The sequence below is a fragment of the Quyinboa sediminis genome, assembly GCF_042219855.1.
Classification (GTDB): domain Bacteria; phylum Bacteroidota; class Bacteroidia; order Bacteroidales; family UBA5342; genus JBHJHP01.
The window spans coordinates 1-57,671 of the sequence record NZ_JBHJHP010000008.1 but is presented as its reverse complement, the minus strand read 5'-3'; the positions used below and the strand labels follow the sequence as shown (position 1 = coordinate 57,671).

Sequence of the window (57,671 nt, the reverse complement as noted above, 5' to 3'; positions counted from 1 at the left end):
TCAGCGTCCAATCGCCTCCACCTCAGGCTACCAGTACATCTGGGAAAACTCCGGAGAAATGGTTAACAAGGGCATTGAAGTTACGCTTGGTATAACACCGGTTAAATCAGCTCAGTTCCGCTGGGATATTATTGGCAACTTCAGCCGAAACGTTAATGAAGTTCTTAAACTGAACGATGCCGTTGATGCTGAAGGCAATCCCGTGGTCAAAGAGATTGAGATAGAATCCGCATTTACCGGATTCGGTTCATATGCAATTGTAGGAAAACCTTACGGTGCGTTGTATTCTGACATGTGGTTGCGTGATGATAACGGACTGATGGTCTGTGATGCTGAAGGGTATCCGATTATCGCTGATAACAGAGGATATGTTGGTAACCCGTTTCCTGACTGGATGGCGAATATCCGGAACACCTTTCAGTATCAGAATCTGAGTCTCAGCTTCCTGCTGGATATTCGTCAGGGTGGCGATCTGTGGGGTGGTACTATCGCCCGTTTAAACCAGATAGGACGTACTGCTATCACTGCCGACCGCGAAGGAACAATCATCGTGGAAGGTGTGAAAGAAGATGGGACTCCTAATGATGTTCCCATCACCAAGGAGGATTATTACCGCTATGTACTTGGGGATTGGGGTCCCGGTGAAAATGCGCGCTACGACGGATCATGGATCCGGTTGCGCGACCTTTCCCTGTCGTATAAATACCGTACAAAAGGGACCGTTTCAAACTACATTAAAGACATCACACTCACAGCAACAGGTCGTAATTTATGGTTAAAAACCGATTATCCCGGTGTTGACCCGGAAACAAGCCTGACCGGTGCCGGATCGAACCTGAACGGTTTCGACTACTTTAATATGCCGGGAACCAAATCATATCTGTTCAGTGTAAAAGTAAACTTTTAAAAAACCGCACATATGAAAATCTTAAAATTCACAATAGGAATAGTTTGTGCTTTGGCACTCACTACAGGATGTACAGAGAGTTACATCGAAGGATACGATGTTTCGCCCAATGACCCGTCTGTGGTACCTGAGGCGAACCTGCTAACGGCTGCCGAGGTTGCCCTGTTCGGAAATGTTACCGGAGAGCTGGCCCGCGAAACATCCGTTTTCATGCAAAGCCAGGCTGGATTAAAAGACCAATCCCTGGAGGAACATGCGCGCTACCGGATCTTTGAAGGTGATAACCAGAACGATTGGGAATCCATCTATACCGACTGGCTTGATCCTGCCTGTGACCTTATGGACAAGGCAGAAGGTGTGAATCCGTATTACAAAGGCATAGGTCTGATCCTGAAGGCCTGGGCCGGTGGTTATACCAGCGATATCTGGGGAGACATCCCGTTTTCTCAGGCCATTAAAGGACTTGAAAACCTGAATCCTGAATACGACACGCAGGAAATGGTTTATCAACAGGTCCAGAATCTCCTGAGCCAGGCGATCACAGAATTGAGTAAACCAGAAAGTGCCAACCTGCTTCTTCCCGGATCGGATGACCTTATTTTCGGAGGAGATGCTGAGAAGTGGATTAAACTGGCATGGACACTAAAGGCACGCTATTTCAACCGGGTCAGTAAACACTACGCCTACAGTGCAGACAGTGTACTCTATTGTCTGCAGTTTGGGATGACAGAGGAAGCTGACAACGCCATGGCTGCTTTTGGTGAAACCGCAAACAATGCCAACCAGTGGTATGCCTTTTATGTGTTACGTCCAGGTTATATGGGCATGGGAGCCTACCTGGTAGACCGGCTCAAAGCAAATAGCGACCCAAGATTACCATTTTACTGTGCTGAAGATGCCAACGGAAGTTATACGCCTTCGGGAATTGATACGCGTACACCTGTACTCGAAGCCAGTGAAATTGGTCCGCTGTTTAATGCTTCCGCCCAACCGGTTCCCCTGGTTACATCGTTTGAAGCCAAATTCCTGGAAGCCGAAGCTCAGTTAAGAAAAGGAAGTAACGACCTGGCAGCCCAGGCTTGTAACGACGGAATAAAAGCGTCTGTTTTATGGGCTACCGGAGCTGAGGCACCGGAAGAATTTATTACGGCCACTTCTTCTCTGACCGCTGCCGACATCAATCTTGAGACGATCATCCTTAATAAATATGATGCCATGTTTACACAGCTGGAAGTATGGACAGACTGGCGCAGAACAGGCTATCCGGTTCTCACACCGAATCCCGATCCGCTCGCCAATCAGAACGGTATACCATTCCGATACCCGACATGTATCAGCGAACGCAATTATAATAGCAACGCCATAGTCGTAAACAACAACTATATCAAACCCTGGTTTGCAGAGTAGGAAACACACAAACAATCAGGTCGGGAGGTTACACACAGTGTAGCCTCCCTTTTTATACAGAAGTATTAGAAGAACTATAAGGCCATATGAAAACAGATTTCATCATTGTGCGAAATTTTCGCTAAATTTCTGACCCGAAACAAAATTGACGACAAATGAAACATGCATTCACGATCCTGATCAACTTATTTTTACTTGCAGGTTTAATTTCCGGTTGTAGTTCAAAGAAAAACAAGGCCGGTCAGAAGATGATGGATGCAGCTGTGGAATTATATTACCAGGAACCATACCGGCCACAATTTCATTTCTCGCCCGATTCCATGTGGATGAATGATCCGAATGGCATGGTGTATTATGACGGAGAATACCATCTGTTTTACCAGTACTATCCGGACAGCACCGTTTGGGGCCCCATGCACTGGGGGCATGCCGTAAGCACCGATCTGGTTCACTGGCAACATTTACCCATTGCCCTCTATCCTGATAGCCTGGGATATATCTTTTCAGGAAGTGCAGTCATCGACTGGAATAATACCACCGGTTTTGGCAATGATAATATTCCACCCATGGTAGCTATTTATACGTATCATGATCCGGTTGGTGCTGAACAGGGCAGAAAAGACTACCAGACGCAGGCCATTGCTTACAGCCTTGATAAAGGCAGAACGTGGACAAAATATGCACATAATCAGGTTTTAAAAAATCCTGGAATTATTGATTTTCGGGATCCAAAAGTGTTCTGGTATGAGCCGGATAAAAAATGGATCATGACCCTGGCGGTGAAAGACCACATTAGTTTTTATTCCTCAAAAGACATGAAATCATGGCAGCACGAAAGTGATTTCCGTTCCGATATCGCATCCTATGGCGGTGTCTGGGAATGTCCGGATCTGTTTCCATTAAAGTCAGACAACAACGAGGAGAAATGGGTACTGATTGTCAACATCAATCCGGGTGCGCCCAATGGCGGTTCCGGCACGCAGTATTTTGTGGGTGAATTTGATGGGCACACATTCACCAATGAGAACAAAGAGCTTTTCTGGATTGATTACGGAAAAGATGATTATGCCGGTGTGACCTGGTCGGATATTCCAAAGTCCGATGGCCGCAGAATATTTATGGGCTGGATGAGTAACTGGCAGTATAGTCAGATAGTCCCCACTGAAAAATGGCGCAGCGCCATGACCTTCCCCAGAACACTGACGCTGAAAAAGGAAAACGGAAATTACAGGATACTGTCCAATCCGGTCAGGGAAATAAAGAACATTCAGGAAAAGCTCGAAATTGTATCCGATCTGAAACCAAATAAAAAAGGAAATTATTCAGGGCATCTGCCTTTCCGTTCCAGTCCGCAGGAACTTATCATCACGGTCGAAAGTAAAACAGAAAACCTTAAAGATTTCTCGCTGACCTTATCCAACGATTTTAAACAACAACTGATTTTGGGTTATAATGCAAAACAACAGCAGTTCTATATCAACCGGGACAAATCAGGCGATGTATCTTTTTCAAATGAATTTACGGGCAACCATATCGCACCATTCAGTATTAACAATTCAAAAATAAAACTGCATATATTACTCGATGTCTCCAGTATAGAAGTATTCATCAACGAGGGAGAGCTTGTGATGACTGAAATAATGTTCCCTTCACAACCATACGATCTGTATAAAGTCTCCGGTTCAGATATAAAAGTTACGCAGTTTGAAGCCATCCGTCTGAAAAGTATCTGGTAAAGGCCTGAACATGAATATTCCTGAACTTTTTCTACTAGTAATTTCAGCTAACCACACTGAAAATGAACATTATAAGCACGGGAGGGATAATTGAAAAGTTGATTATACATAATTGTAACAGGGATTTTGGGTTCGGGTAATCAAATTTACGTAAATTTATAATGGATGTTCCTGACTAGCAGATAGTCCTCTCCCCATACTTTTCAGTTCAAATAAATAACCTCAAATTTACTCACCATGTGCAGGTCTCTGCTTCGTTTTCCTTCCCTGGGAATTTTACTGTTCGGATTTGTTTTAAACGCCAGTGGTCAGATCTGGAATACCCAGATTGCTGACAGTACCGGAATAGCAAAAGGATCGTACATATCCCTTGCGCTTGATAAAAATGATAACGCACATATTCTTTACCAGGATCTGGATCTACTGGACCTGAAATATGTCACCAATAAAAACGGCAGCTGGAATATTACCAACCTTGATACGTTTGGCATCAGTGGAACGGAATCCTCAATGGCAATAGACCAGAATGACAGGCTTCATATTTGTTTCCACAGAGATCCCGGATTACTAAATGTAAATAGCATTATCTACGGACAGTATGCGGATAACCAATGGACCTTTGAAGAAGTAGACACTACACGCGATATCGCATTAATACAAACAGACATAAATACATATAAGGATGAAAAAGTCGGGTTGATATATGCACACCCTTCACAGGATAAACTGATATATGCAGAGAAAAACGGAACAGGATGGAACAAGGAAATAGTTGACAATAATTTTTCTTGTTTATTATCACGTCTTCTCTACAAAAAAGACGGGACACCTGTGATTTGTTCCGGGAAGTTAGATTCTATCATAGTGTATGAACGAAATTCTTCAATCTGGAAGGTTTACAGATTATATGTACCTCAAACTCCTTTATTACCACCCGTCAGAACATTTGATGCAGCCATAGACAGTGAAGACAATCTACACTTTACCCGTAATTTGATCGATACAAAATACATTACAGCCAGTAAATTAAGTTACTTTTTCTTTAACTGGGATGAAATGATTGTCCATGATCTGGGAATGAGCGGATTTGGTACGCCATTATCCATTTTTATTTCTTCTGACGATGATATCAGTATATTTACGGTGGATACTGAACCGGTAATGTACACACAGAATAACGGTCAATGGCAAAGGAACGTAATTTGCGATGATGTATCACCCTCCGGAAATGCGTCCCTTAAAATGGACAGTCATAACAACCCATACATCGCATTTTTCGGTCTCCCTGATAATGCACCGCACAACAAGCAGTCCTATGTAATGTGCTTTCGCTATTTTTCTTCTTCTCCGGTTATAGAAACGACACCTGAATCCATCAGTTTCGGAGATGTCTGGGTCAACAGTTATTCGGATGAATACATTACAGTTGCCAACAAAAGTAATATTCCATTGACCGTAAAAAATATTCAACCGGAAAACACAACGGTTTTCAGCAGCATCAGTGCTTCTCTCCCAAAACTGATACTGCCATGGCAATCGACAACCTTTCAACTCCGGTTCAATCCTGACCTTATTTCAGATTTTAACGACGCTATACTCATCTATTCAGATGATATCTATAACCCTGTCGATACAGTTAATGTAACAGGATCCGGGGTGGATAATGATGCTCAGGGCACCTTAAAACTTAAGGTTAACGATGTGTATTTCAGTGAAGAATATCTGGCTCTGAACTATACACAGCCAGCCGAAGATGTATCCGTTAGTTTGTATCAGAACAACATTAAAGTTGCAGGACCGGTCACAACCGATCATAACGGTTTATCTCAACTTCCGGATCTGGCACAGGGTCATTATATCATTAAGGCATCCAAACAAATCTTTGAGCCCAATGGCAATGCCCATGAAGTTACAGTGAACCAAAACATAGAAATTGGTCCGGCGGTTAATTCAGCAAGCTTGTCATTTCCTGATTCACTGCTCACTTTTAAATACAAATTAATGCATGACCTCAAACATATATCTCCGCAAAGCTATGGTCATCTTAACAACTATAATTATGTGGGTGACTTTACCTACAAAAACAGTCTTGGCGGGATTTATGATATGATGGATAACTGGAATCAGTACATGACGGACCAGAAAGCACAGAGTCTGGCACGACTTATTCTTGTAGAACAATTTACATACGATTTATTTAAAGACGGAACCATTACAGGCAGTGACATGATGAATTGCTTTGGTGATCTGATTGCATACATCTACTATTCCGACGATTGGGGCATGGATCTCATAAAGTTCCTGAAGGCCATTGCAAAACTCCCGGCTGGCGGGGCGCAGGAACTTTATGACCTGCTACTACAGATACTGATGCGGGAACTGATAAAACTGGCGGTAATTGATAATGTAGATATGACCGTTAAATTTGTTGCCGGCGAGGTTGGATATCCGGCAGCTAAACCAATTCTTGATGGATGGAAGCTTTTAAAGAAGAACTACGCCGGTTTCGGCATTCATGGTTTTTCGGAAGTAAAATGGGATAAAATTGCAGGAATGATTTTTGAGGCACTCGAAGATCCATTTATACAGCAGGCATATATTAATGCTCAAACCGGCATGTGTATTGAGAAAGCCGGACAGTTAAGCCTTAAACTGGATCAAACCGGTACGCTGGAAGATGCCATAATAAAGAAAATTGAATTCATACGTGATGAAAAAAGTGCAACGGAAACTGTCCATACTTACAGTGACGGTCTGCGAACGGCCGCTGCCTTGATGATGCAAACTGCAGCTATCCTGGACTGGATAAGCACCCTTGATCCCACCGGAATAGGAAACTACCTGGAACAGGCCGCATTTTACATTAAAGCAAGCGCGTATGTTGAGGTAGGAACTGCACTTACCATTTCTACAGTAACCTACTTTTTAATGCCGCTGGAAATGAGAGATGCTGTCGACAAAATATATTATCCATATGGGACGAAGAGCATTAATTTAAACAACACGTCATTACTGACAGCTGAGAGATCAACATCAGTGAAAACGTATACGAATCCGTTATCTCTGCGGCTGAAAGAAAGTTCCACCAGCTTTAACACTGAACTTGAATCTATACGAACAAAAATAACGGACAATCAGGAGTGGGAAGCTGTCAAGTCACTGTTTGATTTAAGAGAAGCCGAACTGGCTTATGAAAAAGAACTTAAAAATGCAATGTATCCGGTATTATCCGGAGCTCATCCGGCACATCAAACCATACCGGGTTTTGAAACAGAATATGATACACTGGTGGCAAACTATACCAATTCTGCCATGAACCGACTGAATACATATCTCACTATTATTACACTGGCTGCGGACAGCAGCAGTGCCACCAAGGAAAAAGTGCTGGCATACATCGATACGTGTATGAGCGGCGTACAGAAATTAGCAGATCAGACCAACCATGTACTTAATTTAATATCAGATCATATTCAGCTGGAGGCCTGTATTGCGGCAAACAATTTATCACAAAGTGCATTTACAGTTAATGACGATGAAGAAAGTGTGGTTTCCTTTAAAGTTAAAAATTATGGTGACTCTGCAACGTCCGGTGTAAGTGCACGATTTTCTCCGGGACCAGGACTAAACGTACTTGGATCCGATTCGGTATATATAGGCGATTTACAGCCGGGTCAGGAGAGTGATGAACTTACCTTCACCCTCTTTTTCACTACGGATACCCTGAAACAATCCGTTTGGAATATTGATTTTACCACAACACATGGACACTCTTTTCCGGCTGATGGTATATTGATCTATGGCAATAACACCGGCACACAGAATAAACCACCAACACTGCCTGCATTCGTTAGCTGCTATCCAAATCCCGCAGACAATAATGTGGTATTTAAATTTGACTTAAACAGTAGAAAGCTTATTAAAATAGAGGTATTTAACCAACTCGGTCAGTTGATATCCATGCCACTCCACAAAACGATAAACGCCGGAGAGTACACTTTTGACTTAGGCACAGCCTTGTTCTCCAACGGTACTTACCTGTGCAGGATAAGTGTTGATGATGCAGTGATTGAAACAAAACAGATTGTAGTTATCCACTAAGAAATAATGATAATCAACAGTTATTGACGCTGCTAAGTTTTTCAGACCGACCAAATATGGTGGATCTTCCCGCCATTAACGTACAAAAAATGAAACAGCTAATGGGCAATTCCCAGAATAAAACTTAGAATGATCCGGATCTAAAGCCTTATGTAGCTTCCGTTTACTGTTTTTAACTTCTGTGAGAAAGTTCCACAAACAAAAAGTATTATTTTTGTTCCCTTTGAATTGAAAAACAACCAAACACACAAAGATAATGAAACATAAGTTATTCACGACAGGCATCCTGACAGCCCTTATTGTGGGTGGATGCCAAAACGGAGGTGATAAAAACATGGGTGAAAAACCACACTTTACTGAGGAGGATATGGATTTGTCCTACACTCCGGGTCAGAATTTTTACATGTACACCAACGGCGGCTGGATGGCCAACAATCCTTTACCGGATGACAAAAGCCGCTACGGTGCATTCGACATGCTGGCCGAAGAAAACAGGGAACGGGTTAAAGGTATCATTGAAGGTGCTGCTAAAGAGCAGGCCAAAGAAGGTACCATCGCACAACAGATTGGCGACTTTTTTGCATCGGGGATGGATACTGCAGCCATTGAAGCAGCAGGATTAAAACCGGTTCAGCCTTACCTTGATATGATTCAGAACATCAGCAGCAAAGATGATCTGGTTAATGCGATCGGAAAATTGCAGGAACTTCAGATCTATCCGCTGTTTTATTTTTACGGCAGTCCGGATTCTAAAAACAGTGACATGATGATCGCCGAAATAAGTCAGCACGGACTGGGAATGCCGGATCGTGACTATTATACCGATAAAGGAGAACACGCTGATAAAATCCGCGCAGCATATAAAAACTATATCCGTGAAATCTGGATGCTGAATGGCAGCAGCGAAAAGGGTGCTGAACAAAAGGCAGATGAGATTTTCGCACTGGAAAACAAACTGGCAGAGATCAGTAATACCAGGCTGCAGAACCGTGATCCGCAGGCAACCTATAACAAAGTGGATTATGCCGGATTAAAAGCCGAATATCCCGCCATGGAATGGGATAATCTTTTCACAGCAATGGGTGTGGCTGAACCCAAAGAAATCAATGTGTCGCAGCCTCACTACCTGACAGAGATGAGTAAAATGCTGGGATCTGAACCACTGAACACATGGAAGGACTACCTGACCCTTCATTTCCTCAGAAACATTTCCAGGTATCTGCCGAAAGCCTATGTTGATGCCAGCTTTGAATTCTACGGTAAAACATTGTCCGGTATGCCGGAACAGGAACCACGCTGGAAACGTGTTTCGGGTGCCACAAGTGGCGCACTGGGTGAAGCTATCGGTCAGCTTTTTGTAGCACAGTACTTCCCGCCGGAAGCCAAAAAACGCATGGAAAAACTGGTTGAAAACCTGCGCATAGCCTTTGGGGAACGTATCGATCAGCTGGACTGGATGAGTGACAGCACAAAGGCTGCAGCAAAGGATAAGCTGGCTGCGATCCACGTAAAAATCGGTTATCCCAATAAATGGCGAGATTACTCCGGCCTTAAGGTCACTAAAGACAGTTATGTGGAGAATGCCATCCGTTCCAATGAGCTGGATTTTAAATATACGGCTGATAAAATTGGCAAGCCGGTTGACAAAGACGAATGGCACATGACACCGCAAACAGTGAATGCGTACTATAATCCGTCGGCGAATGAGATTGTATTTCCTGCAGCTATTCTGCAGCCACCGTTCTTCTACCTGAATGGTGACGATGCTGTAAATTACGGAGCCATCGGTGTGGTGATCGGGCATGAAATGACGCATGGTTTCGATGATCAGGGACGTCAGTTTGACAAAGCAGGCAACCTGAATGACTGGTGGCAGCCAGCCGATGCTGAAAAATTTGCAAAGCGGACAAAAGTTCTGGCAGAGCGTTACGACTCATTTATTGTTCAGGATACCATTCATGCCAATGGTGAGCTGACTATGGGTGAAAACATTGCCGATCTGGGTGGTTTGAATATTGCATTCCAGGCTTTTGAAAATACACTGAAAGGCAAAGCAGAACCGGAAGCAATTGATGGTTTCACAGCCGAACAACGGTTTTTTCTTTCCTATGCCAGAATATGGGCACAAAACATCAGGGAAGCTGAAAAACTCAGAAGGGTAAAAACAGATGTACACTCACTGGGTGAACACAGGGTTAACGGTCCGTTGCCAAACCTTCAGGCTTTTGTTAATGCATTTAATATTCAGGAGGCAGATTCCATGTATATTCCTTTGAATATGCGGGCAAAAATCTGGTAAAACTTCATGATCCTAAAATATAAAGCCGGCTTATGCCGGCTTTATTGTTTGACAGGTGATCTACTGCCCCTTCAGGGCATCGGGTTTACATTATGCTTTAATCAAAGGGCATTGCCCTTTGTTAATGCTATAAGTCCTTTGGACTTAAATAAATGGATTAGTGAAACATCCCTAACTAACAAAATCCAGTTTTAAATATAACCCCAACGGCGTTATCGCATTAACTCAGGGTGAATACATGAGATAATTATGCGTCTAAAGATCCTTTGCCCTGAATGGGCAAAAGCCCTGGCACATTTTCAGAAAACGTTTGCGGAAACGATTCCAATGGTTTTTAACGCATTTTCATCCTTATTCCTGTGATTTCCCCGTAAAGAACCATAGTTTTGTCTTATTCAGGGTTCCTCATGTTCGGTATAATTTCATAAATTTGATAGTTTCCGAACACCCCAAAAAAACAACAGTTTAACTAAAGATATCATCCGTTAAACATCTATGAACGGCAAAGGATTAACCATAACACTCATAATCTTTGTGACCTTGCTAACTGCATGGCCGGTAAGCAGTCAGGTTGATCCTGTTCAGAAATATGGTGAGCTGTTTAAAGCGGTTCAGACCCAACAGATTTTTCACGACCAGAAACGCTTTGCCGATTGCCCCGCTAAAACGGATCCTGATTCTATACTGATCCTCTACCACAATCAAAAAGATCAACCCGGATTCAATCTGAGGCATTTTGTGGGCACGTATTTCGATACCATTCAGGCCGATACAGCAGCCATGATCCGGCACATCACCATGCTGTGGAATACGTTGACGAGACAGCCGGAAGTACAAAACCCGAATTCATCGCGTATTGCGTTACCGGAACCGTATGTGGTCCCCGGAGGCCGGTTCACCGAGATGTATTACTGGGACAGTTATTTTACCATGCTGGGCCTGCAGGTCAGTGGAAGAAGCGACCTGATGGAGCACATGATCAGTGATTTCGCATGGCTCATTGATACATACGGACATATTCCCAACGGAAACCGGACCTACTACCTGAGCCGGTCGCAGCCGCCTTTTTTTTCACTGATGGTGGAACTGCTGGCTGAAACCAAACACGATTCAACCATACTTATCCGGTTTCTGCCCGAGATAGAAAAAGAATATGCGTACTGGATGTCGGGCAATAAAATCGTGAAATATAAGCGCGGCAAGATTCTTAACCGCTATTATGACGAATTAAACACACCACGCCCGGAATCATATCTGCATGATGTGAAAACATTCGAAGCATCAGGTCGCGATTCATCCATCTTCAGAGACATCCGTTCGGCTGCGGAATCAGGATGGGACTTCTCCACACGCTGGTTCAGCGACGGGGAACATCTGGAACAGATCATCACCACACAATACCTTCCGGTAGATCTTAACTGCCTGATCTATCACATGGAAATGACCTTATCAAAGGCATACAGGCTAAAAAACACTGACGGGAAATCTGAAGCATATGCAGCACTGGCAGAACAACGGAAGGCATTAATTCAGAAGGTATTCTGGAATAAGCAAAAGGCGTATTTTTTTGATTATAACGTTAAAGAAAACCTATTGTCAGAACAGGAAACCCTGGCTGGATTATTCCCTTTGTTCTTTAATATTGCCACACCGGAGCAGGCGCAGGGCGCTGCAGACTATATCCGGAATGCATTTCTGCTAAACGGAGGACTTGTCACTACACTAACAGAACATCCGGGACAACAATGGGATTATCCCAACGGCTGGGCACCATTGCAATGGATTGGCTATGTAGCCATGAAAAATTACGGATACAATACGCTGGCACAAGCAATCGCAGAAAGATGGCTCAGCCTGAATATGAAGGTGTACTTTGAAACCGGAAAAATGACGGAAAAGTATAACGTCGTAAATACGGAACTTCCCGGAGGTGGTGGAGAATACAACAACCAGGACGGCTTCGGCTGGACAAACGGGGTATTTCTGAAGATGAGAGAAGAGATAAAGAGTAATAAGTAGTTAGTGGTAAGTAGTTAGTGGTAAGTAAGAAGTAGATAGAGTTGTTTAATAACCGGCGCTAACCCTTAAATTCCCTGAAGGGATCGCCAGCCAATGCGGGAAGGATTTTCCCCTTTAGGGGTTAGGGGTGTAGCGAAACAGATGACAACTGATTTTTGACTGAGAAATAATAAAATAAAACTGAAATTAACAATCAAATACGTATATTGAAAATGAACAAAAATCTTAAACTCCTCAGTCTGTTACTTATCATCCTGTTGACGGGAGCCTGTAACGGAGCCAAACAAAGTCAGGATCAAAGCACATGGGAGAAACCCCGCGTTCCTGAATGGCATAAAAACGCCACCATTTACGAGGTCAATATGAGGCAATACACGCCAGAAGGAACCTTTAATGCCTTTATGGCTCACCTGCCTCGATTGAAAGAAATGGGTGTGGACATCCTCTGGCTTATGCCGATCCATCCTGTAAGCAAAAAGAACCGGAAAGGAGAATTGGGCAGTCCGTATGCCGTTGGCGATTACTACAAAGTCAATCCGCGTTTTGGCACCATGGACGATTTCAAAACCATGCTCGACTCCATTCACGCGCTGGGCATGCACTGCATCATCGACTGGGTACCGAACCATACCGGATGGGATAACCCCTGGATTACAGAACATCCCGACTGGTACACCAAGGACTCATTAGGAAATATCACCGATCCTATTGATTACAATACCGGGAAATCGTGGGGCTGGACCGACGTAGCTGACCTGAACTACGATAATCCGGATATGCGGATTGGCATGATCGATGCCATGAAATTCTGGATCACAGACATTGGCATTGACGGCTTCAGGGTAGATGTGGCACATGGTGTTCCGGTGGATTTCTGGGAACAGTGTACCGATTCATTATATGCTATTGAACCGGTCTTTATGCTGGCCGAAGCTGAGGTGCCTGAGTTACTGAATGATGGATCATTTGTGATGGATTATGCCTGGGAAATGCATCACCTGTTGAATGACATCGCCAGATATCAGGGTGCCAACCGCAGCGATGCAGCCAAATTGGTGCAGGGTAACCTTGTGGAAGGATCAGCACAGAAAGCTGAAAAGAAGACAGCTATTGATATCGATTCATTGCTGGCCAAAAAAGCGCGCCAATATCACAAAGGCTACCATATGCAGTTCACCTCTAACCACGATGAAAATGCATGGGCCGGAACCGAATTTGAACGCATGGGCAACGGGCACCTGGCATTCGCCGTACTGACTGCCACCTTTAACGGAATGCCGCTGGTTTACACCGGACAGGAGTCAGCCATGGACAAACAGCTGGCCTTTTTCTCCAAAGACACCGTGCCCTGGGATCATTATAAATATGCAGGATTTTACAAAAAGCTGTTTGATCTGAAACACCGAAATCAGGCTCTGTGGAATGGTAAAACCGGCGGCAAACTGGTCAAAATTCCAACCGGCAACGATGAAAATATTTACGCCTTTATCAGGGAGAAAAACGGTGATAAAGTAGTAGTCATTATCAATCTGTCATCGAAACCTCAAAAGGGAACACTTCAGGGTAACGGTTTTGAAGGAACGTACACCGATATCTTTAACAACATCAGTCTCTCGCTGTCCGAAGACATGAAACTTGACCTTAAACCATGGGATTACCTGGTTTACAGCAATAATTAAAAAATAATCAGATGCAAAAAAACAGCCTCATAAAACTGCTGGTTTCAGGTCTGATCCTGATCACAGCAAGTAGTTCAGCTCAATACAGAACCGGGCTTATCGACGATGATATTGCCGTATTTTATCCTGAGGATTTCGATCCGGAAGAGAACCTGCCATCGTTTGCTTTGGTTGAAGAACCGGAGATGCAGGGCGAACTCCCGTCCGACTGGGACATGACTGTAGCTTTCAGTGAAGCCTTTGGCAAGTCTATGGCTGAAGTAAAAATTCCTGTCAATACCGACCTGTATGCTACCGGCGAACAGACCGGGAACCTGGTGCGTAACGGCACAACGCGCCGCATGTGGAACACCGATAACTTTACCTATGCCCGTGATAACGGCATCAGGCTCTACCAGTCACACCCATGGGTTTTGGGTATCAACGAAGACGGATCTGCCTTTGGGGTGCTCGCAGATAATACCTGGCAGATGGAGCTGTCGCTGGGGAAAGAGATTCTTTTTTCTTCCGCAGGTCCTGCCTATCGCGTATTTGTCATAAAAGGCAGGTCGCCACAGGACGTGATGCATAAACTGGCAGGCCTGATTGGCACCATTGAGATGCCTCCACTGTGGAGCCTTGGCTATCAGCAATGCCGCTGGTCCTATTTCCCTGATACACGGGTAAAGGAAATTGCCGATACCTTTCGGCTCAAACAGATTCCGTGCGACGTGATCTGGATGGACATTCATTACATGGATGCCTATAAAATATTCACCTTCTCACCGGAACGGTTTCCGAATCCGCAGGAGACCAACAGTTATCTTCATAATAAAGGTTTTAAATCCGTATGGATGATCGATCCTGGCGTAGCAAAGCAGGAAGGATACAGTGTATACGATTCCGGCACGGAAAAAGATGTCTGGGTCAAAACCAAAGACAACAAAGATTATGTAGGCGATGTATGGCCCGGGCCATGCGTCTTCCCTGATTTTACGCAGGGTAAGGTACAGCAGTGGTGGTCAGCACTGTATAAAGACTATATGGCGACCGGTATCGATGGTGTATGGAATGACATGAATGAACCGGCAGTCTTTAACGGACCTGACTGGACCATGCCGGTGGATAACGTTCACAAAGGCGATGAAAATCTGCCTGAAGATGTGCATCTGCGCTACCATAACGTGTATGGCATGATGATGGTAAAAGCATCACGGGAAGGCATTGAGGCAGCTAATCCTGAGAAAAGGCCGTTTATCCTGACACGATCCAATTTTATTGGGGGACAACGCTACGCTGCTACCTGGACCGGCGACAATGCAGCCCGCTGGGATCATCTGAAAATGTCCATTCCCATGAGCATCAACCTGGGTTTATCCGGACAGCCTTTTAACGGACCCGATATTGGTGGTTTTGCAGAAAATGCCACACCTGAATTATGGGGACACTGGATCGCCGTCGGTGCATTTTATCCCTTCTCAAGAGCACATACCGAGGTCAGCACACGAAGCCAGGAACCCTGGGCTTTTGGCCCTGAGGTTGAAGATGCTGCCCGCACGGCCATAGAACGGCGTTACCGCTTATTGCCTTATCTGTATACGCTGTTTCACCAGGCATCAGAAAACGGCATGCCGGTCATGCGTCCTGTATTTTTTGCCGATCCGGCCGACAAAAACCTGCGCAATGAGCAGCAGGCATTTATGCTTGGATCCGATCTTTTGATTGTGCCCAAATGGGCTGATCATCCGAAGCTTCCGGGTGGCATCTGGAAAACCATTTCTCTGGTTGGCGAAGATTCTGAAACAGACATTTATCAGCCCGATGTGAAACTACGCGGCGGTGCTATTCTGCCACTGGGACAGGTGGTGCAATCTACAGCTTACTTTTCCAACGACTCCGTTACTTTGTATGTGTGCCCTGATGATAATATGACGGCTACCGGTCGTCTTTACAGCGACACCGGTGACGGATACGGCTACCGGAAAGGGGAATTTGCCTGCGATGTATTTGAGGCCAGCGCAAGTGTTCCCGGAATGTTAACGGTAAACATAACCCGCCAGAAAGGTGATATGAAATTTAAAAAACGGTTATTCCGGGTAGGTGTGATCACAGATCATGGCATGGTGTACTCTGACTGGAGTAGGAAGAATTCCATTGATGTAAAAATAAACTAAGTCATTTTTATAAATACATATTAAAATCTTAACTGGTGCGGATGAATATCCGCACCTATTTACCCTTGCTTTTATTGAAGCAGAGGGTTATCCTGAAAATAACAGGCCGGAACTCTGGTCCGGGGTGAGTCAAATAAAACTTCATGACCCTCCCTGGTATTTTTCAAACCTGCAAGTTTTGTATTTATTGCCCTCCCTAATCCCGATTTTTAATCGGCCCCGGGGAGGGTGCTACGACAAGTGGTTTTCATTAGGGCGCGGGAAATATTTTGCCTGAATGGCAAAAAGCAATTCAGCCCATGGCGAAGCCTTGGGTTGAAAAGTCATGTAAATCCGAAGCCGCGCACAGCAGTTGAAAAATTGATGAACGTTTTTGTCGGCTTTTTGTAGAATGTTGAAAATAGTATTTCATGACCCTCCCTAAACCCAATCTGCAATCGGCCCCAGGGAAGGTGCCTTGACAAGTGGTTTTGTTGGGACGCGATTGTATCAAATTTACTGGTCCAAACTGTCCCTCTTTGTCACGAAATGCAGTGGAGTGATAGAGAGGGTTATCCTGAAAATAACAGGCCGGAACTCTGGTCCGGGGTGAGTCAAATAAAATTTCATGACCCTCCCTGGTATTTTTCAAACCTGCAAGTTTTGTATTTATTGCCTTCCCTAATCCCGATTTTTAATCGGCCCCGGGGAGGGTGCTTTGACAAGTGGTTTTCATTGGGACGCGGGAAATATTTTGCCTGAATGGCAAAAAGCAATTCAGCCCATGGCGAAGCCTTGGGTTTAAAAGTCATGTGAATCCGAAGCCGCGCACAGCAGTTGAAAAATTGATGAACGTTTTTGTCGGCTTTTTGTAGAATGTTGAAAATAGTATCTCATGACCCTCTCTAAACCCAATCTGCAATCGGCCCCGGGGAAGGTGCCTTGACAAGTGGTTTTCATTGGGACGCGGGAAATATGTTGCCTGAATGGCAAAAAGCAATTCAACCCATGGCGAAGCCTTGGGTTTAAAAGTCATGTAAATCCGAAGCCGCGCACAGCAGTTGAAAAATTGATGAACGTTTTTGTCGGCTTTTTGTAGAATGTTGAAAATAGTATTTCATGACCCTCCCTAAACCCAATCTGCAATCGGCCCCAGGGAAGGTGAACTGAAACCTGTTTTATTGAAAGATCTTTGGAGCATGTTAACGGCAGCTGGTGATAAGAAACAACAGAAGCTGAAAGATAAAAATGACTTCTACCTTTCAGCTCTATGAAATTTAATCGTGGGATTCTACATGCCAGGCCTGCTCAACAGAATAGAGATTAGCCTTAATATCTGTTGTCCAACTTTTAACTTTTTCTGACAAACCTGATTTCATAATTTTCTCAGCATGTTCACTTCTCATAAAATCAGTAAACTTTTCACGACTTGTCCATAATGTAATGCCCGTGATCGATCCATGTTTTTGTTCAGGCTTCAATGTTAAGCTCATTAATGCCCCATCCTGTTCTTTTATCATTTCCGAAGTTTCTTTTAAGATGTTTAATACTTCTTCGAAATGCTCATCTTTCGGAAAATAATTCTCTGTAACTAAATACGGTTTTGTATTCATATTATTCAAATCTTAAGTTTATATACATTTATTACTATGTTTTCGATACAAATATATGATTTTTATTTCATTTACATAATTTTTTAGCAAATACATTGTATGTTTTTGAAGTATTTTGTATTTTTGGACTATGAATTATTCTTTACACATTATTGCAGAGCTAATTGAACATCTAATACGTTTTGAAAAGGAAACGGGTAAAGAACCGAAGGATGTCAAAGAATTTACAATCTGGTTAACTCAATTTGTTTTTGAACAACACCATTCCCTGGAATCAGGTCATGATAAAGATGATATTGACATGGAGATGACTTTTCTTTTAATAATGCAAAGCAAGCATTATAAAACGTACTGCAAAGAAGCTTTAATAAGCACAGATATCAACTCTCCCGATGAATACAGCTTTTTATATCACCTGAGCCTGGTTGACAGTTTCAGGAAAATGGAATTGATTCACATTCACTTATTAGAAGCTCCTTCAGGAATAGAGGTCATCAAAAGGCTTTTAAAAAAGAACTTTATCGAGGAATTTGACGACGAAGAGGACAAAAGAGCCAAACGTGTAAGAATAACCGAAAAAGGCAGAAAAGAAACAGATAAGTTAACACCAAAAATGAAAGACGTTTATTCTAAAATGACAGCAAAAATGTCATTAAAAGAAAAAATTCATATCATTTCATTTTTACGTAGACTAAACGATTACCATCTGGCGTCAACAGAAAAGAAAAAATAGATATGGAACATAAGATTTGTTTAATTACAGGATGTAATTCAGGTATTGGAAAGGTTACAGCAATTGAACTTGCCAGGAAAGGATATGAAATTATCATGCTGGTTCGAGACAGTGAAAAATCAAGAATTGCATTTAAGGAAATAAAAAATGAATCGGGTGGAAAAATTATACTGAAATATACGGATTTAGCATCATTCGATTCAATCAAAAAAGTTTCTGAGGACATAAAATCAACGTATAACAAAATCGATATTCTAATAAATAACGCAGGAATTTTTAAACGAAAATTTGAAAAATCGGCTGATTCATTTGAAATGACCTTAGCAGTAAATTACTTTGCGACATTTGCCCTGACTGTATTTATGATTCCATTGTTAAAAAAGAGCAGCCAGGCACGGATAATAAACCTGACATCAGAATTATATAAAAGAGGGCAGGTTAACCTGTCCAATGACTTTGCAATGGAAAAATTTGTTGGAAACAAAGCTTATGCAAACTCAAAACTGCTTGTTGTCTATTTCACGAAAGAACTTGCAAAGCGATTAGCATCTGAAAACATAACGGTTAATTGTGTTCATCCGGGAGTTGTTGGAACTGATGTTTTTAGAGAGTACCCGAATTGGATTGCCAGATTATTGAGTTTAATGATTTCCAAACCGAAAGAAGGAGCAAAACCATCTGTTTATCTTGCAAGCTCCGGTGATTTAGAGAAAATAACCGGAAAATACTTCTATAAGGATAAGCTGAAACCAACGGATGAAATCGCGAATGATGCAGATCTATCCGAAAAAATATGGAAAAAAACAGAAGAATTGACAGGGATAAAATACGCTGAATAACACACAGCAACAGGTATAAAAATAAAGGTGGGAATAACAAAAACTCAAAGATGCCTGCCCGCTTCAACCTCTCTGCAACCTGACAGAAAAGTGCCACAGTGTCGGCAACTGTTTCTGAGCTAACCGTTACGTTCAGATAAAGATTGGTTTTGGTCTCTTCAGATGGAGCCCCGTTTCACTATGGGAAACTCGGGATTTAACGAAACATGCTGGTTGTAAAGATACGTAAGCAATCCTTATTGGCCCGGGCTTAGATACGAAATAACGTTTACGCCATTGTTGATTGTGAAGCGACAAACACATGAATTAATACGATAAGGAATTCAGAAAAAATCGTAAAAAAACATCTGATATTGCCGGTGTAAGGTTCAACCCAAACATTAAACCCTTAGTTTTCATTTTTTAATCTAACGGCAACAATAATTATGGTGATTTTTTTTTCTTTAAATTTACACTCAATAATTTCAAATAGTAAATTTGAAGAATTACTTTATTCAATAATTAAAAATCAACGATTATGAAAAAAACTTTACTTCTTAGTACTGTATTGATTGTTTGTGCAGTTTTTACAACAAATGCGCAAAAAATCTGGAATTTCACAAAATGGAGCCAGGCAACCATAGATAATTGTGCGGCTGATCCGACAACCTGGGAAAATGTAAGTGAAACACGTTTTCAAAATGCCATTGTTATTGATGCTGAAACGCCTTTAACTGCAAATGGTGTTGAGATTGAGGAACTGAAAGGTCTAACTTTTGGGAACCTGAATGCCACCAAGTTTAGAATTGATCATCCGGTTGAAGATACAATCCCGGGGCGTTTTATCCTAAACGGAAGCGGACTATCGATAAATGTCCCCGATTGTAAAGCCGGAGATGTGATCAGGTTACTTGCTGTTTCAGCTAATTCCTCCCAGGAACGTGGATTTACTGCTACGAATGCAACAAGAATTGGTGGTTTGGAAATCGCAATTGAATTAAATGAAAGTGTTTTTACTGTTGATGCTGACGGAACCGTTGTCTTTACAACAACCGGCGGTATGCAGGTTCGGTATCTAACGATCAACGCGGAAATCCCTACTGCTGTTAAAACAATTAGTCCTTCAAATTCAGAAGTTGTCCAAAGTGCTTTTTATAATTTGAACGGGCAGTATATCGCAGATGATTTTGAATCGCTTCCAGGAGGAATTTATATTAAGAAAACCTTATTTGCTGACGGAACATTTAAAGCAATAAAAATTGCGAAGAATCAAACCCATTAATGGGTTTGATTCCTGCATTTTAGCGGGTAAAGAATAATTTAAGGTGCTATTGAAGTTCAGCACTGCGATACAGAGCATATAATAAATTACCCATTCCTAAATCGAATGAAAAGATGTTCGTTTGAACAAAAACAGCTCCTGTTAAGTAATCTGTGCTGCTTGTAAACTATTTACCCATCCTGTTAACTTCCTGAATCTCCCGGGAAGGTTTTCAGGGCTTCCAGCCAGAATTATGATGTTTCCAGCGGTTGGAATAGGTCTCCTGCCCAACAGGAAGGGGATTTAACCGGGCAACATCAATCAGGCTTTAACAATCGTCACGCATCACCTGTAAGCTGCGACTTTAAATGAAGAAAAGCAGGACCAAAATAAACGTACATATACAATTAAAGCTACAGGATTTTTATTATTTTTAATGCTGTAACTGAAAAGCCCCTTTTGCACCAAGCAAACACTCTGACTAAAACCCAACTTTAAAACTGATGAGTCTTGCAGTAATAATTTTACCAAAACGAATAAAATATGAAAACCATTATCCCTATTCTCCTTTCAGTTTTGCTTTTAGGCGCCTGTGCACAACACAAAAGCAACGAAACAAAAAAAGCCATTATTACAGGGCAGGTATCAAACTTTGAAACGGTTTCAGAACATGACGTGATTCAGCTTGTCTACGAAGATATTCTTGCCGGCCAGATCATCCTTCCGGATTATCCGGATAAAAACGGCCGCTTCAGATTTGAGCTGGAGCTGGACTACCCCACCGAATTCTATTTAAAGTACAGCGGTCTTCTGACCTTTTATATTTCACCCGGCGATAGCCTACATTTTGACATTGATGGCGCTTGCTGGAATAAAAAAACAAACACAACGGCAGAAGAATACGCCTTTTATTCCGTTTCCGGCACGGCTGAAAAAATGAATCAGGACATAACGGCTTATGTGGTTTATTATAGCGATTCCTTACAAGACCGGAAGGAGCAGGATAGCATGATCCGGAATGCTTCTCCCGAAGAGTACAAACGATACGAGGAAAAGGTTGCGGAAGAACGGATGAACAGGGCTGAAGCCTTTAACACAACGCATAATACCTGCAAACAATTTCAGGAATGGCTACCTATGAAAATAAAATTTGACAAATACGAGAACCTGATGCGTTACCGGTGGTTGCAGGCCATGCATAAGCAAAAAGACCCCAACGATTTTATAACGTCTGTGCCGGCTGAATATTTCGATTTTCTGAACGAGTGGGACAAGGATAACACAGCATACCTGGTAAGTACAAGTTTTCTGAATTTTCTTTCGGAATACGACATGTATCTTTTCCAGCTGATTCCCTCAGATTCTCTACAGCTGGTCCAGCAGTTATATGCTACAGATTTTGAAAAAAGCATGAGCATTCCCCTACGTTATTTGAAAGACGTAGAAAAAGGATTTGTTAAAGATGTCCTGCTGTCAAAGTTTTACTATCGCCTGCTCGACACTAAGAACTATGAAAATATGGGAAGCCTTTATCACCCGGAGTTTATCGACAATGCAGATTTAAAATTCCGGGTAGAAAAGAAATACAATCAGGAGAAAGCCTTATTTGAGCATCCGGAATACGCTACCGGATCAAAAATTAATACATTAAGCGACGAGAATGATTATTTAGCCAGGCTGGTGGAGAAATATCCCGACAACGTGATCTACATCGATTTTTGGGCACCCTGGTGTGGTCCGTGTATGGGTGAAATGCCAAACTCAAAAAAAATAAAGAAACAGTTTGAAGGCAAAGATGTGGTTTTTGTTTATCTCGCCAACCAGTGTACGGAATCGGCATGGAAAACAACCATCGCAGATCAAAAGATAGAGGGAGAACATTACCTGTTAAACGACAAACAGTTTGCACAGCTGGGACAGATTTTTGGCATACAAGGCATACCGCATTATGCACTTATTGATAAAAAAGGAAAGATTATAAGCTACAATGCTCCGCGTCCAGGCAGTGGCAATGAACTGGTAAAACTCATTGAGGCAAATCTTAACTAAACAGAACCGGAAAGGATTGTGTAAGGTTCTCATCTGAAACCCGATGCTTCGAAAAGCAAAATTGCAGAGTTATTAAAAGAATAAAATATACTTAAAAAAGGTGTCATAATGTATTGAAAGGATGATCCTTTGGATTTAAGGGTTCAAACCATCGCTCTTCAGAGCGAACGATTAGCGTATATCTTTCTGTGATACAATCACCCGGAAACGGCATGCCGTGATTCATGCATGCACAATGCTGCAAAATTCCCTGATTTATCGGCAGAAAAAATAAACCGGTATAAAAATCAATCATACACATCGCATCAGCAGCATACTTTCGGACATAAGATGTCAGTCGTTCTTTAGGTGTATTTTGAGTCTGTCATTACAAAACGAATGTTTTTTGTGTATCAAAACAGATAAAAGAAGCGATTTACCGTAACACTTTGGGGTCATTACCTGTTTTACATGTAAAGTGGAAATCGAAAAAACACACGATATGGCAAACAAAAAAGCAGCCGGTAAAGGAACGGATGATGTCACGCCCAAAGTTACGGGGATAGGAGGAATATTCTTTTACTCCGACGATCCGGATAAAACCAGGGAATGGTATTCCAAAAACTTAGGACTTCGTATCAATGAATATGGATCATCGGGTTTTGAATCCAGAAACATTGAACGGCCTGAAGAAATAAATTCTCTCCAGTGGATGCCGTTCAAAACCGGAGACGACTATTTTCACCCGTCCAAAAAGGAATACATGATAAACTATAAGGTTCAGAATATAGAAGGGCTTGTGAATAAACTGAAAGCAAACGGTGTGACCATTCTGGACAAAATTGTAAGCTACGATTACGGCAAATTCGTACATATTATGGATGCTGCCGGAAATAAAATTGAATTGTGGGAGCCGAAATGAAGTCAGACCGGAACAGAAATAAACGTATTTTTGAACCGGATAACACTGCCTTACGTACATCATTGTGGCGTGCCTTGCTTGTTCTGGCAGATGATTAGCCGCATATCCTTGTGGATGAAGAGGGCCTTCAGCTTATAAAACCTGACAAAGACTGGCAGGAACGTCAGGATTTGAAATTGACCGGCAGGATACCTTTACCTGAAAAAACAAAAACAAATCGAAATCTATATATACGAGGACCTGTTCTACATTCTCCCCATTAGTTTTAATGCAAAAAAAGAAAGCTTCCGGGTTCAGGAGAAGCTTTCTTGTTTCAATGTTTTATGAGAATACTATTCTGATCTAGTATTTAAGCCAAAGGTATAACATCCTGAAGCTACAAAAATAAAATATCTGTAACCGGCGGTAAAAAATCAGTAAACGGGGAAATTTAACAGGTAAACGCGATTTATGCTTCAGGCTTGTTTAAGACCATATCCATAACAGCTTTTCGAACCGATTCCACACCAAAATCCTCGGGTTTCAGCTCATCTACTTTTATAAAGGTATATGAAGCCACATCATCACCGGCCTTTAAGGACTGTATATCTTTTATTTTACCCTTAAAAACCAAATCAACGGTATTGACAAACATACCGGCATAGGGATATTTATTAGCGAGTGAGAAACAATAGTTCAGATCGTAAACATCAACATTTAATTCTTCCTTTACTTCACGTATCAAAGCAGCTTCAGCAGTCTCACCGGGCATGATAAAACCTCCGGGCAGATCCAGCTTCCCTTTGTAGGGTTCAAATGCCCGTTTGGTGACCAGTAATTCATCGCTATCATTTTGTACAACTAAAATCACCGCCCCTGAAGCATTAAAAAAGTAAATGAAACCACATTTTTTGCACTTTATGGCAGTATTTTCTTCGTGAGACTCTATGGTATCGGATCCACAACGCGGACAAAACGAAAAAAGCTCATTTGGTTCAAGAACGGTACTTTCCTTCATGTTTTTGCTTTTATTTGCAATCATTTACGAAAATTTTGTTTTAAAATGATATTTCACTATTTTTATTAATTCCAAATGTCAAAAATACTTTCAAATTAGCCTTTTTGATACTAATTTTGCAGTCAAAATAACTACTCTATCACAAACATTTTCTGTAATGGATATTATATCAAAAATTGTTGACAAGGCCAAGGCTAGTCCTCAACGGATAGTTTTACCTGAAGGAACCGAAGAACGTACATTAAAAGCTGCCGACATCCTCCTTGCGGAGGCAATAGCAGACATTATACTCATCGGAAATCCTGGTGAGATAAAAGCACTTGCAAAACAATTCAGCCTTAACAACATTGACAAAGCTACAATTGTTGATCCGGAGAACCATGAAAAAATGCAGGAATATGCTGATTTGCTCTTCGAAATCCGCAAGAACAAAGGGGTAACACCAGAACAGGCACTTGAACTGACTAAAAATCCGCTTTATCTCTCCTGTCTTATGATTAAGAACGGCGATGCCGATGGCGAAGTTGCAGGTGCCATGAATGCCACTGGCGATGTGCTCCGTCCTGCTTTCCAGCTGGTAAAAACCATGCCCGGTGTAAGTGTGGTATCCGGAGCTTTTCTGATGTTTTTGCCGGATAAAAAATGGGGTGATGACGGACTGCTGATCTTTGCCGATGGTGCTGTGCATCCGGATCCTACAGCAAAAGAGCTGGCTGAAATAGCGGTAACCACAGGAAAAACCATGCGCAGCATTGTGGGGCTGGAACCCAGGATTGCCATGTTAAGCTTTTCAACCAAAGGTTCAGCTAAACACGATATGGTAACCAAGGTGGTAGAAGCAACGGCTATGGCCAAAGAGATGGCACCGGACATGATGATTGATGGAGAGCTTCAGGCTGATGCTGCCATCATACCGGCTATTGCCAGCAGCAAAGCACCCGGTTCACCCATAGAAGGAAGAGCCAACGTACTGATTTTCCCATCACTGAATGTAGGGAATATCGCCTATAAACTGGTTCAGAGACTGGCCAATGCCGAAGCTGTGGGACCGGTATTACAGGGCATGGCTGCACCTATCAACGACCTCTCACGTGGTTGTTCGGTTGATGATATTGTGAAACTGGTGGCCATTACTGCCAACCAGGCCATGGGAATGAAACAGGTAGGTTAATCTCTGATTTAGAATTACTAATTAGGAATTTGGAGTTTCGAATGTACTGTTTCACAGAAGGATGAAATAATTTAAATTATGTCAGATATAATCATCGAACCCATTGAGAAATATGGGTTAAGCAAAAAATCATCAAAGAAAACGCTGTTTTCCAAGATCGGAATCATTGGTTGCGGACAGGAAGGGCAGAACATTGCCCGGATTGCAGCCATCAGTGGTTTGGAGGTTATTTTCATTGAGGTTAACCAGTCCAAGGTTCAGCTGGCTATTGACAACATAAGCAAAGAACTGGACAACAGAGTTGAAAACTGGGGTTTGACTTCAACGGAAAAAAAAGTTATTCTGCAGCGCATTTCCGGTGCTGTAACGTACGACAAACTTACAGGTTGCGACTTCGTGATCGAAGCCGTAAGGGCAAATGACAAAACCGGCGAACGCTCTATCGAAGTCCGTAAGGAAATCTTTAAACGGGTAGAAAAGGTTGTTTCTCCTGATTGCATCATCGCTACCAATGCAACCACTGTCATTATTACAGAACTGGCTTCGGAACTGGAGCACAAGGAACGCTGTCTGAGTATTCACTTCATGGTATCATCACCCGAGGCCCGAATTGTTGAGGTTGTTAAAGGGGTATATACCTCAGAGGCCGTTTACGACAAGGTGAGTCACTTTGTCAAACTGGTGAACAGAAGCATTGTTCCTGTTCAGGAATCTGTTGGTCTGGTCAGCATCCGCTTATTCATCACCTTGTTAAACGAAGCATGTGACACACTGATGGAAGGTGTCGCTTCGAAAGAAGACATAAATAAACTCACCAATGTAGGATTTGGCATTCGTCACGGTATTTTTCACCTCGCCGATATTATGGGGCTTGAAAAAATTGTACGCTGGGGAAATAACCTGTTCGAAGAATTTGGTGAAACCAAATACAAACCATCTCCTCTTATCAAACGTCTGGTGAGAGCCAAACACGGTGGAGTAATCGATGGGCAGGGATTCTTTAAATACGATGAAAACGGTAAACGCATTCCGGAATAACAACCTGAAAAGAAAGCAAAAATGAAGATATTAGTTTTAAACTGCGGTAGTTCATCCATAAAATATAAACTGATCAACATGGCCAATAAAGAGGTTATGGCAACAGGAGTAGTTGAAAAGATCGGACTTAAAGGATCGTTTTTAAAGCATAAGCGATCAGATGGCACTAAGGCGCAGCTCGAAGGAGAAATTCTTGAACATCAGGTTGGTATAGAGTACATTCTTGGTGTATTACTAAGTGAAAAATACGGTTCTATTAAGGATCTGGAAGAAATTGATGCCGTTGGACACCGTGTGGTTCATGGTGGTGAAGCCTTTAATTCCAGTGTATTTATTACCGATGAGGTAATTGCAAAAATGGAGGAATGTATCGACCTTGCTCCCTTACACAACCCACCAAACCTGAAAGGTATTTACGCGATGCAGGAGCTGCTGCCCAATGTACCCCAGGTAGGTGTTTTTGACACCGCTTTTCACCAGACCATGCCGGATTATTCCTATATGTACGCCATACCGTATTCTTTATATGAAAAATACAGTATCCGCCGTTACGGTTTTCACGGTACAAGTCACCGCTATGTCTCTAAAAGGGCCTGCGATATTTTAGGCGTTGATTATACAACCCAGAAAATCATCACCTGCCATATGGGTAACGGAGCCTCCATTACCGCGATTAAAAATGGCAAATCTATGGATACTTCCATGGGATTTACACCGCTCGAAGGTCTTATTATGGGAACCCGTTCAGGTGACCTCGATATTGGCGCAGTAAATTATATTATGGATCGCGAAAACATAGGGACACGGTCTGCCAACACGCTGTTTAACAAACATAGCGGTTTACTGGGTATCTCCGGTGTGTCATCAGACTCACGTGAAATTGAAGATGCAGCCTACAAAAACAACAACAAGCGTGCTCTGCTTGCCATAGAAATGTTTAACTACAGGGTAAAAAAATACATTGGATCTTACATTGCTGCCATGGGCGGAATTGACATCCTTGTTTTTACCGGTGGTATCGGCGAAAATTCGGATCAGCACCGCGAAGATATCCTGAAGGACATGGAATACCTTGGCCTTACCATTGACAAAGCTAAAAACGACGGGATGCGGGGAAAAGAGATGGTGATCAGCAAACCGGAGTCGAAAGTTAAGGTGATGGTTGTCCCTACCGATGAGGAGTTGATGATTGCACAGGATACACTGAATATCGTTTCTTCAATGAAGAAATAAGCAATAAATAAAAACACGACCCCAAAAAGGATCCCTGAATTTCAGGGATCCTTTTTTTATGTATCCCGATCCTGAATTTGCGGATAAACATGCGGCAATGCAACTAATCACGGCATCATTTACCAAACAGATATCTCACCGACAGGGCAAAGTTCGAGAGAAAAACAACATCATAGTAACTGTCGTGGTATAATGCATCTCTCGTATCCAAAGAAACCTGGACCGGAAAATCAAACGTATAGCTCAGCCCAGCCTGTATGCCAGCTCCGTTAAAATAGTGTTTTTTCGATGACTCATAAGGCCGTGCATACTCCGAATTAAAATAGAGCCCCGATCCAATTCCCGGCCCGACATACCAGCATAATCCGGGTTTATTTGTAAACGGAAATACAAAATGGTAAGCGATAAAAACATCTGTTGCAGCACCTTTGGTGCATATAAGTAATCCGGCATCAACTTCGAGCTGACTTTTTTCAAAAGCGTGCCTGAAATTTCCTTCCATGGTGATATTGTCAAAACTAAGACCAGCCCTAAAACCTAAACCATTGTTTTGAGCCGGTGCGGAAAAAATTGCAAGCAGGCAAATAATCACGGGATAAACGAAGACTTTCATATGTGTTATACTAAGGGTTTTAAAATGTCCAGAGTCCGTAATTGGCTATTTCTATATATCCGGCACAAAATACCTTACCGTACAATTAGCTTTCTGCTGATCCAAACATCACCGGTCTTTATCCGGCACAGGTATATGCCGCTTTCCAACTCAGATATATCCAAAACCCGTTGTTTACGGCCTGTATCATCTTCCTGCTCCAGTAGTTTAATTCCATTCAGACCAAATACCTGAACAGATCCGAAATCTGATGCGGACACAAGCGTAACATAATCTTTCGCCGGATTGGGATACATCATAATATCGCGTCCTGTATTCAGAATGACTCCGGTTGACGAAAATTCGGAATAAAAGAAATTAGCCCGTGTATACGCCACTAGAGTACCATCCTCCTCAATGTAGTTGGTTTCGGTTTGCGGAGCAGTTGCAAATTTACCCGAATACTCAAACTCTGTTTCAAACGGCAGTGCGATGTTCAAAAAAGAGAGACCCGCGGCACTTTCATATTCTGATTTGAACAGTACTGACCAGCCTCCTGTGCTATTTTCATATTCGGAATAGCTGTACGAACTCATATTAAAGTCATCATCGTACACATATTCATTTTTATCATAAGGCACGAACTCTTCAGATTCATCACTCCAGTGCGAACTGATCATTGAGGTCATATTCCCGTTTTCGTTGAATGCATACAGGTATTGAAAACTTTTGTACCATATGCTATCTTCATCATTCCATCCAAACGAATTGTACTGAATTCTCTGATTATTAGAATTATAGATATTTTCGCATTTCCAGTTAAATACCCAATCGTCATACCAGTCATAATCTGTTTCACTAACCCAGTTCCCTTTCCCGTCGTATTCATATACCCATTTGGAATCCTTAATCCAGGTCCTGTCAGCGCTCTGAAAATCATAACTTATCTCTTCTGTAAGATTTCCTTTATCATCCCATTTGGATTCTGTTTTTGCATTTTCATCCCAACTGCCGCTCCAATCATAATCAATCTCATAAACAGGATATATACTTCCTGCATCATAAAAATATTCGGTCTTGCAATAGGGTTTCAGCACATCGCCATCCTCCTCGTATTCCACGATTGAAATCAACCGGTTGCCATCATCATAGCTACGTTCGGTTTTGGCTGTTTCAAACCACTTCTCATCCATTTCATTCCAATCCCTGACAGTCTCTGTAAGGTTTAATCCCGCACTGTTGTACGTCATCACATATTCCAACCGTGGCTTCCATTCTTCGCCATTCCAGATGTGATGTTTTTCCGTCAAAACATTACCATAAGAATCGTATTCGTACATTTCACGCTCTGTATTCGCTTCAAAAAAGGGATCTTCCGTTTCATAAACTGTTTCGGTATATACAGAATCAAGTTTATGCATTTTTGGGCTAAGCCAACTGTTTTGCAGGGCATATCGATCCGGAAAAGATCGTTGATCCACACGTACCGATTCTGAACTTTTAGCAGATTTATTCAGAGCTCCCATCGCAGAGGGACTGTCATTCTGAGCGTTTAGCAGGGCGGCAAGCAAACAAAATCCAAGGAGTAAAATCAGAGTCTTCATTTGTTTTTAGTTTTTATTGGAATGGTATTTTCTGCTGTTGAATAACCTTCATAAGGTTACTGTAAAATACATTATAGGTTGAGGGCAGAGAATGTATCGGATAATCTGCCGGAAACACCGCTTCAAGTTGGTTAACTTTATACAGGAGCTGGTAAAAATTCTCAGGAATAAGAAAATCGAATTTACGCTTATGCATACATGTATCTCTTAACTGTTCCCGCGAGACACGGCTCAAACCCAGCAACCGAACTGCCGAATGCTTAAATAATTCCTCTGTGACCGGTTCAGAAAGCACCGGGCGAATGAACTGTAAGCCCTCACCTGATTTTTGCTTCAACATATTGTGCAGTATAATTTCCGCGAGAATATCCGCCGGAATAATCCTAAAGGTGAAATCGATATATCTCCCGCTGGCAAGAAAAATATCCAGGATATGCCAAATGGAATAATTGGCCGGACTGATTCCGCTTTGTTCTGATCCCAGTACCAGCGGAATGTCGTAAATACACCCTCTCAGTCCCTGCTGGAATGCATTGGAAAGAATATTGTTGGCTACCCACTTAAATCCGGCGTAGCCAGATTGCCAGGCATTTTGATTCAGGTTCTTATAATCCTGTTCGTCAGTAAAAAAACCAGCATTGTACGAAGATGGATAGTGCAGACACTTCGGATACTCAACATCACCGCAAAATGCAATCATCTTTTGCAGTTCCGGAAGCCAAATCTCTTTAAAATGCTTATAGGGATAATAATACAGAGGGGTCATGGCCAGATGCAAAACATATCCGCAGGACTGTTTTACCGCCGTATACGCACTGCCGGTCATACCCATCTGATTTTCACAAACATCACCGGTATGAACACTATACCGTAGATCGTTGAAATTCCCCAATCCGGCTTTTAAAAAGGCATCCTTCATCCGTTCAATAGCCGATGGCTTATTCTTAGCCCTTACCAGTAAATGAACAGGGCCTTCCCAGTGCTTTGCAAGAAGTTTAATCACATGTATTCCAACAAAGGAATTGGCTCCGGTAATCAGTATTCCCGGTGCATAAGCTGATGGATCAGCAATCTTAATATTCCATGATGCCGTAATTAAAGGCTCCTGTCTGATGTCTTGAAATGTAGGGTTCATATGAGATTAATTAAATATGATCTTCTAACAGGGTCATCAACTGGTTTCCGGCCTCAGGAAGCAAAGGAATCATATCGCCGTTTACCAGTTTAACAAAATCAGCATTATGGCCACAAATCTGTGTGATGCAGTTGATGTTAATCAGATGGTCAGGATGAACGCGGATAAATCCCTGATCCTCCAGATCGCTCGAGAGCTGATCTATTTTAGCATCAATATGTTCGGTATTGCCATTTTTGAGATAAACGGAAACGTTATCAGTACCATGTTCAAAGCGAACGATGTGTTCAGCTTTATAAAAATGAATCTGATCTTTGGCTGCAATTTTCATCAGTTGTGATTTTGCAGTATAAAATTACGGCCAAAGCATTGCCGGTTCAGGATTACTTTATTATTTGCAAGGCGTGAATTATTATTTGCGAATAAGAAGAGCTACATCATTTCGAATAAGCGGAACAAATCATCCTTTTTCCGGGTGGCAACAGGAACCTCCGAATCATCATCCATAACAAGATAACCACCATCGTTTTTGTCGTAGCGAAGGATATGCTCCATGTTTACCAGGTGTGACTGATGAGCCCTGAAAAACCCGGCCTGGCTTAAAAGCTCATCATATTCCTTCAAAGGTTTAGAAACCAGCAGCTTTTGCGGGCCGGCAAGGTGAAAAACAGTATAATTTACATCGGCCTCACACCGTATTATCTGAGGCACATTAACAATGTGAATACTTTCTGCCGTTTTCAGCACTATTTTTTTCAGTTTACCAAGATTCTGAAGCAGTGCAGACAATTTTAATGAATGTTCCTCCGTGTGCAGGGTCTCGCCTGCTTTTCGCACAGCATCAAGCACTTCGGATGCCATTACAGGTTTCAGAATATAATCCAGGGCACTGTATTTAAATGCTTTAACGGCATATTCTTCGTGCGCTGTAATAAAGATCACCTTAAAGTCCGTCTTTTCAAAGCGCTTCAAAAGGTCAAACCCGCTCCCATCGGAAAGATTGATATCCAGCAATACAAGATCCGGTTGTCGGGACTTTATGAGCTGATATGCAGAATCCATATCGCCGGCTTCGCCTGCAATGGTAAGGCTATCTGAACTGAGTGCCAGAATATTTCGTATGGTTTCCCTTGCTTTGGGCTCATCATCAATAATTACAATCTTCATCATATGGGCTTAAGCGTCTTAAATTTACGTTTTATTTTCGTTTCAAAGGCAGAATAATTTCCAAAGCCGTGCCCCCGGTCTTTCCATCATCCGCTTTCACATCTACCACATTAAACATATACTTATCTCTGTATTTCCTGTTGAGCACAGTCAAACGATCTCTGGTAATCTGCATTGCCAGAGAGGTGTGTTCACTTTTGACCTTAAGCTTTCCCGCTGCTTCACGGCCAATACCATTATCATTTATACGGATCTTTATACTGTTTTCGCTGTAAAGCTCATACGAGACTTCCAGTTGTCCCGGCTCAGCTCTATGCCGTAAACCATGCTCAATGGCATTTTCAATAAAGGGCTGTGCAAACATGGGCGGCAAGGAAAAACCTTCTGTCTGCAAGGCATCATCCACCCGGAGCATATATTTAAACATATGTTCAAACCGCAGGGACTGAAGATCGATATAGGTCTGCATGGTTTTGATTTCTCTGGATATTGGAACAAACTCATTCCTCGAGTTTTCCAGTGTCAGACGGATCAAATCAGCGAATTTAGCCAGATAATCACCGGCCAGCACCGGCTCTTTTTTGTAGATATAACTTTGTATGGCAATGAGCGCATTAAAGATAAAATGAGGATTCATTTGTGAACGCAGCAGTTTCTGTTCCAGTTCCATTGCTCTGTGCTTATCTATGAGTTTATTTTGCACATTGATAAGGTATCCGATAATTACCATAAGAACCAGCACTGCCACAAGTGCAATCACCATTCTGTTCCGACGGCTAAGCTTGAGTTCCTGAACCTGTGTACGTTCCGTTAAAAGACTGAGCTGCTGATCTTTTTTCTCCAGGTTATGCTGAATTTCCAGTTCCTTTATGGCTTTGTACTTTTCGCTGCTGAACAGGCTGTCTTTAAGTTGCATCTCCTCCGAGACATAGACCAGCGCCTCCTTGTATTTTCCGGTCTTTTGAAGAAATCCGTATAAAGCCTTTGCAGTTTCTATTTTCAGTTCAGGTGACCCAAGCAGCTTAGCCTGCTCATACGCCCGGCGAAAATACCGGTCCGCAACACCGGAATCGCCGTTAAGCAGTGCAAGCTCTCCAAGCCTTCGCTCCGATTCAACCCTGCTTTTCCGGTCATCTTTCCTTTCTGCAATTTCCAGCGCTTTAGTAAAATATTGCTTTGCTTCATTAAGGTTCTGCTCATACAGATACGTATCGCCAAGCAAGAGATAACAATTATCCAGTTCATGTTTGTATCCGGTTTCATCATACAGGTTCAGTGCTTTAAATAAATAATTTCTTGCCTCAGGATAGTTCGCCTTCAATGTATAAACGTAACCTATATTCAGGTTTATGACAATCTGACGGATCCTGTCTTTGGAAGATGTACCGAGATCCAGCGACTTACGGTAATAGTCGAGAGCCAGGTTATAATCTTTCTGCTTCTGGTATATTTCACCAATGTTCTGGTAGCAGGCTGCAAGACGGCGGTCATGCCGTTTTCTTTCCAGTGTGGATAGTGCATCAAAATAATAGCGTTGGGCGATGGTAAAATAGCCCTTTCCCTTGTACACATTGGCCATATTTATCTGGCAGCTGGCAATCCACGAAGAGTCAGCTGTTTGCCCGGCCATTTCCAGTGCGCTGTTATAATAACTTAATGCCTTATCAAAATCCCCCTGATTTTTATACACGATGCCTATCTCGCTGTAACATTCCGACAGCAAATCTATATCCCGGATTGCCTGTGCAACATGAAGCGCACTGAAGAAATTGTTCAGCGCTTTATCGTAGCTGTTCTGGTAGAAATGTTCAATACCCAGTTCAATATATGCTCTGAATTCAAACTGCCGCAGTCGAATGTAAACATCCGGTAGATTTTTTTTCATCCGGACCGAATCGTCCAGACTCCTGTTAATCAGCGTTAAAGCTTTCGAGTAATAATAAACGAGAGAATCTGACGGACCATCAATAAACTGATTCCCTTTTTTAAATAAAGCAGTTATTCGAAGGGTATCTGAAACAGTACGGGCAGGATGATCGGCACAAATGCCATCTTTGCCAGGCCATAAAAAGACCAGACAAAACAAGAATACGGTAATTAGCGGTTGTTTTGTGTGGAAAAACATACCGGAGAGTTTTTACAAATATATGGTAAATGTTTTTGACCAACCATCCCGACATAAAAAAAGCCATCCGTCAGCTGACGGATGGCTTTTATATTATAATTAAGTTCTTCCTAGTAGAATTTCACTCTGCTGTCTTCAATATCAGCCTTATCCTTAAGTGCATTGAAAGTCTGATAGTTGGCACGATATGAATAACCCTGAGCCAGCTGTTGTTTTTCCTGATCCAGTGTTGGAACACTTTCATTTTCTTCCTCACTGACCACCCGGAAAACATACACTGCATTTTCTCCTTTCACCGGTTCAGAGATTTCGTCGACCGGAGCTGCAACAACAGCACCAATTAAAGCAGGTACATATCCACTTGCGCCCTGAATATAGTAAGAACCAAATGTGATATTGCTTGCTGCCTTTATCTCAACACCTTCTTTCTGGGCCAGAGAAGAAAGGGTCTGGCTTTCAGCTTTGGCTGCATTAATCTCTTTTATCAGGTAATCGGCCTGTTTGTCTTTCAACAGTTTAGCACGAATTGGACCTTTAACCTCTTCAACAGGCTGTATCCCTTTGTCTCTGATCTCAGTAACCACAGCAATCACAAAACGATCGCCAAGTTCCTGTACATCCGATAATTTGCCAAGTTCTGCATCATTGAATGCCCAGCGAACCAGTTCACGGCTGTTATCCATGTTGTTTACCTGTTTATCGCTTGATTTTACGGCATTCGCTGTACGGTGCAATTTGGCAATTGCAGGATCATCCTTAATGGCTTTCTCAAATTTCTCGTATGTATTGTTTTCGCCCAGGAATTTACTTGCTTCACTGTAAACATTCCGATATGTTTCTGTTGATGGCTCAACATTACGCTGCAGTTTAGCCAGCAGTACCTTATCCACATTCCTGCTTTTGTCTTCAACAAGAATGATATGTGTTCCATATGTGGATGTCGCTTCAACAATTGAACCCACTTTAGCATTGACACAAGCTTCATTGAATTCAGGAACCATCATGCCATCCTGGAACCAACCAAGTTCACCACCTTTTTTAGCACTTCCCGGATCCTGAGAAAACTGTTCTGCCAGTTCAGCAAACTTGCTTTTGTTGTTTTTCAGTACATTATAAAGGCTGTCTGCCAGTTCCTGTGTACGTTCAGCAGTAGCTTCTCTAATGAGAATATGACTGGCCTGCATAGAATCAGGACGCATCTCTTCGTTAACCAGCTTAACCACAACCCATGCATCGGCAGTATTATCTTTGTAAGGTCCGTAAACCGCGCCAACCTTACTCTCATCCACAAAATCCTTTAACCGTGCATCAACCTGATCTTTGTCCTGATAACGATCTACAAAACGGCTGTCAGAATTAAGGTTCACGTAGCGTGCAATTTCTTCCTTATCGTTAATTGATTTTACTTCGCTGGCAGCTTTTTCGGCCCATTCCTTTACATCAGCATCATCCTGCTCAGATGCATTAATATTGAACTGAACATATTCAATTTTACGGGATGCATCCTGTTTGTACTCTTCTTTGTGAGCGCTGTAATATGTCTCAATCTCTGAATCAGAAACCTTAAGTGTAGAATCTTTTACAGAACTGAATGGTTTTGAAAAGAATTCAATATTCTTAGCTTTCCTGCTGTTGTCAATTACCAGTTCAGCTTCTTTAGAGTTGGCATACAGACCTTTTGATATAAGCGTATTATACTTTTCAAATAAGCGCTGATTCACAATCTCATTTTCCCAGTACAACCAGTAGGCCTTTGCAGCAGGATCATTTTCCTTCTGCTTAAGGAAATTCAGCACAGCAGATTTATTAACCTGACCGGTCTGACGGTTACCGAATAACTGTCTTACGATAGGTGACAGGTGATCACCCTGAACCAGGTCAAACAGCTCATCTTCTGAAACGGCGAGTCCCAGTTCATCATACTCATCACCCATGATATACTCTCTCTGAATATTATTCCAGACCTGATCATGGATCATATCGGTGGTCTGTTCATCCAGAGACTGGGTTTGTTGACTTTGCTTATAAATTTCAGTTAACTCCTGAATTTTATGCTGTAATTCATCAATCATTACAGTGTGACCGTTTATGTCGGCAACTTCACGCTGCGATTGACCAAAGAAAGTTGATCTTGACTTAAAGAGATCGCCTAATATAAATGCGGCCATGGCAACGCCAATAACCACAATCAACAACACCGCTCTATTTCTGATCTTTTCTAAAGTAGCCATTTAATGTTCTTATTTTTATTATACAAATGGGTTTTTTAAAACAAGGGTACGAAGATACAAATTTTAGTGAATTAACATATTATCAACGTTTTTTTTATTGCTCTTTCTGCTGTAAGGCATTTTTTATTCCGTTTCTCCTCTCTGCTGTTGGTTTAAAGCCTTTTGAGTACGGTAAAACCAACATCATTTTGTCTTGCTATAACCAGTTAAAATGGATAAAAATCACCCAGGTTAAAAACAGAATAGGCAATAACACCGGAATGGAATATTTAATCATGTATCCAAAAAAGGATGGCATATTAATCTTAGACTGTTCAGCGATGGATTTCACCATGAAGTTAGGACCATTTCCAATATAACTCATGGCACCGAAAAACACGGCTGCCACAGAAATAGACCGCAGACTCAGGATAGAATTTGCAAACTCTCCTCCGGCAAAAGCCTGTACATCCCTGAACAATCCGAGGTCGGCACCTTTTGATGCCATAGCTGCAGCCAGGAAGTTGAGATAGGTTGGTGCATTATCCAGAAAAGCCGATAATGTTCCGGTACCAAAATAAAGAGTGTCGGGATTAATGAGTTGCTGCCCGGCATCGGATGATGCGAAATTCCCGACCAGTTCAAGCGCCGGCATCATCGTACCAAATATACCTATAAATATGTAGGTCACTTCAAGAATCGGCTCAAAGTCAAATCCATTACCCTTATGGGCCTCCTTGCTGGCAAATTTATACGAAAAGAACCCGACGGACAACATGATCAGCTCACGGATAAAAGATAGTTTCTGCCCATGGTAATTTATACCGGGAACCCAGTCAAAAATATTCGGATCAATAAAAACTGACAAAACCACAATCAGTAACCAGATAAAATTCTTAGTCCCGATAAGCCTTATTTTTCCGGTTCTGTCGGCATGCACTTTTCCTTCTTTATTTCGTCTGTCGAACAGATAGAAGATAACGGCCAGTATTACAGTCGCAAATACCCATGGCATAAAGTTATGTTTCAGGGTCCAGAAAAACGGCACACCTTTTAAAAAGCCAAGAAACAGAGGCGGATCACCAATCGGAGTCAGGTTACCTCCTACATTACTGACCATAAAAATAAAGAAGACAATATGGTATGCTTTAATACGCCCTTCGTTCAGCCGTATATATGGCCTTATCAACAACATGGATGCACCGGTTGTACCTATAATATTGGCAATGATGGATCCGATAATTAAGAGGGTAACATTTGCCTTTGGTGTGGCATCGCGATCCACGCTGATCATTATTCCTCCGGAGGCGATATATAATGACGAGAGTAAGGCAATAAACTGAAAATACTCAAAAAATGCATGTATGGGTGCATGGGTGTTCCCAAGCCCGAAAATATAATACAAAACGACCAAAGCGGCCAGAATGATCGCGATCCTTGGATAATTACGGTGCCAGAAATGTTCATAAAACAGTGGTCCGGTGGCAATCATCAGCAACAGCAGTATAAAAGGCAATACCGAATATGGTGCTGCCGGTTCACTGGCATGATGATCTTCTGCGTAATGACCTACTGCCTCATTGTGCTCTGTAACGTGTGAGCTTGTATCAGCACGGAGCGTTTCAATCTGTGGTTCATCAGCATCGTGATGTTCCTGGGCGGCAGTGTACGATAGTTGTGGAACTATCATAAATACCGACATCACAATAAGCAGTAATAGTCGTTTCATCATTGTATCTTTAATCCAGTTTTAAAACAGCAAGGAATGCTTTTTGAGGAACCTCCACATTCCCGATCTGTTTCATTTTTTTCTTCCCTTTTTTCTGTTTTTCAAGCAGTTTACGTTTCCTGGTGATATCGCCTCCGTAACATTTAGCCGTCACATCTTTCCTTACCGCCTTTACTGTTTCACGGGCTATAATCTTTGATCCGATAGCAGCCTGAATGGCGATATCAAACTGCTGTCGCGGAATCAGTTCCTTCAGCTTCTCACACATCCGTCGTCCCATATTGTAGGCATTATCCACGTGTAACAGAGCGGACAAGGCATCTACCGATTCTCCGTTCAGAAGAATATCAAGTTTTATCAGTTTTGAAGGTTTATAGCCAATCTGGTAATAATCGAATGAGGCATATCCTTTGGAAACACTTTTCAGTTTGTCGTAGAAATCAAATACAATCTCTCCCAACGGCATATCAAACTGTATCTCCACACGGTGTGCTGTATGAAAATCCTGTTTCTTCAATTCAGCTCTTTTGTTGAGACAAAGGGTCATGATTTGTCCGAAATAGTCCGGATGAGTCAGAATTGTTGCCCGGATAAATGGTTCTTCAATGCGTTCGATATGGGTTGGATCCGGCAGTTCACTAGGGGTATAAACATCTTTTGCTTCACCCTGTTTGGTGTACACCTTATACAATACGTTCGGCACCGTGGTAATGACGTTCATATCGTATTCCCGGTCCAGACGCTCCTGTATGATCTCCATGTGAAGCAGACCAAGAAATCCGCACCGGAAACCGAAACCAAGTGCTGCTGATGATTCCGGTTCAAACGTAAGGGATGCATCATTCAGCTGCAATTTTTCAACAGCAGCCCGCAGATCCTCATAATCGTCTGAATCAATGGGATACACTCCCGCAAACACCATAGGCTTCACCTCTTCGAAACCGGAAATGGCTTTATCACATTTCTTTTTTACGTGCGTGATGGTGTCGCCCACCTTTACTTCGCGCGAGGTTTTGATACCGGAAATAATGTAACCCACATCTCCTGTCCGGAGTACATCGCGTGGTTGCATGCTCAGCCGCAGCACACCAATCTCATCGGCATTGTATTCCTTACCGGTATTGACAAACTTCACCAGGTCACCCTTACGGATTTCACCATTTACAATTTTAAAATACGCAATGATGCCCCTGAATGAGTTAAATACAGAGTCAAAAATCAAGGCCTGCAAAGGTGCTTCAGGATCTCCCACCGGTGGTTTTATGCGATGTACAATAGCTTCAAGTATCTCATCTACACCAAGTCCGGTTTTGCCACTGGCACGGATGATGTCGCCGGAATCCACACCCAGCAACTCAACAATCTCTTCTTCCACCTCCTCAGGCATGGCATTGGGGAGGTCCATTTTATTCATTACCGGAATAATTTCCAGGTCATGCTCCAGGGCGAGATATAAATTGGATATGGTCTGAGCCTGAATGCCCTGGGTGGAATCGATGATCAGCAACGCACCTTCGCATGCAGCGATAGATCGTGACACTTCATAGGAAAAATCCACATGTCCGGGTGTATCGATCAGGTTCAGCTTATATTTTTTCCCCTCCAGCTCGTAGTCCATTTGTATGGCATGACTCTTAATGGTGATGCCCCGCTCCCTCTCCAAATCCATACTATCCAGAACCTGCTCCTGCAAAGCCTTACCAGTCACAGTATGGGTTCTTTCAAGCAACCTGTCGGCCAGTGTACTTTTTCCGTGGTCGATGTGTGCAATGATGCAAAAATTACGTATATGATCCATTAAAAATATTTTCCTGTTTCGGACTGCAAATATATATAATTCGCAACTATTGAATGCAATAGCATCAAGGTTTTCGGGTTGTAGTAACCTGAAAATTATGCTTCAGCAAAATACAAAAAAAACGGTATGAAAAAATCAGAAATCGAAATTTTCCGGATCAGGGCCGACACGATGATTCCGGTCAAGTGCGTCAATGGCACGCATCTCCTCTTCGGTAAGTTCAAAATCAAAAATTTCAGCATTTTCTACAATACGCTCCGGATGAACCGATTTGGGAATACAGACTGTTCCCCGTTGCAGATCCCAGCGCAGGGTAACCTGAACCGGAGATTTTCCATACTTCTTCCCGATTTCATTTAACAGCATCACATCCAGGACGCCACCCTGCATCAGCGGACTCCAGGCTTCATGCTGAATGCCTTTGGATTTACAGTAATCCACCAGTGACTGATGTACGAGATACGGGTGAAATTCCACCTGATCAATTACCGGAATAACCTCTGCCGAATGCAGCAATTCACTCAGATGAACCTCATGAAAATTACTGACTCCAATGGCGCGGACACGACCATCATGATAAAGCTTTTCAAGCGCCTTCCATGTATCAGTAAACTTACCCGGCACAGGCCAGTGTACGAGGTAAAGATCCAGGTAATCCATTTGAAGTTTTTTCAGACTGGTATCAAAAGCCTTCAGCGTTTTATCATAGCCCTGATCTGAATTCCAGACTTTTGAGGTCACAAAAATATCTTCCCTTTTGACATCGGACTGCGCAACAGCATTTCCAACACCGCGTTCATTATGGTAATATGCTGCGGTATCAATATGTTTGTAACCGGCCTCGAGGGCAGCTTTTACAGCTGTCTCAACCTCTCCACCTTCCTTTGAAAGGTAAACACCCAAGCCAATATATGGCATTTCCACTCCGTTGTTTAAAGTTACTGTTCCTGCTAAATCTGTAATATTCATGCTTCAAGACTTAAGATTAAAGATTTATGATATAAGACTACACTAATTTATAATGAGTCAGGTCCCAGTTTGTTCAAAGGTTAACAAAGCTACAAAAAGTATCATAAAATTGATCTGACTTTACGCCAGGTTACGGACAATTTTAAAAAACATAACTATAACCTACATTTAAAAACAAAGGGAAGATACTTTGCTGATACAATTTTGTTTCTCCCTTGTCTTCTTTAAAAAACAGATAGTAAGCATTTTGTCTGTTATACACATTATATATTCCCCATTTCCAAATACTTGTCCCTTTAAATTTCTTTTTTGTATAAATCCAGCCGATATCCAAACGGTGGTAGTCCGGCATTCTGTACCCATTTTTTTGAGCATATATATGTATGTCATCATATACTTCCCGTTGGGATCTGGTATATTTATATTCGTAATGATACAGTTGATATTTGCCGGATGGCAGGGTTATGGCATAACCGGTATGATAGACCCATGTTCCGGAAAGTGACCAATTGCTGTTCACTTTCCAGTTGGCTACGAGTGCTATATCATGCCTTTGATCGTATTTAAAAGGATATACTCTGCCATTATTCAGGTTACTAAATTGTCGTGTGTTTGATGATAAAGTATAACCAATCCAACCTGTAAATCGCCCCTCTTTCTTCTGAACCAGGAATTCTATTCCCTTAACCCAGCCATGACCATTCGTTTCAATTTTTTCATCCCAGCTTTGTGATGTGGAAAATATCTGAACGCCTTCTTTATAACTGATCAGATGTTCTAACTTTTTATAATACGCTTCTATGCTAAATTCAATGTTGTTTTTTGACGTATGCGCCAGTCCTAATGAAACCTGTTGTGATGTTTCCGGCTCTATGTTTTGAGTTGATGGAATCCATAAATCAGTTGGCAGACCTGTATAAGAATTTGTTAGCAAGTGTATGTTCTGCTGCATGGCACAGGCCGACGCTTTTATTGATAATGAGGGTTTGAGAAGGTAATTTAAAACAATCCGGGGTTCAATGGATGGATAAGCCTTTTTCTCCACAAAATAATCTGACAAGTGCATACCTATATTTCCTGATAGATTTCCCTTTTCAAATATATATTCGCCATATAAAGCTATCTGGCCCGCATTTAAGGCCGGATCATCCTGTAAAGCCGGATTCTGGTCTTCCTGATTATCTAATCCTCCGGTTTCGGTATACGTTAACCTGGTTGGAACATAAAACTGGTAATTCACTTTTGAACCTAAACGGAGATTATCAGAACCTAAAGCAATTTCAAAATCTGATTTTAAAATAAGGTCCTGAATGCCGGAATGTATCCTTAAACTGTTTTCGAGTACTGAGTTGTCTGCCAGTTCAGTTCTTGATGATTTAATGGATTGATTATAAATATAGGTTGTGTATGCTGCGGTAAGATTATGGAATATGTTTTGATTTACAACATGCTGCCAGCGTGTGCTTAAAAGGGTATTGCCCCATTTCTGTTTCATGCCTGCCTTGTATCTGTACATGCCGAGATCGTCTTCACTTGGTTTATCATTATAAAAAAACTTATCCCGACCCTGGTAAAAATTTACAATCAAACGGTCCTTATCTGTCAGGTAAAAATTGCTTTTTGCATTAATATCATAAAACGTATATCCCACGTAATAGCCTTCATTTTGCATAAAACCATACAGATAAGCAAAGAGGTCTATGTTGCTTCGTCTGACTGAAAAGGCAAAGGATGACTTTCCTTTTTTCAATGGGCCTTCAATATAAAATTTACTCAATAAAAGGCTCAATTCCAATTCTCCGGTTTTGTTATACCTGTTGCCATCTTTGTTACGAATATCAACAACAGCCGAAGTTCTTCCTCCGTAACGTGCCGGGAAACCTCCTTTATAAAAATCAATTTTCTTTACCATTGATGGATCGAAAACAGAATATAATCCTCCTAAATGGCTCACATTATACAAAGGAACATCATCTAGAAGGAACAGATTCTGATCCGGAGTTCCACCTCTGACATAAATACCGTTATGACCTTCCATTCCACCCTGTATGCCAGGCATTAACTGGTAAGCCTTTAATATATCAGCTTCTCCTGTCATACTTGGAATTGTTTTTATCTGATCCAAAGGGACCAATACTTTACCTGTTTCAGGCCGATCTTCAAGCTTCTTGATATTGCTGCCATTTACTGTTACTTCATTTAGTTCTGAGCCAGGGATCAAAGTGACATCTATTATCGTGTCTTTGTTCGGAGCAATAGTTATATAGGAGTCCTTATATCCTACGTATGAAAATCTAAGCGAAATATTTTTGTCGGTTTCAATGGATACGGAATAGAATCCATAAGAATTCGAAGCACTTCCCAATCCTTTCGTCGGATTATATACGGTGGCACCAATAAGGTATTCACCTGTTAACGAATCTGTAATAAAACCACTTACTGCTGTTTTTTGTCCGTGAATACTTCCCAAACAGATAAATAAGGTTATAATACCTGATATGATTCTTTTATAGGGCATATTATTATTCAACTTCAACAACATGTTCTGTATATCCCGCAAAAATGCCATAACCGTTTTTAACATTGGTGTACATGGTTTGCGGTTCACTCATAAAAACCGTTTCCCAAAAGTCTCCCCGAAATTGTTGATTATAAACATGTCGTGTATAATATTTTTGATAGAGATAGTAATTTTTACTTACGGAACGTAATCTGGCTTTTAGCTGATATGAGCCATGTCCATTAATACGTATTGTATAGGTTTGTCCATTGAACAGTTCATCTGAAAAAAAATAAGTTGACGGATAATAACTCATATCACCTTCATTCTGTAAAACCGGATCAATAACCGGAAGATCGGTTCCTCCATCAGCATAATACCAATAACTTGATTCTCCGTTTTGGATTATCAATTCGTAATAGTTTTCATAGTCCTGAGGATCAGTAAATGTAACATTGATACGGGAATACTTATCCCCGTATTCGTCTACTCCGACTGATGGGAAATATTTGGATTCCTGAATAAATACAACTGGAGGGATTGAATCCTCAACCCAAACCGAGGGAAGATCTTCTGATTCAACCTCTATTCGATAGTTTGTTTTTACAACCCAATCGATATTCGTTGCAAATATCCCAGATCCGGTTGCCGTATCCATTAATAAATTACCGGCTGCAAATAACCGGACATGGTATGTGCGCAAAGAATCATTGTAAGTGCCTAAAACGGATGTGGTTGTAGATAAATACAAGGAGATAGGTTCATTGGGCTTTAGAATGGAATTTACTACAATACGTGTTTCATCCTGAAGCTCATAATTCAGTTCTTTGGTGCAGGAAAATAAAAATATAGTCAAAAGAAATGACCAGCATATTATAAGGTTCTTTTCAGAGTTCATTGGTTTTGGTCTTGATAACTAAATAACTCCAATTCGGTCTGAATATTACATGAAGACAAAAAAAGCCGCTCCAAACGGAACGGCTTTTACATATATCTTTTAAATGTTTCAGATTTCTGCGCTGGCAGTTTCCATTTCGCGATCCACTTTTTTAACCAGTCCCTGCAATACTTTACCCGGACCAACCTCTGTAAAGGAAGTGGCACCGTCGGCAATCATATTCTGAACAGTTTGAGTCCATTTTACAGCACCTGTCAACTGTGCAATCAGGTTTTCTTTTATCGCTGACGGATCAGTCTGTGGTTTGGCATCTACATTCTGATATATCGGACAAACCGGAGCATTGATAGTGGTTGTTTTAATGGCCTCGGCCAGTTCTTCACGGGCAGGCTCCATTAGTGGTGAATGGAAAGCACCTCCAACCGGTAAGACCAATGCGCGTTTGGCACCTTTTTCTTTCAGCGTTTCGCAGGCCGCATTAACGGCTTCTACAGAACCGGAAATTACCAGCTGACCCGGACAGTTGTAGTTGGCAGCGACCACAATACCTTCAGTTGCTTCACACACAGCTTCCACGATTTCATCATCCATTCCCACAATGGCAGCCATAGTGGAAGGTTCTGCTTCGCAGGCTTTCTGCATGGCCATGGCACGTTTCGAAACCAGGGTCAATCCGTCTTCAAATGTCAGGGCTCCGGCAGCCACCAAAGCTGAAAATTCACCCAAAGAGTGACCGGCAACCATTTCAGGGAGAAACTTCTCCCCCATAACTTTCGCCAGAATCGTGGAGTGTAAGAAGATAGCCGGCTGGGTAACCTTTGTTTGTTTCAGGTCATCCATGGTCCCTTCAAACATCAAATCGGTGATTCGGAAGCCCAGAATATCATTGGCTTTTTCGAATAACTCTTTTGCAATTTCGTAATTGTCGTACAGGTCTTTCCCCATTCCTACAAACTGGGCACCCTGTCCCGGAAATACAAATGCTTTCATTCGTTTTTACTTTTAAAATTTGCGGCAAAGATATAAAAACTTTATGGTAGAAATAAATACAAGACATATACCTTTTTATCGTCATTTACTATCTTTATACCTTCAACCAACTTATCAGTATTGCATGTTTAAGCCACTGCTATTTTTATCTGTGATTATTATAACCGGATGCGCCGTCAAACAAGAAAAACCGCTTCCATATATCGATCTCTCAAAGTTTGAAGATGGCATTCATCACTGGAATCTTTATAGCGAAATCAGAACACATGAACGCTATGACTCCACTGATGTGATTGGTATTGCTGATAATTTATTGCGTTATCAGAATAAAGACGGAGGCTGGCCCAAAAACATCGACTGGCTGGCAAAACTGGACAGAGACTCGGTGATCAATGCTTTATCGGAACATTATCGTGAAAGTACCTATGACAACCGGAATACCTTCCCGCAAATTGAGTATCTGGCAAGTGTTTATCATTATACCGGCATCGATAAATACAGAGCCGGAGCAGAAAAAGGATTGGATTTTATCCTGAACACACAATATCCCAAAGGAGGCTGGCGGGGCTGGGATGCCGATGCGATAACCTTCAACGATGATGTCATGACCGGCATCATGAACCTTTTGCTTGATGTAAAAGAGGACCGCGATATTTATTCATGGATTGGCAATGACCTGCGTGATTCTTTGCTCGAAGCATATGATAAAGGACTTAAGGTGATCCTGAATTGCCAGATTGAACTGAATGGCACAAAAACGGCGTGGTGCCAGCAGCATGATCCCGTAACGTATAAACCGGTTCAGGGCAGAAGCTACGAACTGCCATCCATCACGGCCCGTGAAAGCAGTGATATTGTTTTGTTTCTGATGCGGATTAGCAATCCGGATCAGGCCACCAAAAATGCGATTGAATCTGCGGTAAAGTGGTTTAAAAAGGCAAAAATTACAGGATACCGCTATGCTACTATAAGAATTCCGGAGCGGCCCTATCATGAGACAACGGTGGATTTTGACCGAGAATTTGTACCGGATAAGAATGCAAAACCGGTATGGGCAAGATATTACGACCTTAAAAACGGAAACCCATTTCTCTGCCTTCGCGACGGCACAGTGGTTGACAGTCTCAGTGAAATATCCTTTGACCGCCGCATCGGTTACGACTGGTATGGTTTCTGGCCGGAAGAGGTACTAGCAGCTTATAAAAAGCGGGCCGGACACTGACAATAATCCCAAAAAATATAAACAATATGTTGCCATGAAGGTTTGATCAATTATAAACCTAATAATGTATGGCAAACAGATTATTTGTTTTTTTGATCCTTATTTTATCTTTCTCAGACGCGTATGCACAGAATGATACACTGGCACTGAAAAACGGGAGTGTACTATCCGGAAGCTTTAAATCTGCAACAAACAAATCCATAAGTTTTTCCCCCGATCTAATTAAAGAGACGGTAAGCATTAAATATGAAAATATATCTGAACTTCACACCCATAAGACCTACAAATTCTTCGATTCAGACGGTAATCTCTGGTTCGGTTCAGTACATATTATATCCGGCAATCCTGAGAATATAGAACTCCACACCAGCGATACTGTACTGACCTTCCCGGTTCAGTCACTTTATAAAATAGTGAATTACAGCAACAGGTTCAGAGATAATTTCTCGTTCAGTGCCGACCTGGGGTATAACCAGGCAAAACAACAAAATACAGCATTGCTTAACATAGGATCCAGGCTTGGCTACAAGGCTAAACGCTGGGATTTTTCAGCTGAATATAATACATACAGTTCGCGGGTTGATACGATTTACACCGGCAAATCGCAGGCTGATTTGAATGTTAAGTATATATTGCCGAAAAACTGGATTTTAAATGCAAACTCGGCCTTCCTTAGCAGCGGGGAACAAAAGATTGATTTCAGGTTTACCAATACACTTGGAGTAGGTAATTACATTTACCAAAAAGGCAATAACCATGTACTTCTTACTCTGGGTGGTTCCGGAAATTTTGAAAGATATACTACAGCAGACACACTGTTTAAGAGTATTGAGTTGAACACCTCTGTAGAAATCCAGCTCAGTCTCTTTAAAGATCTCTCTCTTTATTGCGACATCAGGTTTATTCCCAGCTTAAATGAAACCAGAAGGATCCGGTACTATGCAGGAACCGAACTCAGGTATACCATCAACAAGCACCTGAAGTTATATCTTAACTACGATTTTAATTATGATACAAATCCTCCGGTGGTGGCCAATAAATCAGATTATAACCTTAGTTTGGGAGTCGGATGGACATTATAACGCTTTAAGAACATATAATGGCTTCAACTCAGTCCATTTATGTTGAAAAAAGTACATATATTTATTTTTGTTCCGGAATGCCTCAAACGATGCAGGACCTGCAAAGCCCGGAACATCGCATAATCTGAATTTATGATTCTAGGCAAACAATGGCTTAAGCCTTTCACGCTCACTCAATAACAGAATCACATTTAAGAGGGCGACAAAAACAGCAGGCCACATCTCTTTCAAATCTCTGTTAAGAATACTGAACATCATAAAGGAAACCGACAAGGGAAAAAGAGCAATTAGTATTGCCAGGGACCATTTATTGATTATCAGCAATACACCGACCAGAATCTCAAATATATACAGATAGGGAAGATATATTGCTACAGCATCGAGGAATGCCTGTGTATTTGCCGGCATTTCACCGTAACTTGTGGGAATAAAATGAAAGAACTTATTCAGGGCATAAGCGATCATAAACACACCCAGAACCACTCTCAGAACAGCCATAAATTTTTCATTTGTTTTCATAACATTTTACTTTAATTCTGTACTGTAAAAATTTTTCAATGCCTCAATATCATTTCCGGTAAGTAAGTGCACAGACCGGGTAATTGTTTCAATGTCCCGGTCCCACCATTTTATTTGAAGCAATATATTGATATGTTCCTCAGAAAATCTTTTCCTGATTGGCTTTGCAGGGTTTCCACCAACAATTGTGTATGGTTCCACATCCCTTGTAACCGTGGAATTTGTGGCAATAACGGCACCATCACCAATAGATACCCCCGGCATTATGGTGGCATTATGACCAATCCATACATCGTTCCCAATAATCATATCCCCCTTATTAGGATATGTTTTCCCTTCCATGGCAGATGACCAGTCTCCGCCAAAAATTGCGAATGGATACGCAGAAACTGCACTTGTAAGGTGATTCCCACCATTCATAATAAAAGTGGCTCCAGAAGCGATCATACAAAATTTTCCAATAATTAGTTTATCCCCTGTAAAATCGAAATGATACTTTACATTTTTCTCAAAATTTCCAACATCTTCAAAATCGTCATAATAGGTATAGTCACCGACTATAATGTTCGGATTACTGATGAGATTTTTAAGGAAAGTAAGTTTATGATGATGGGATAAAGGAAAGACTGAATTCTTATCAGGAACATTCATAACAGAAGCTATTTTGAACACTATCGTAACATATAAAACTTTGAATAAGCCGGAAATGTTCTCAGTATTTATTCTTATTTGTTCAAAAGCACTATTAAATTTTATTAATTGTGAGTATTATGCTCATGTATTCGGTGTGGAATATCCTGTGTTTGGCCAATGTAAAATGAATCTGACTCTTCGGAATATAATATGTAAACGTAATACAGCATTATTTCAACATTTATAAACAAAAAAAGGATGCTCTTTCGAACATCCTTCTTTCTGCTCCTCAGGTAGTCCCGATAGCAATCGGGATTGAACCTACGAGTATTTTAATTGCAATAATTTTGAAATTTCCGGATACCTTGCAAGATTCTCTATGTATTTGCGGCTTTTCATCCTTTTGATATGCTTTTCAATCATTATTGCCTGTGTTCTGGATTCACATTCAATTGAATAATACAACTTCCAGTCACCTGCCTTTCTCGTTTCAGAACCTTTATAGATGTGGGTATTATGCTCATGTATTCGGTGTGGAATATCCTGTGTTTGGCCAATGTAGAATGAATCTGACTCTTCGGAATATAATATGTAAACGTAATACAACATAATTTCAACATTTATAAACAAAAAAAGGATGCTCTTTCGAACATCCTTTCTTTCTGCTCCTCAGGTAGTCCCGATAGCAATCGGGATTGAACCTACGAGTATTTTATTTGCAATGATTTTGAAATTTCCGGATAACGTGCAAGATTCTCTATGTATTTGCGGCTTTTCATCCTTTTGATATGCTTTTCAATCATTATTGCCTGTGTTCTGGATTTACATTCAATTGAATAATATAACTTCCAGTCACCTGCCTTTCTCGTTTCTGAACCTTTAAAGATGTGAGTATTATGCTCATGTATTCTGTTTGGAATATCATATGTTTGTCCAATGTAGAATGAATCTGAATCTTCGGAATATAATATGTAAACGTAATACAGCATTATTTCAGCATTTATAAACAAAAAAGGATGCTCTTTCGAACATCCTTTCTTTCTGCTCCTCAGGTAGGACTTGAACCTACGACCTACGGATTAACAGTCCGCCGCTCTAACCAACTGAGCTACTGAGGAATTTTGTATTATCCTTGTGCTTTTCTTCAAAAGCGATGCAAAACTAAAAGGATTTGTTTAATTATGCAATATATTTGCAAAAATATTTTCAAAAATAATTTTCAATGAAAAAAGTACTTGGATTCGGTAATGCGCTTGTGGATATCATGCTTCCAAACAGTAAAGAACAATTGTTAAATGAGCTCGGTCTTGGCAAGGGCAGCATGACGTTAATTGATGATGAAACGCTGGTCAAAATTGATCATCTGACATCAACACTATATCAGACAAAAGCTACAGGAGGCTCTGCGGCAAACACGATAAACGGCTTATCGAAACTGGGTATTGAAACCGGTTTTATCGGAAAAGTAGGGAAAGATGAAATCGGCACCTTTTTTGAGACCGACCTGGTCAATAACAAGGTGAAGAGCCACCTGTTAAAATCCAACACACCGGCAGGACGTGCATTTGCATTTGTAACATCAGACTCTGAACGTACATTTGCCACTTATCTTGGTGCTTCCATAGAAATGAGGCCGGAGGACCTGGATAAATCATGGTTCACAGACTACGATTATCTTTATGTAGAAGGTTACCTTGTTCAGGATCACAAACTGATAGAAACCGGAATGAAACTGGCGAAAGAAGCGGGACTTAAAATCGTACTCGACCTTGCCAGTTATAATGTTGTGGAAGCCAACAAGGATTTCCTGGCCAGCCTGATTACCAATTATGTGGATATCGTTTTTGCAAACGAAGAAGAAGCCCTGTCATTTACCAGTCTTGCTCCTGAGGCAGCACTGAATGAGTTGGCTGAGAAAACTGAAATTGCAGTAGTAAAAACAGGTGCTAAAGGTTCTTTAATTGCTCAGAATAAAACAACAACTAAAGTTGATCCTATAAAAGTCAACCCGATAGATACAACAGGAGCCGGCGACCTGTATGCTGCGGGATTTTTGTTCGGCCTGATTCATGGTTATAAGCCGGCTGATTGCGGAAAAGTAGCATCAGTTCTTTCAGGAAATGTAATCGAGGTTCTCGGTGCAAAAATGGATGAAAAACGATGGGAGGCAATTAAAGAAACCCTTTCACTTTCATAATTATTAAGGTTCTAACCTGTAAACGTGAAAATTTAATGCACTGAAAGGTATTGTGTTAAATTTCATTAAGCACAGAGCCCTGATAAATCACTTAGTATTATTTTAGTTGTCTGATAACAACATAAAATTCGAGCAGAATGAAATTTATGAAGAAAAGAAACATTGCAATTGCTGCTGTTCTGGTAGTAATTGTTGCATTTTTCGGATTTAACAGCGACAAACGGAATTTTGAGATTGCCAAAAATCTCGACATATATTATTCCCTCTTCAGGGAACTTGATCTGTTTTATGTTGACTCCATAGAACCGGAAAAGCTGATTAAAACAAGTATTGATGATATGCTGGAACAGCTGGATCCTTATACTGTATACATCCCTGAACAGGAAATGGATGACTTTAAATTCATGACAACCGGAGAATACGGCGGAATAGGATCACTGATTTCACAGCGTGACGGTTACGTAATGATCTCGGATCCTTATGAAGGAATGCCCGCTGAGAAAACAGGGCTTAAAGCCGGCGATCTTATCCTGGAGATTGACGGACATAAACTGAAAGATAAAAAAGTTTCTGATGTAAGTGATATGCTAAAAGGGACACCTGGAACCTCGTTCCACATCAAAGTGAAACGGTCGGGTGAATCCAAACCGCTGGAATTCGATATTACCCGTGAAAAGATCACTATTAACCCGGTTCCCTATTACGATATTTTAAAGGATGATATCGGGTATATCCGGCTTACCAGTTTTACCGACAAAGCTTCGGATGAGACAGAAAAAGCTCTGCTGGATCTCAAATCCAGGGGAGCTAAAGCCATCATTCTGGATCTGCGCTCCAATCCCGGCGGCATCCTGGATGAAGCCGTCAATATTGTCAATCTTTTTGTACCGAGAGGCGAGGAAATTGTATCTACACGTGGTAAGGTGGATGACTGGGATAAAGTTTACAGGACCACCAACGACCCTGTTGATCCGGATATTCCACTTGCGGTTCTGGTGAACAGCAACTCCGCTTCTGCTTCAGAGATTGTCGCCGGAGCCATACAGGATCTGGACCGTGGCGTTATTGTTGGCTCCCGCACGTTTGGAAAAGGTTTGGTTCAAACCACAAGACCGCTTAGTTACAAAGGACAATTAAAAGTAACAACCGCCAAATATTACATCCCAAGCGGCCGGTGTATTCAGGCACTGGATTATTCCCATCGCAACGCTGACGGCAGCGTGGGACGTGTTCCTGATTCATTAATCTCAACATTCAAAACAAAGAATGGCAGAACAGTTAAGGATGGAGGAGGTATTTTACCGGATGTCAAATCAGAATTCGGTCGCCCGGGTAACGTAACCATTGAGCTGATAAGAGATTACATTATATTTGATTATGCCACAAAGTATGCCAATGCACACAAAAGCATACCTGCACCTGAAAACTTTACATTCACGGATGACGACTACAAAAATTTTATCGCTTATGTAAAAGATAAGGATTTTGATTATGAGACCAAAAGTCATGAACAGCTCGAAAAGCTTAAAAGCACAGTAGTAGCAGAGGGATATGATAAAATTTCGAAAGAAGAGATAGACCAGCTCGATTCTTTACTGAAACCGGATCTTGACAAAGACTTAAATGTATTTAAAAAAGAGATCAAGGACCTGATAGCACAGGAAATTGTAAAACGGTATTATTACCAGAAGGGTGAAGCCAAAATAGCCTTAAAGGATGATGTCATCCTGGACAAGGCAGTTGAAACCATCCAGAATGATAAGGATTACAGAAAAATACTGGCTATCGCTGAATAATATTTCATCACTATAAAATGGAGAACCCCGGCATTTGTCGGGGTTTTCTGTTCTTAACTGTTTTACAGAAGAACCGGGAAAACCTATAAAATCTTCCTTTCACCATCGACATAATTTCATCAAAATTCCTTTTTGTGTACATTTGTTACCATCGCAAACATGAATCAGAACTATATCGTTGATGTATTAATACCGGTTCCTGTAAATGAACCATTCAGCTATCTAATCTCAGTACCTCCTGAACTACTGATAGGCTGCAGGGTTGTTGTACCCTTTGGTCAGCGAAAACACATTACGGGTATCATCATCGGTACCAAGCAACAAAACGAAACGGATTATGCACTGAAAGAGGTAACTGAGGTTCTGGATGATGAACCGGTGATAACCTCAAATGATCTCAGGTTCTGGCACTGGATTGCGGATTATTACATGTGCACCATTGGCGAGGTTATGCTGGCAGCATTACCGGGAGGATTACTGGTTGAAAGCAACAGCATATTGACCCTGAATCAGGATTATGAATCGGATACACGATTTGAGGGCAATGAAGCTAAAGTATATGAATGGCTGACCGCCAATAAAAAGGGAGAACTCAAACAGATTGAAAAGTCGCTGGGTATAAAAAACACGTTCCGTTCCTTACGGAAATTACTGGACTCCTCAGCAGTTGTTTTGGAGGAAAACGTGCGGGAACGTTACAAAACAAAAACCGAAACCTTTGTTACTGTAGCCGATATGTTCAGGGATGATGAGGTACTTGATGCATTTTTCAGTTCGTTATCAAGGGCACCGGTTCAGGAACAGGTTATGATCAGTTATTTCAGTCTCAGTGAAGAAGAGAATGATCCGTTTGTTCCCAGGCAACACCTTACAAAAGGTGGAAAATATACGGCATACCGTGCCCTGGTTAAAAAGGGTGCTTTAGTAGAACATGAAATTGAAATAAGCCGACTGGAGGAGAAGATACCGGTGACCCAACCACATCCGCTTACTTCATGGCAGTCAGAAGCACTCAGGGCGGTTCAGTCACAGTTTGAACACAAGTCTGTTGTTCTTTTAAAAGGAGCTTCAGCCAGTGGTAAAACAGAAATCTATATTCATCTTATAAAAGAGCAGATAGCAAAAGGGAAGCAGGTTTTAATGCTTGTTCCTGAGATCAGCCTTACCACCCAACTCAGCAAGCGACTGAAACGGGTTTTCGGTGCAGAAATGGCTGTGTTTCATTCCAGGTTTAATTTTGACAAACGCACAGAACTTTGGAAACGCATTTCAAAGGATTCTCCTGTATCTCTGGTTCTGGGTGCGCGAAGTGCTTTGTTTCTTCCATTCGGGAATCTGGGTTTAATCATTATAGACGAAGAACACGAACGCAGCCTGAAACAGCAGGAGCCGGCGCCACGCTATCTGGCTCGTGATGCAGCTGTAATGCTGGCAGACATGCGGAATACAAAAGTATTACTGGGAAGTGCGACACCTTCTGCAGAAAGCCTGCATAATGTTTACACCGCGAAATATGGTTACGTTGAACTTCAACAACGTTTTGGTGATGCAAAAGATCCGGAAATAAAAATTGTGGATCTGACCCAATCCTATAAAAAGAAAAAACTGAAATACCATTTTTCCTACGAGCTCATTGACGAAATGAACCGATCGCTTGAAGCGGGAAAACAGATTATACTTTTTCAGAACCGAAGGGGATATGCGCCGGTTGTTGAGTGCCGTGCATGTGGATGGGTACAAAAGTGCACAAGCTGTGATGTCCCTATGACCTGGCATTTTGATAAACATCTGATGGGGTGCCACTATTGTGGATCAACGAGGAATGTCATACGCATCTGTCCTTCCTGTGGAGAAGAAGCACTTATGAATAAAGGATTTGGGACCGAAAAAGTGGAGGAAGAAATTCGTGATATTTTTCCGGATGCGGTGAGCAAACGTTTTGACGCAGACACAACCGGCGGCATAAAAAAAATGGAAAAACTACTCACTGAATTTGAGGACGGGGAAGTTGATATTTTAATTGGAACACAAATGATATCCCGTGGTCTTGACTTTGAAAACGTGGGTCTTGTCGGAGTTCTGAATGCCGATAATCTGCTTAACTTCCCTGAATTCAGAGCTTCAGAAAGGGCTCTTCAGATGCTGACACAGGTATCTGGCCGTGCCGGAAGACGTTCTGAACAGGGTAAGGTCCTGATACAGACGCATCAACCTGATCATCCGGTTATACGGGCCCTGCTCTCCGGACAGTTTATTACCTTTATAAAAACAGAACTTGAAGAAAGACAACTGTTTAAATATCCGCCATATAACAGGGTAATAGATGTCATCATCAGGCATACGGACCAAAACGTATTGCATCAGGCCGCTTTAACATTCGGGCAAATTATCAGTAAAGAACTGGGCCGGCGTGTTCTGGGACCGGAAGTGCCGGCTATTGGTAAAATCAAGGGGATGTTTCAGGAGCGGCTTCTGGTCAAATCTTTCAGTGCCGGAGAACTTAAGTGGATTAAAAACGTTTTAATCAAAGGCATGCAGCTCACCTTAAAACAAAAGAACATACCCCGTACAATCAAGTTTATTTTTGATGTTGATCCCAATTAATAATAATATATATATAACCCGATAGTATGAACATTTTATTCGTTTGTCTTGGTAACATCTGTCGCTCACCCAGTGCTGAAGCAGTATTTAAAAATATTATTCAGAAAGAAAGACTGGACCAGCATTTTTTTGTAGACTCGGCAGGAACAATGGCCTATCATGCTGGCGAAACTGCAGACGCCAGAATGCAGGGCCATGCCATAAAACGTGGATATAATTTGACAAGTATTTCGCGCAGGATAGAACAGGAAGACTTTAAAACATTCGATCTGATCGTAGCCATGGATAATACCAATTACAACGATTTAATGCGCATTGCTCCTGACAGAGAGGCTGAATTGAAAATTGTTAAAATGACAGATTTCAGCAGGGAGTATAATTATACTGAAGTCCCCGATCCGTATTACGGTGGTGCCGGAGGGTTCGAACTGGTCCTTGATCTTCTGGAAGATTCATGCACCGGCCTACTGGAATATGTTCAAAAGGAAAAGCTTATTACAGAATAGAGTTATCATGAAAATTCTGAATTCCGATATAGTAGAAGAGCGATCTCTGGGAGGAGGATGTATTGCCAATGCCCGCAGGGTGAAACTGGCAAACGGGAAAACGGTGTTTGTCAAATCCGGCACAAGTCCTGAATCGTTCCGTCTTGAAGCCAACGGGCTGAAAGAACTGAGAAAAGCCGGAGCTGTTCGTATTCCGGAGGTACTGCATTATGATGAAAATATGCTGGTCACGGAGTTCATTGAACAGGGCCCAAAACAAGCTGATTTTTATGCAGTTTTCGGCAGGCAATTCGCAAGGCTTCACCAATACCATGCTGCGGAATTCGGTTTTTTTGAAGATAATTATATTGGTGCAACACCCCAGCCAAACATAGCCAAAGGAGATGAGAAAACTGACTGGACGGTGTTCTATTTCAACAAGCGTTTAAAATTCCAGTTTAATCTGGCACTTACCAATGGGTATGGGGACCATCGCTTTCAGACTTTGTTTTCCGGACTGGAAGATAAAATTTCTGAAATAATTGGTGACAGCGCTGAGTCACCTACACTTTTACATGGTGATTTATGGGGTGGAAATTACATGGTTGATCCTGAAGGCAATCCTGTTCTGATAGATCCGGCCGTATATTACGGACACCGGGAGGCAGATCTGGCTATGACAAAACTTTTCGGTGGCTTTAGTCCTGCATTTTATGCTGCTTACCTGGATGAATATCCCTTAAAAGAAGGCTGGGAATACCGTGAAAACATGTATAAACTATATCATATACTTAACCACTTAAACCTGTTCGGATCCGGCTATTATTCCCAGGCCATTCATCTTATGGAGTACTATGTTTAAAAGAATTTACGATGCAATACCGGTTCATGTTACATACAATTCCGGTCTGAAAGCATAATCATTGCAAACGTGATCACCCGCTAGCATCCCTGGCTAAACCACCAAACATTAATCACAGGCTAAGGGTATGATACAGGGCTTAATGCAATATACTGGTTTGGCCCCTTTGAAGTGTAGCCTTAAAATTATAGGCATAAAAAAAGCCTCCCCGATTACTCCGGGAGGCTTTTCTTTAAAATGGCGGCTTCCGATAGCTATCGGAACTACTTTCCCATCCCGATGCCGGCAGGGTCGGGACAGTATCACCGGTGCTACCTGGCCCGATGGTATTCCGCGATAGTATAATCTCGGGTTAAAATCCTAATTAGTAATCACAGGCTAAAGGTATGCCACAGGGCTTAATGCAATACACTGCTTTGGCACTTTTAGTGTAGCCTTAAAATTATGGGCATAAAAAAAG

At 41.7% G+C, this 57,671-nt stretch carries 43 protein-coding genes and 1 tRNA gene (1 of these 44 running past the window's edge); 23 read left to right on the top strand and 21 right to left on the bottom strand.

Features of this window, described 5'->3' with window-relative positions; genetic code table 11:
• The 8 genes from ACE1EF_RS16940 to ACE1EF_RS16905 form a co-directional block, all read left to right on the top strand.
• A protein-coding gene (locus ACE1EF_RS16940; protein ID WP_375721881.1) for a SusC/RagA family TonB-linked outer membrane protein crosses the window boundary here: on the top strand, positions 1-907 show its final stretch. 2,207 nt of this gene lie to the left of the window's left edge; 907 of the gene's 3,114 nt are visible here — the last part of the coding sequence; the start codon falls outside the window, past its left edge; it ends in the stop codon at positions 905-907.
• A 12-nt stretch (positions 908-919) separates the two neighbouring features.
• Complete coding sequence (locus ACE1EF_RS16935) at positions 920-2,314, top strand: SusD/RagB family nutrient-binding outer membrane lipoprotein (RefSeq protein ID WP_375721880.1); 1,395 nt, start codon at positions 920-922, stop codon at positions 2,312-2,314.
• A gap of 155 nt (positions 2,315-2,469) precedes the next feature.
• Positions 2,470-4,050 (top strand): glycoside hydrolase family 32 protein, encoded by a 1,581-nt coding sequence (locus ACE1EF_RS16930; protein WP_375721879.1) that lies wholly within the window; start codon positions 2,470-2,472, stop codon positions 4,048-4,050.
• A gap of 237 nt (positions 4,051-4,287) precedes the next feature.
• Positions 4,288-8,151 carry a T9SS type A sorting domain-containing protein gene (locus tag ACE1EF_RS16925; protein ID WP_375721878.1) on the top strand — a complete coding sequence of 1,288 codons (3,864 nt, stop codon included), beginning with the start codon at positions 4,288-4,290 and terminating at the stop codon, positions 8,149-8,151.
• A gap of 256 nt (positions 8,152-8,407) precedes the next feature.
• The gene (locus ACE1EF_RS16920) at positions 8,408-10,450 is read left to right on the top strand and encodes a M13 family metallopeptidase (protein ID WP_375721877.1); all 2,043 of its coding nucleotides are present in this window, start codon (positions 8,408-8,410) and stop codon (positions 10,448-10,450) included.
• A gap of 495 nt (positions 10,451-10,945) precedes the next feature.
• Positions 10,946-12,469, top strand: a complete 1,524-nt coding sequence (gene treF / locus ACE1EF_RS16915; protein ID WP_375721876.1) for an alpha,alpha-trehalase TreF — start codon at positions 10,946-10,948, stop codon at positions 12,467-12,469.
• 212 nt (positions 12,470-12,681) lie between these two features.
• On the top strand, positions 12,682-14,148 hold the full coding sequence (locus ACE1EF_RS16910) for an alpha-amylase family glycosyl hydrolase (RefSeq protein WP_375721875.1): 1,467 nt from the start codon (positions 12,682-12,684) through the stop codon (positions 14,146-14,148).
• An 11-nt stretch (positions 14,149-14,159) separates the two neighbouring features.
• Positions 14,160-16,301 carry a TIM-barrel domain-containing protein gene (locus ACE1EF_RS16905; RefSeq protein WP_375721874.1) on the top strand — a complete coding sequence of 714 codons (2,142 nt, stop codon included), beginning with the start codon at positions 14,160-14,162 and terminating at the stop codon, positions 16,299-16,301.
• Between the two features lie 1,256 nt (positions 16,302-17,557).
• On the opposite strand, the gene ACE1EF_RS16900 is transcribed toward ACE1EF_RS16905, so the two are convergent.
• Entirely contained in the window at positions 17,558-17,893 is a 336-nt protein-coding gene (locus ACE1EF_RS16900) for an antibiotic biosynthesis monooxygenase (RefSeq protein WP_375721873.1), read from the bottom strand.
• Between the two features lie 130 nt (positions 17,894-18,023).
• On the opposite strand from ACE1EF_RS16900, the gene ACE1EF_RS16895 reads away from it, so the two are divergent.
• The 5 genes from ACE1EF_RS16895 to ACE1EF_RS16875 all read left to right on the top strand — a co-directional run bounded on the left by ACE1EF_RS16895 (position 18,024) and on the right by ACE1EF_RS16875 (position 23,655).
• Positions 18,024-18,626 (top strand): MarR family winged helix-turn-helix transcriptional regulator, encoded by a 603-nt coding sequence (locus ACE1EF_RS16895; RefSeq protein ID WP_375721872.1) that lies wholly within the window; start codon positions 18,024-18,026, stop codon positions 18,624-18,626.
• A gap of 2 nt (positions 18,627-18,628) precedes the next feature.
• A complete protein-coding gene (locus ACE1EF_RS16890; RefSeq protein WP_375721871.1) occupies positions 18,629-19,465 on the top strand; it encodes an SDR family oxidoreductase in 837 nt (278 codons plus the stop codon).
• A 517-nt stretch (positions 19,466-19,982) separates the two neighbouring features.
• Entirely contained in the window at positions 19,983-20,726 is a 744-nt protein-coding gene (locus ACE1EF_RS16885) for a hypothetical protein (protein WP_375721870.1), read from the top strand.
• Between the two features lie 522 nt (positions 20,727-21,248).
• Complete coding sequence (locus tag ACE1EF_RS16880) at positions 21,249-22,754, top strand: TlpA family protein disulfide reductase (protein ID WP_375721869.1); 1,506 nt, start codon at positions 21,249-21,251, stop codon at positions 22,752-22,754.
• Positions 22,755-23,235: 481 nt separating this feature from the next.
• Entirely contained in the window at positions 23,236-23,655 is a 420-nt protein-coding gene (locus ACE1EF_RS16875) for a VOC family protein (RefSeq protein ID WP_375721868.1), read from the top strand.
• Positions 23,656-24,103: 448 nt separating this feature from the next.
• On the opposite strand, the gene ACE1EF_RS16870 is transcribed toward ACE1EF_RS16875, so the two are convergent.
• Entirely contained in the window at positions 24,104-24,676 is a 573-nt protein-coding gene (locus ACE1EF_RS16870) for an NUDIX domain-containing protein (RefSeq protein WP_375721867.1), read from the bottom strand.
• Positions 24,677-24,809: 133 nt separating this feature from the next.
• On the opposite strand from ACE1EF_RS16870, the gene pta reads away from it, so the two are divergent.
• The 3 genes from pta (at position 24,810) to ACE1EF_RS16855 (ending at position 28,094) form a co-directional block, all read left to right on the top strand.
• Positions 24,810-25,823: a phosphate acetyltransferase gene (gene pta / locus ACE1EF_RS16865; RefSeq protein WP_375721866.1), complete on the top strand. Its 1,014-nt coding sequence runs from the start codon at positions 24,810-24,812 to the stop codon at positions 25,821-25,823.
• A 78-nt stretch (positions 25,824-25,901) separates the two neighbouring features.
• Positions 25,902-26,861: a 3-hydroxyacyl-CoA dehydrogenase family protein gene (locus ACE1EF_RS16860; RefSeq protein ID WP_375721865.1), complete on the top strand. Its 960-nt coding sequence runs from the start codon at positions 25,902-25,904 to the stop codon at positions 26,859-26,861.
• A gap of 21 nt (positions 26,862-26,882) precedes the next feature.
• Positions 26,883-28,094 (top strand): acetate/propionate family kinase, encoded by a 1,212-nt coding sequence (locus ACE1EF_RS16855; protein ID WP_375721864.1) that lies wholly within the window; start codon positions 26,883-26,885, stop codon positions 28,092-28,094.
• A gap of 115 nt (positions 28,095-28,209) precedes the next feature.
• Here ACE1EF_RS16855 and ACE1EF_RS16850 read toward each other — a convergent pair whose 3' ends face one another.
• From ACE1EF_RS16850 to fabD, 13 genes are all read right to left on the bottom strand, one after another.
• Positions 28,210-28,707 carry a hypothetical protein gene (locus tag ACE1EF_RS16850; protein ID WP_375721863.1) on the bottom strand — a complete coding sequence of 166 codons (498 nt, stop codon included), beginning with the start codon at positions 28,705-28,707 and terminating at the stop codon, positions 28,210-28,212.
• Positions 28,708-28,781: 74 nt separating this feature from the next.
• Positions 28,782-30,290 carry a T9SS type A sorting domain-containing protein gene (locus ACE1EF_RS16845; protein ID WP_375721862.1) on the bottom strand — a complete coding sequence of 503 codons (1,509 nt, stop codon included), beginning with the start codon at positions 30,288-30,290 and terminating at the stop codon, positions 28,782-28,784.
• Positions 30,291-30,303: 13 nt separating this feature from the next.
• Positions 30,304-31,425 (bottom strand): SDR family oxidoreductase, encoded by a 1,122-nt coding sequence (locus ACE1EF_RS16840; RefSeq protein WP_375721861.1) that lies wholly within the window; start codon positions 31,423-31,425, stop codon positions 30,304-30,306.
• A gap of 10 nt (positions 31,426-31,435) precedes the next feature.
• Entirely contained in the window at positions 31,436-31,756 is a 321-nt protein-coding gene (locus ACE1EF_RS16835) for a LytTR family transcriptional regulator DNA-binding domain-containing protein (protein ID WP_375721860.1), read from the bottom strand.
• 101 nt (positions 31,757-31,857) lie between these two features.
• A complete protein-coding gene (locus ACE1EF_RS16830) occupies positions 31,858-32,595 on the bottom strand; it encodes a LytR/AlgR family response regulator transcription factor (RefSeq protein ID WP_375721859.1) in 738 nt (245 codons plus the stop codon).
• A gap of 28 nt (positions 32,596-32,623) precedes the next feature.
• A complete protein-coding gene (locus ACE1EF_RS16825) occupies positions 32,624-34,717 on the bottom strand; it encodes a tetratricopeptide repeat-containing sensor histidine kinase (RefSeq protein ID WP_375721858.1) in 2,094 nt (697 codons plus the stop codon).
• A 110-nt stretch (positions 34,718-34,827) separates the two neighbouring features.
• Positions 34,828-36,948: a peptidylprolyl isomerase gene (locus tag ACE1EF_RS16820; RefSeq protein ID WP_375721857.1), complete on the bottom strand. Its 2,121-nt coding sequence runs from the start codon at positions 36,946-36,948 to the stop codon at positions 34,828-34,830.
• 196 nt (positions 36,949-37,144) lie between these two features.
• On the bottom strand, positions 37,145-38,656 hold the full coding sequence (locus ACE1EF_RS16815) for a sodium:proton antiporter (RefSeq protein WP_375721856.1): 1,512 nt from the start codon (positions 38,654-38,656) through the stop codon (positions 37,145-37,147).
• A gap of 10 nt (positions 38,657-38,666) precedes the next feature.
• The gene (gene lepA / locus ACE1EF_RS16810; protein WP_375721855.1) at positions 38,667-40,454 is read right to left on the bottom strand and encodes a translation elongation factor 4; all 1,788 of its coding nucleotides are present in this window, start codon (positions 40,452-40,454) and stop codon (positions 38,667-38,669) included.
• Positions 40,455-40,589: 135 nt separating this feature from the next.
• Positions 40,590-41,423 carry an aldo/keto reductase gene (locus ACE1EF_RS16805; RefSeq protein ID WP_375721854.1) on the bottom strand — a complete coding sequence of 278 codons (834 nt, stop codon included), beginning with the start codon at positions 41,421-41,423 and terminating at the stop codon, positions 40,590-40,592.
• Between the two features lie 142 nt (positions 41,424-41,565).
• Complete coding sequence (locus ACE1EF_RS16800) at positions 41,566-43,941, bottom strand: TonB-dependent receptor (protein ID WP_375721853.1); 2,376 nt, start codon at positions 43,939-43,941, stop codon at positions 41,566-41,568.
• Positions 43,942-43,945: 4 nt separating this feature from the next.
• Positions 43,946-44,821, bottom strand: coding sequence for a DUF4249 domain-containing protein (locus ACE1EF_RS16795; protein ID WP_375721852.1), 876 nt, complete (start codon positions 44,819-44,821; stop codon positions 43,946-43,948).
• A 108-nt stretch (positions 44,822-44,929) separates the two neighbouring features.
• Positions 44,930-45,811, bottom strand: a complete 882-nt coding sequence (fabD, locus tag ACE1EF_RS16790) for an ACP S-malonyltransferase (protein WP_375721851.1) — start codon at positions 45,809-45,811, stop codon at positions 44,930-44,932.
• A 124-nt stretch (positions 45,812-45,935) separates the two neighbouring features.
• On the opposite strand from fabD, the gene pelA reads away from it, so the two are divergent.
• Both pelA and ACE1EF_RS16780 read left to right on the top strand, forming a co-directional pair.
• The gene (pelA, locus tag ACE1EF_RS16785; protein ID WP_375721850.1) at positions 45,936-47,033 is read left to right on the top strand and encodes a pectate lyase; all 1,098 of its coding nucleotides are present in this window, start codon (positions 45,936-45,938) and stop codon (positions 47,031-47,033) included.
• A 68-nt stretch (positions 47,034-47,101) separates the two neighbouring features.
• Complete coding sequence (locus tag ACE1EF_RS16780; RefSeq protein WP_375721849.1) at positions 47,102-48,115, top strand: DUF481 domain-containing protein; 1,014 nt, start codon at positions 47,102-47,104, stop codon at positions 48,113-48,115.
• Positions 48,116-48,253: 138 nt separating this feature from the next.
• Here ACE1EF_RS16780 and ACE1EF_RS16775 read toward each other — a convergent pair whose 3' ends face one another.
• The 6 genes from ACE1EF_RS16775 to ACE1EF_RS16750 form a co-directional block, all read right to left on the bottom strand.
• Positions 48,254-48,634 carry a DoxX family membrane protein gene (locus tag ACE1EF_RS16775; RefSeq protein WP_375721848.1) on the bottom strand — a complete coding sequence of 127 codons (381 nt, stop codon included), beginning with the start codon at positions 48,632-48,634 and terminating at the stop codon, positions 48,254-48,256.
• 6 nt (positions 48,635-48,640) lie between these two features.
• Positions 48,641-49,285, bottom strand: a complete 645-nt coding sequence (locus tag ACE1EF_RS16770) for a CatB-related O-acetyltransferase (RefSeq protein WP_375721847.1) — start codon at positions 49,283-49,285, stop codon at positions 48,641-48,643.
• A 104-nt stretch (positions 49,286-49,389) separates the two neighbouring features.
• A complete protein-coding gene (locus ACE1EF_RS16765; RefSeq protein ID WP_375721846.1) occupies positions 49,390-49,497 on the bottom strand; it encodes a GIY-YIG nuclease family protein in 108 nt (35 codons plus the stop codon).
• A 91-nt stretch (positions 49,498-49,588) separates the two neighbouring features.
• Entirely contained in the window at positions 49,589-49,876 is a 288-nt protein-coding gene (locus ACE1EF_RS16760) for a GIY-YIG nuclease family protein (protein ID WP_375721845.1), read from the bottom strand.
• Between the two features lie 92 nt (positions 49,877-49,968).
• Positions 49,969-50,256, bottom strand: coding sequence for a GIY-YIG nuclease family protein (locus ACE1EF_RS16755; RefSeq protein ID WP_375721844.1), 288 nt, complete (start codon positions 50,254-50,256; stop codon positions 49,969-49,971).
• Positions 50,257-50,311: 55 nt separating this feature from the next.
• Positions 50,312-50,385 (bottom strand) — tRNA-Asn (locus tag ACE1EF_RS16750).
• Positions 50,386-50,489: 104 nt separating this feature from the next.
• Here ACE1EF_RS16750 and ACE1EF_RS16745 point away from each other — a divergent pair.
• The 5 genes from ACE1EF_RS16745 to ACE1EF_RS16725 all read left to right on the top strand — a co-directional run bounded on the left by ACE1EF_RS16745 (position 50,490) and on the right by ACE1EF_RS16725 (position 57,211).
• Positions 50,490-51,464 (top strand): adenosine kinase, encoded by a 975-nt coding sequence (locus tag ACE1EF_RS16745; RefSeq protein ID WP_375721843.1) that lies wholly within the window; start codon positions 50,490-50,492, stop codon positions 51,462-51,464.
• A gap of 146 nt (positions 51,465-51,610) precedes the next feature.
• Positions 51,611-53,260: a S41 family peptidase gene (locus ACE1EF_RS16740; RefSeq protein ID WP_375721842.1), complete on the top strand. Its 1,650-nt coding sequence runs from the start codon at positions 51,611-51,613 to the stop codon at positions 53,258-53,260.
• A 159-nt stretch (positions 53,261-53,419) separates the two neighbouring features.
• Positions 53,420-55,864, top strand: coding sequence for a replication restart helicase PriA (priA, locus tag ACE1EF_RS16735; protein WP_375721841.1), 2,445 nt, complete (start codon positions 53,420-53,422; stop codon positions 55,862-55,864).
• A gap of 26 nt (positions 55,865-55,890) precedes the next feature.
• A complete protein-coding gene (locus tag ACE1EF_RS16730) occupies positions 55,891-56,370 on the top strand; it encodes a low molecular weight protein-tyrosine-phosphatase (RefSeq protein ID WP_375721840.1) in 480 nt (159 codons plus the stop codon).
• A gap of 7 nt (positions 56,371-56,377) precedes the next feature.
• Positions 56,378-57,211 carry a fructosamine kinase family protein gene (locus tag ACE1EF_RS16725; RefSeq protein ID WP_375721839.1) on the top strand — a complete coding sequence of 278 codons (834 nt, stop codon included), beginning with the start codon at positions 56,378-56,380 and terminating at the stop codon, positions 57,209-57,211.
• Positions 57,212-57,671 lie beyond the last annotated feature (460 nt).

Bases quoted from the DNA above. Each gene is read 5' to 3' on its own strand.
- ACE1EF_RS16935 (WP_375721880.1), top strand. From the start codon at position 920: ATGAAAATCTTAAAATTCACAATAGGAATAGTTTGTGCTTTGGCACTC.
- ACE1EF_RS16930 (WP_375721879.1), top strand. From the start codon at position 2,470: ATGAAACATGCATTCACGATCCTGATCAACTTATTTTTACTTGCAGGT.
- ACE1EF_RS16925 (WP_375721878.1), top strand. From the start codon at position 4,288: ATGTGCAGGTCTCTGCTTCGTTTTCCTTCCCTGGGAATTTTACTGTTC.
- ACE1EF_RS16920 (WP_375721877.1), top strand. From the start codon at position 8,408: ATGAAACATAAGTTATTCACGACAGGCATCCTGACAGCCCTTATTGTG.
- treF (WP_375721876.1), top strand. From the start codon at position 10,946: ATGAACGGCAAAGGATTAACCATAACACTCATAATCTTTGTGACCTTG.
- ACE1EF_RS16910 (WP_375721875.1), top strand. From the start codon at position 12,682: ATGAACAAAAATCTTAAACTCCTCAGTCTGTTACTTATCATCCTGTTG.
- ACE1EF_RS16905 (WP_375721874.1), top strand. From the start codon at position 14,160: ATGCAAAAAAACAGCCTCATAAAACTGCTGGTTTCAGGTCTGATCCTG.
- ACE1EF_RS16900 (WP_375721873.1), bottom strand. From the start codon at position 17,893: ATGAATACAAAACCGTATTTAGTTACAGAGAATTATTTTCCGAAAGAT.
- ACE1EF_RS16895 (WP_375721872.1), top strand. From the start codon at position 18,024: ATGAATTATTCTTTACACATTATTGCAGAGCTAATTGAACATCTAATA.
- ACE1EF_RS16890 (WP_375721871.1), top strand. From the start codon at position 18,629: ATGGAACATAAGATTTGTTTAATTACAGGATGTAATTCAGGTATTGGA.
- ACE1EF_RS16885 (WP_375721870.1), top strand. From the start codon at position 19,983: ATGAAAAAAACTTTACTTCTTAGTACTGTATTGATTGTTTGTGCAGTT.
- ACE1EF_RS16880 (WP_375721869.1), top strand. From the start codon at position 21,249: ATGAAAACCATTATCCCTATTCTCCTTTCAGTTTTGCTTTTAGGCGCC.
- ACE1EF_RS16875 (WP_375721868.1), top strand. From the start codon at position 23,236: ATGGCAAACAAAAAAGCAGCCGGTAAAGGAACGGATGATGTCACGCCC.
- ACE1EF_RS16870 (WP_375721867.1), bottom strand. From the start codon at position 24,676: ATGATTGCAAATAAAAGCAAAAACATGAAGGAAAGTACCGTTCTTGAA.
- pta (WP_375721866.1), top strand. From the start codon at position 24,810: ATGGATATTATATCAAAAATTGTTGACAAGGCCAAGGCTAGTCCTCAA.
- ACE1EF_RS16860 (WP_375721865.1), top strand. From the start codon at position 25,902: ATGTCAGATATAATCATCGAACCCATTGAGAAATATGGGTTAAGCAAA.
- ACE1EF_RS16855 (WP_375721864.1), top strand. From the start codon at position 26,883: ATGAAGATATTAGTTTTAAACTGCGGTAGTTCATCCATAAAATATAAA.
- ACE1EF_RS16850 (WP_375721863.1), bottom strand. From the start codon at position 28,707: ATGAAAGTCTTCGTTTATCCCGTGATTATTTGCCTGCTTGCAATTTTT.
- ACE1EF_RS16845 (WP_375721862.1), bottom strand. From the start codon at position 30,290: ATGAAGACTCTGATTTTACTCCTTGGATTTTGTTTGCTTGCCGCCCTG.
- ACE1EF_RS16840 (WP_375721861.1), bottom strand. From the start codon at position 31,425: ATGAACCCTACATTTCAAGACATCAGACAGGAGCCTTTAATTACGGCA.
- ACE1EF_RS16835 (WP_375721860.1), bottom strand. From the start codon at position 31,756: ATGAAAATTGCAGCCAAAGATCAGATTCATTTTTATAAAGCTGAACAC.
- ACE1EF_RS16830 (WP_375721859.1), bottom strand. From the start codon at position 32,595: ATGATGAAGATTGTAATTATTGATGATGAGCCCAAAGCAAGGGAAACC.
- ACE1EF_RS16825 (WP_375721858.1), bottom strand. From the start codon at position 34,717: ATGTTTTTCCACACAAAACAACCGCTAATTACCGTATTCTTGTTTTGT.
- ACE1EF_RS16820 (WP_375721857.1), bottom strand. From the start codon at position 36,948: ATGGCTACTTTAGAAAAGATCAGAAATAGAGCGGTGTTGTTGATTGTG.
- ACE1EF_RS16815 (WP_375721856.1), bottom strand. From the start codon at position 38,656: ATGAAACGACTATTACTGCTTATTGTGATGTCGGTATTTATGATAGTT.
- lepA (WP_375721855.1), bottom strand. From the start codon at position 40,454: ATGGATCATATACGTAATTTTTGCATCATTGCACACATCGACCACGGA.
- ACE1EF_RS16805 (WP_375721854.1), bottom strand. From the start codon at position 41,423: ATGAATATTACAGATTTAGCAGGAACAGTAACTTTAAACAACGGAGTG.
- ACE1EF_RS16800 (WP_375721853.1), bottom strand. From the start codon at position 43,941: ATGCCCTATAAAAGAATCATATCAGGTATTATAACCTTATTTATCTGT.
- ACE1EF_RS16795 (WP_375721852.1), bottom strand. From the start codon at position 44,821: ATGAACTCTGAAAAGAACCTTATAATATGCTGGTCATTTCTTTTGACT.
- fabD (WP_375721851.1), bottom strand. From the start codon at position 45,811: ATGAAAGCATTTGTATTTCCGGGACAGGGTGCCCAGTTTGTAGGAATG.
- pelA (WP_375721850.1), top strand. From the start codon at position 45,936: ATGTTTAAGCCACTGCTATTTTTATCTGTGATTATTATAACCGGATGC.
- ACE1EF_RS16780 (WP_375721849.1), top strand. From the start codon at position 47,102: ATGGCAAACAGATTATTTGTTTTTTTGATCCTTATTTTATCTTTCTCA.
- ACE1EF_RS16775 (WP_375721848.1), bottom strand. From the start codon at position 48,634: ATGAAAACAAATGAAAAATTTATGGCTGTTCTGAGAGTGGTTCTGGGT.
- ACE1EF_RS16770 (WP_375721847.1), bottom strand. From the start codon at position 49,285: ATGAATGTTCCTGATAAGAATTCAGTCTTTCCTTTATCCCATCATCAT.
- ACE1EF_RS16765 (WP_375721846.1), bottom strand. From the start codon at position 49,497: ATGCTGTATTACGTTTACATATTATATTCCGAAGAGTCAGATTCATTT.
- ACE1EF_RS16760 (WP_375721845.1), bottom strand. From the start codon at position 49,876: ATGTTGTATTACGTTTACATATTATATTCCGAAGAGTCAGATTCATTC.
- ACE1EF_RS16755 (WP_375721844.1), bottom strand. From the start codon at position 50,256: ATGCTGTATTACGTTTACATATTATATTCCGAAGATTCAGATTCATTC.
- ACE1EF_RS16745 (WP_375721843.1), top strand. From the start codon at position 50,490: ATGAAAAAAGTACTTGGATTCGGTAATGCGCTTGTGGATATCATGCTT.
- ACE1EF_RS16740 (WP_375721842.1), top strand. From the start codon at position 51,611: ATGAAGAAAAGAAACATTGCAATTGCTGCTGTTCTGGTAGTAATTGTT.
- priA (WP_375721841.1), top strand. From the start codon at position 53,420: ATGAATCAGAACTATATCGTTGATGTATTAATACCGGTTCCTGTAAAT.
- ACE1EF_RS16730 (WP_375721840.1), top strand. From the start codon at position 55,891: ATGAACATTTTATTCGTTTGTCTTGGTAACATCTGTCGCTCACCCAGT.
- ACE1EF_RS16725 (WP_375721839.1), top strand. From the start codon at position 56,378: ATGAAAATTCTGAATTCCGATATAGTAGAAGAGCGATCTCTGGGAGGA.